Origin of the sequence: Vibrio sp. 99-8-1 (assembly GCF_013114595.1) — a bacterium.
GTDB lineage: Bacteria > Pseudomonadota > Gammaproteobacteria > Enterobacterales > Vibrionaceae > Vibrio.
On record NZ_VTXE01000024.1, the window covers coordinates 1 to 57,671 of the forward strand.

Consider the following 57,671-nt stretch of genomic DNA (forward strand, 5'->3'; position numbering starts at 1 on the left):
CAGTAGCCTTCAATATATGCCGGAGCCGACATACGCCCACCGGTAGACATTTTACCGGGATAACCGCTGACCGAACCCATAGCAAAATTAGCCTTACCACCCGCTTTAGTAGTAATCAACATGGTATCGACGATATGTCTGCCACTGGTCGAGCCATTAGTAAAACCCACATCGACAATATAGGGGCCGGTGGGGTAGCGAAAAAACAGTGTCAGACCAAGCAGTACAATGGCTCCGATAATATAAGCTTTAATCATTGCTATACATCTCACGTATTAAGTTGTTGTCTTTATCTCGGTGAACGCCGTTAATCAGCCGTTCCATTACTGAAGAGTAACCGGGATTAATTAACGCATCATGAGGGCGGTGTATGTATTCATGGCGTAATTTACTTTCATGTTTCTGCCAGCACTCTTGAGATATTTCACCGGGTTGAACGGCTCTGAGACTTTCCCAAAGCATTTCATTAATAAATAGATCATGGTCATAATTCGATACTTCATTTAAGCGGTCTTCATCCCACTTAACCCCGCATAAAGCACTTTGTTGTTTCATTCGCTCCAGTGTTAACCCTGCCAGCGCATTACTGACAGGCAGAAAGTGGTAGTAAAGTAACTGGCCATCAACCAGTTTTACCTCACCGTGAACACCGGCAGTTTGTTGCGACTGAGTAAGCCACGTTTGGTTTTCCTCTGTCAGTTTGCTTTTTGCCAGTGCCGTGGCGGCATTGGCTTCGGTAAGGGACTCCATCTCTGCCTGGTACTTGGTCAGGAAGTTGTCGGTTTTAATACAGTGGCGGTTGTAGGTGTAGTCAACGGGAATGTTCAGCCTTTCAGGCAGGTCGGTTCTGCTGTACTGGTTTTTAGACGGGTAACCGCCGCCAATATCGCAATGGCAGCCCGGAAATACTTCCTGATAAAAAATACCATCAATAAAAGCAGTGCTCTTTTGTTCTTCACTGCCAAGGCTGGTGAGCGGGAAGTTAATACGGTACTCATGGGCAGCACAAATCTGAAACACCCGCTCGGCGGCATCCGGTTTTAATTTCAGACAGAACTCACCATCCTTTTCGTTACCGGCGCGGTAAAAAGAGCCGACGGTATCAAACAGGCCGACAAAGCGTACGGTAGCACGGCGGTGCTTATCCGGCGGATAAAACTCATCAGAGCGTGCATCAAACCTTGGGTAGCGCTCATTGCCCATTAAGTTAGGAAACAGGGTACTGCTACTAGAGCTTTTATCTGGGCTAAGGTAATCGGGCAGCCCTTGCTGCACGGCATTAACAAAGTGACGGGCCAGCGCCGCACCACGGCTAAAGCCAAACACATCAAACTCAATATGCCGGATTTGCTCGTAATCTCCTGAGCTGACTAAGTCTAATATGATTTCTCTGAGCCTAAATAGTAGCTGCTGCCACTTCCAGAGCGCTCCGGTATCATCAAACATACCAAACGCCTGTCCGGTGCCCTTTTCATCGTCACCGGCATCAATCACCGGATTACGCTCTCCGGGCACTATCTCTATATCATCAACAGTACCGACTCCGGAGATATAAATTCCAGCCGATTCTCCGGCAACTTCCGGATAGCCCTCATACAGCCGGGCAATATTGCTGCGGGCTTTATTACCGAACTGCTCTTTATATTGGTCGTTGGGGCTGTTTTGCCCGGTACCATCAAAAAACACCCCGATACGCAGGGTACGCTCCGGTCTCAGGTTCACAATGGTAATGTCCTGCATCACAAATGGCTTGCTGGTCAGCGACTTAACGGGCAGGTTGTGATTATGCAGGTGTCTTGCCGGATAGTCATAGAGGCAGTTGAGTGCCTGATGGTAGGTTTGCGGCGCCACAGCTGGTAAGCCATAGATTGTTTCTTTACGGGGCGGTGTGGGCTTTTTCACCCAAAGGGAATGCCCGACCGCAAGGGACATAGGGTCGGCATCGTAAGAAGGGTTCAGCTTTAACAATTCCAACGGGGTGAGATTGTATTGCGCCGCGATGTGCCTCCAGCTTTCACGCTCGCCCGTTTGCGGGTCTATGGCAACAAGATGGTTAACGGGCTCAGCTGGCGTGTTGTCGGTGTTCCTCTCCTCGGCCTGCTGCTCAATTTCCGGCTGACGGACGGCCTCCAGCATGGCGGCCACATCCAGCTTAACCCCGTGCTTTTTCATCCACTGCGGGGTGAGGTTATCCAGCTCATCACGGGTTATCTGCCGGTCAAGGTAAAACAGGTATTGGTTTTGCACCACTTTACCGTTAAGCCGCCAGTAGACCAGAATGGCGGTCTGGTCTTTATTGTAACCGCGCTCAGCATCCAGCCTGTGGTGCATAGAGCGGGTGGCGTAGTAGCTCCAGTCCTTGTCTCCGATGATGCGATACTCCTGCACCAATTGCCCCTTATGGATATGGTAGTAAAACCCCTGACAGGGAAAGCCCTGCCGGCCGCCGACTTGCACCGTGGGCGTGACGGGAATAAAAGCCTCATCAGCAATATGAGCGCCTTTCGGCCTGACTTTCACCTTGTACTTAGGCGATATTCCAAAGCTGATAGAAGCCACCTTGGCACAGAGTCGTTTGGGCTCATTAACGGCAAGGTACTCGGTGTAGCGGATACCATGCTCTGTTTTGTACTCATTCCAGCGACCGTAGCAGATATCTTCTTCTGTCCTTTCAATAATGAAGTGGCCACCGACACCATGACGCACACTGCGCTGGGAGCAGGCGATTTCAAAACTGTATTCGTAGTTAAGAGGAGGCCGTTGCTCTGAGCGGTCAGGAATGGGAGGCTCAGGAATATAAGGGGGCATCGGCAGAGGGGGATGGAGAGATTGTGTTGATGGCTGACGCTTTGGCATGGTGTATCGGTAACACATATTGAGGCGGTTTTGGTAGGCGTTTTTTGCGGCGGCGGCTACCTGTTCAATGGCATTAGGGTTAAGAATCCAGTTATTTGCCGTGCCGATGGTTTCGGGCTCAGGAATAATCATCGGCAGTGTGGGGGAGTCGGTCAGTAAAACCAGATGGCCCTGATGTAACTGGCTAATTAAGCTTGAGTAATCACCCCCGGATTTTTTGATTAGCGGAGCTAAATCCTTTTCACTCAACTCCGCAAAACCGGCTTCGGCCTGACGAAACTGGTAGGTGGACAAATGATGAATAGAAACAATACTGTAAGCCATGAAAAGTCTCTGCATAGGGTGAATAATGCGCACATAATACCCAATGCAAAAAGCCGTAAACGGGAGCTAAAAACACCGATTGATGAGTTTGAGCAGAGCCTCGCACTATAGGGCGAAAACAGGCGGAAAACCGTTGAGATATTTTGTTTCAAAATGTGTTAGGAAGGTTTATAGACAGGCAAATCTATCTGGTTAATGTCTACATTGCGAAGCGAGTATCGCAATGAGGTGTTGATAATTCAGGCGTGGATCAGCCCATCTAAGGAGAACAAAGAGGTACATTTTTAAAAACTTCAGAGAAAAACTAAGCGTTGGTATTCAGAAGTCTAGATGCTGCTTCTTATTGAATTGTTGACAAATAGTATCGCCAAACTTTTTATTAACACATTGACACTTCAAGTAAATAAAACATATGCTTACCCCGCACTGGCAAAATCCAGTGTCAGTGGGCTTCTCACTCCCCAGATATTATCAACGGCATATTGATGCCAGCATTTTGCTGGTTTTTATGTGCGGCTTCGGCACACCTGTACATTAGTCTATTTAGCAGACTACGTGACAATAATGGTGGGCTGGGCGAGGCAACCTTTGGTTGGCCGTTTCGTTGATGCGGTAGTGAGATCCTTGTTCAGTTCACCACCCGAAATCTCACTCGATGGTGAACTCCTGAAAAAATCAACGACGGAGGTCTCCATGACCCAATCAACGAAACTCCTTTCAGAACCTGATTTTTACCTGCAAGTCGAAGACTTTATCTTAAACGCCAGCACCAACAGTAACCTAGATAACGCTATAGAGAACGAGATCCGCTTGTTTTTGTTGACGTTATTGAATCACTATAAGCAGCAAGATCTAGAGTAGGTTTGAATAGGTAAAGCACCGAAGAGGTAATTTTCGGTGCTTTTTAGAATGGCAACTGGATCAACGATGTGAAAGGTGGATTTGCCGTTATTCCCAAATTATCCCAAGCTGAGGTTATATAACATCAGCCGCACTTTGTTAGAAGATAGCTCTATGTTTTACGCTAACAATTTTCTGCCTTCTGCCCTGTTTTATTAATACTTTACACATGGACAATATAATGAATAAACTGCTAATTATGGTTTTGTGTACTGGACGAGGCAACGATGAGGTTTCAAGTAAAAGAAGCGCTAGATAAAGTTTCAGAGCTAGTATCTTGTAATCCTAATGAAATCAATATTGAGAGAGTTGAGCCTAACTACATTCAGCTTAGTTACGTCAATGAAAACAACGCTCAAGTAGGATTTGTTTACACAGACGGAGAGATTTTACCGTTGCTGGACGAAGCTTCTGATGCTGCTACCAATAAGTAGAAAACTGTTCAAGGTTATGCATCCTATCGTTTCGCTCTTGTTTAAGTGAGTTTTCCTTACTAAGAGTTACTCATTTTTGTTTTCAGCTTGCTCATCGGTGTTACCATAGTGGTTGGTTATGACCGAACCCTACAAGATAGAAAAACGACTATGAAACCTATTATTATTTCCGGTGGCGCTGGTGCGGGAAAAACCTCGTTGGTTGATGCGCTAGCCCAGCGTGGGTATATGACCTTTCCCGAGGTGTCTCGAACGTTAATCCGTGAGCAAGCGGCGATGCCTGATGGTATCCTGCCTTGGACTGATTTACCTAGGTTTGCTGCTATGTGCCTTGATTCAATGAGTAGCCAGCGTGAGCAGGCTCTACGGGGAACCATACCTGCATTTGTCGACAGGGCTATTGGTGATATCTGCGCCTATCTAACGATTGGAGGAGTGGCGGTTGATGCTCATTACCAGACAATGGCCAAGGGATATTTTCCTACGGTGTTTGTTTGTGCACCACATGCTGATATTTATGTCCAAGATGAAGAGCGGCCACACACTTTTGCTGAATCCATGGAGATCCATCGCCAACTGGTAAAGACCTATCGTGAGTTGAGTTACGAAGTGGTCGATGTGCCTTGGGGCAGCATCGAGCAACGGGCCGATTGGGTGCTATCTCAGCTCAAAAGCATGCCCTTTAATTCACAGCTTTTAAGTGGAGAGTAAGCTCAATAACCTACCAAGATTATGGAGAAACGATTGGTTTCTCATTGCTAATAACGTACATACAAATAGTTATTAGCAAACCGACTCTAAAGGTGACTCAGATTATTAAAAAAAGTCCTATCATTTGTATAATTCCTTCTTAAAGTTTTTATACGGTGACATGCTAATGTCAAATAATCCGTTTTGAAAATACACCCTCTAATCTATCAATTAATAATCGTACTTCAGGAAGAAATCTATCTTCTTGATGAGTAACTAGCCATTGGTCATGACTCAATTCTTCGATTATATTTCCTTGACGGACGAGGCTTTCTTGCGTGTCTCCAATGAAAGTAGGCAGTACAGCTATTCCTTTGCCAGATAGCACTAGGTCTAAACTATTTCTAGGTTCATTTACCTCGTAAAAACTTTCTGAATTAATATGTTTATTCACCCATAAAGCAGAAGGAGTATCTGCGATGACCTTTATCCATATTTGTGGGGCATCTATCGTTGAATATGCTGCAAATTCAACTTTTGTCATTCGGCGACAAACAAGCGATTCTTTTGTTGGACGTTTATTTCTAAACCCAATAACAACCTCTCTATGAGTAATATCAAGTATTCGTTCAGTTGAAATAAAACGTAAACGAATATCCAAAGAATCACCCAGCAATTTCTCCATATTAAAAATTAAGAATAAAGTTGTCCACGTTCCTGCAGATATTTTAACTAAACGCTTTTCTTCTTCATCACGTAATGATGCCATCTGTAATATTTGATCTTCAATTAATGCAAGCTCGTCAAAGAGTTTCATTCCTTCGGACGTTAATTGATAACCACGATCATGCCGAATAAACAGTTCTTTGCCTAAATCTCTTTCTAGCTTATGCATCCTACGGCCAAGTGTAGCAGGGCTTTGCTTAGTCATTTTCGAGGCAGAACTTAATCCTCCTTCTCTAGCTACGACTAAAAAAAGCTGCAAGTCATTCCAGTTAACTTCCTTTTTATTCATGAAATGGCCTTTTAATTTCGTTTTATTGATGAAATAAAATTATCTTGTAAGATAATTATTGTCAATACATAAAATTCACCCTAAATACTTGGTTTTTTATTTGGCTAGATTATGATTTAAGGATTAATTTAATGACTAAAAAACACAGGAATATAAGAAGACAAAAATATAAATCAATTACTATACCTTTTCCTAGTGCTAAAAAATCAACAAAAGCCACTCAAGAAGATTTGTTGATGGTTGAACTAAGTGGTCATGGTATTCGATGTTTTTATAGGCTTATTGATAATACATTCATAATATTCGACCAACTAATTAAAATAACAAAATCCATCAGATATAAGAATTTGTTCAGTATGAAACAGGAATTTTTAAACAGGCATAGAAACAATGAAAAATAAGCTGAGATTGGATAACTTACCTAAAGTGCCAATTGGGAGTTCAGAGCCTATAGTTTCCTTTTCATGCAGTGTTTATAAATCGTTTTGTCCCAAACCGACGTGAGCATAGCTAAACAACAAAAGAGTATTAACTACAATCGAAACATTTCTACGCGTAGGTGGCCGTCGTCCTGATACGCTACTACCGACTGAAAATAACCGCTACTGTCTAATAAGTTAGAAAACGCCATTTGCTGTTCATTATCCCCAACGATTAAAATCTGGGTTGAGTTTAACATCAAGCCTTCTTCGTCAAACCTTGATGCCAAGTCTTTATCGATGATGCAAATTAAAACATCCCCATACCTAGAGTTGAGATCCAACTCTTTTGCTAGTGAATACTGAACTTTAGTCCTGAGTTTACTTTCTATTTTGCTCACTAACTCAACAAAATGATGAAGATCAGTAGAGCATTGTCGAAATAGCTGGCTCTGCTCTTGTGTGAGCATAGATTCAACGTTCACCCCTTGCTGACGCGCCGAGAGGAGCCACTGCTTCGTCTGTTTTTTTATACTGCGATATCGACTGGATCTTATTATTCGTTTTAAGAATTGAACCAGTAGCTGATTCCGTTCTGATACGTTTAGCCGTTTTTCTAGCGCTTTGAATTGCAGGTGCAATAAGGCGTGGGTACTTACATCAAGTAGTAATTTTGATTGATTCATTCAATGACTACGGCCATAGGGTTATAAAGTAAATAATATACAGGTAAATCAGATATTTGTCGGTGGAATTCTACTACATATCGGCGATTTTCAGTACCGAACCATTTCGATAGTCAGCAAATTCTAGTTGTTCGTCTTACAAATTCAAGAATTTAAACGAAATTTTAAGTACCAACATCTTATATTGGCCATCTTATATTAAGCTGGTGTGTTTTAAACTCATTTAATTTTGTTTGCTTCTAAGTATTACACCTCACTTGGCAGAGGCATACCACTGTAAGATTTCTTCAAAGTAACTCTTATCTAACAGTTTGAACGGGTTGCCTGTTAATGAGGTGCTTAGAATTCGATCACAGCGGAAGGTACGAGGCGCTTCTCGTAAGCGGTCATAAGCTAATACGTACCAAACGGGGTAATTTAGTAATAAGAAGTGAGGCTCGATTTCTCGCTGAGTAATGTCGCCATTTTCAGCGCGGTACTCAATGCACAATGTGGTTCTTTCTAGAAAGCTCTGCTGTAATTGTTGCTGCACATCTAAATCAGTGGTTGAAACGGCTCCTTGAACGTCGGTTGAGGCCGTCTCTCCGATAAGGATTCTGGATTTTAACCCGCTGACTTTTCGTCGTTTTTCCGGTGACATGGAAGCTTCTAGCTGCCGCTTAATTGCCGCTAAATTAGTTAAAAATAACGGCGAACCCATCTGTTCAGCTACTGCCATACTTATCATCAACTCTACCGCTTCGATGTAGCTGAGATTTAAGCGACCAACTCCCCAATTACGGTTGATTTGTGTCCCTCCACCTCGGCCGCGATCAGCGTCTATAGGGACTCCTTGCTCTCGCAATAGTTGGATGTCTCTCGCTATGGTTCGTTCGCTCACACCATGAAGGGAAGCCAGTTCCTTTAAGGTACACAGCCGATCCTGCTTGAGGTCAGCAGACAGTTTTTCTAGTCGTTTAATTCGATTATTTGCATTGGTCATTGATTTAATATGACATAAATTGTCATGTTTATGAATAGACTAGTTGCTACATTCACTGATTATTAGGTTATTACTATGTCTACAAGTACTATGTCCACAAATGCTATGTCTACAGATACCTTGCCTACAGATAGTATGTCTGCAATAACGATTCTTGCTCCCATCACACTAGCCAAAGGATATACTGAACAGGATTTGCTTACCGCCTCTCAGAACTTTCAACGTGATTTTGTCGCCAATCAACCCGGCATAGTGCGTCGTGAACTGGTGCGTAAGCCTGATGGAACGTATTTGGATATTGTGCAATTTCGCAGTCAACAGGAGATGCTAGATGTCCTTGAAAAAGAGCAGTGCTCCGAAGCGGCTTCTGCTTTCTTTTCGGTAATGGATTTGTCTAATTTTGATCCAGAAGAAGAGATGGAAACGTATGTCTCTTTAGAGACTTATCAGCGATGAGCCAATCTAAGAGGGTTAGAGCGCCTATGGTTCCTGATGCTCCACGATCGATTCAAAAAGGCGTACCGCTAAAACTGCTGATAGATGAGAGTGCCATTGAGTGTTTGGCACTAAATATTTTCTATGACTATCGTCAGTTCAAAGTTGATGACTTTTGTAAAACAGCTCAGCAAGGCTTGCAATCACTCTCTTTAATGGAGAGAGGGAGGCATGTTGCAATGGCTTTGAGAACTTATTTGCCAACAAACTATTCCAAGGCCGTTACCATATTGATGAACTCGCTTACCCCAGAAGGAGCTTACAGCGAAGAGTTTGGTCTTGCTGGCTTTTTCTATTTGCCCCATGGATTTTTTATCTCAGAGTTTGGGTTGGATAAGTCGCACAACGATGGAGAAGATCCATTTGAGGTTTCTATGGATGCCATGTTCAAACTGACGAAGCGATTTACCGCAGAGTTTGCTATCCGAGACTTTATCATCCAACAACCAGAGCGTACGCTTAGCTATCTTGAGAAGTGGCTTGATGATGAGTGCCCTCACGTAAGAAGACTCTGCTCTGAAGGTACGCGGCCTAAGCTTCCTTGGGGTAAGAGACTTCAGTGTTTCGTTCAAGATCCTGAACCAACAATTCCTTTCCTTAATGCACTTAAAAACGATGAATCCCTTTACGTTAGAAGAAGTGTTGCCAATCACCTTGGAGATATCGCAAAAGACCATCCTGAACTGGTGTTCTCGTTGTGTGAAGGTTGGCTTAAGCAAGGCGTATCGTCTGAGGTCAAATGGGTCATTAGACACGCTTTACGTCACCCAGCAAAAAAGAAAAACCAGCGCGCACTCGATTTAAGAATTGCAGCTAAAGGTTAGTAACAATATTTGGGCAATTTGATTTACCCATGTCGCTATTGGTTGTTTGAATAAAAGCTGTGCTATTCAACTTTTTCTCCTGTTAGAACGGAAGCTATCCTTCGCTATAGCTCAACGAGAAAGATATTACTTATCGGGGGGCATAGTCAGTTCGAAAGTATGGAGCCAGAGGCTCACCAACGTTTTTTAGAATCACTTGGCATTGATAAAAGTGAAGTAACAGAGCTTCGCCAGCAATTTAGAACGGCAAAATAGCGATGGAGGGTTGTGCGGTTGATGATTGCGCAGATTACCTTTATGGAGACATTAAATGCATAACTAGTCATTAAGCTGAGAGGTTTTGTATTGCCGCTTTTTTACTGTGCTATATGAATGAAAGAGGTGAGGTAATTAAATATATTGAAGATGGTGATGATAGATAGGTAATATTTAAGATTGTCTAATGATATGTATTTTTTAATTTTCAGTGGAATATAATTAGCAGTAATATGTTAGGCAACTTGCTCGATGTTATTGAATGAGTGAATGAATGACTGTGCAATAAATGTATTCATCGACAATGTAATAAAAGACTTAATTAATTTCAATTAAGTCTTTTATTTGTTCTTATTGGCTGTAACTATGTGTGAAACAATTAAAATGGACCGTAGTTAATGATTCCACCAATTATTGCACCGGAACAGGCAACAACAACCGTGAAAAGAAAGAATGGAACATAGAATTTAATCCAGCGGATATAATCTACCCGGCAAGCTACTAAAGCTGCGATAAAGTAGCCACTAGTCGGAAACATTATGTTTGTTAATCCATCCGCTACGTTTGAAGACCATACCAAGACTTGCTGATTCATTCCTACCAGATCTGCAACTGGGCTTAAAATCGGTAGAGTGACTAACATTTGTCCTGAGCCTGATGGCACTAAGAAGTTAAACAACGCTTGGCTTGCAATTACACCTACGGAGGCGGCCCAACCCGGCAAATAACTAATAAAACTGGCAAGATGGAAGACAAATGTATCCATAATATGACCTGTTTCCAGCATGACAGACACACCGCGTGCAACACCACATATCAGGGCGCCTACTAACATGATTTTCATTGCGTCATTAAAATGGCTGCATATTGTATTTGCCGGAACACCTGCAACGATCGATGCTGTAATTGCCATGACTACAAATAATCCAGAAATGGCATTAAATCCAAGGCTAAAAATCATGATACAGCTGATCACTGCAATGAACATGACCAACGTGGTAACGCCAGCAATCTTCAGTCGCTTAGAATACTCAACAACTGTTTCTGATTGCTCTTTACCATCACCTTCTAACAGCTCTTTTCGAAGTTTAATATCATCTTCGTACATTAAGCTGGACTTCGGATCTGCTTTTACCTTACGTGCGTAACGTAAAATGAAAACGATTAATGATGCCATCACAATGCACCAAAAAATAGCGCGGTACCAAGCACCAGAAAACATGGGTAAGCCGGTAATCATGTGTCCTATCCCGACATTGGTTGGAGCTGTCAGTCCGAAAGCAAAGCCTAAAGTGCAAGGAATAATGGCCACCGCAGCGGCTGTCATTGAGTCATAACCGAGCCGTAGCATCAAAGGTAATATGATCGGGATGTAAGCTATGGCTAATTCTGGAGTACCAATAAAAGCGCATATGGCACCAAAAATAACCACAAATATGGGGATCATGAGTTCGGTGCGGTTGCCGAGTCGGGCGATCAGCATGTTAATGCCCATTCCCACCACTCCAATCTTTTGTAAAACAATAACTGAGCCACCGACTAACAGTGTTAAAAACACCACAGATGCTGCCCCTTCGAGTCCCTGAGGGATAGCAGTGACGACATCCATGGCTCCGACAGGAGTCTGCTCAATTTTTTGGTAGGTGTCGGGAACAACCGCTAGGCGTCCATTGGCGAGAGTTTCTCGTTCATATTCTCCGGCGGGTACTATCCAACTTAAAACCGCAACAGCAAGAATAAAGCAAACTAAGATAATATAGATATCTGGAAATGAAAATTTGTTTACAGACTTATTTTCATCACTAATGATCAACTGTTTTTGTTCCATGATTACACCTCGGTCCATTCGATTGTCGATGAATAGCCATTGTATAAATTACAATTTTTCTAGTATTTAATTAACTATATGTGTTGGTCTAAATTATTATTTCTAGTTATTGTAATGAGTGTTAATGGCTAATATAAAATGGGTGTTAACAAATGTTAATCATAAAGGTCATTAGTATATAAGCATGTAGTAATTATAAAGATCAACGAGCACTGCTAAAATTAGTGGTGTTTTATTATAATCATTCTGTAATTGTGATTTTATTCACGTAAGCTCTGATTTGTATGTAATTTGTTTAATAAAACTCGACCCAATGTGTGTTTTGTTCAAAAGTAATGCAGTTTTATTAATTTGGGCTTATTCATTTGTTATAAAAATCATAGTGAAAAATTTTATAGAAAAGGGGGGCGAGCATTGTAAGAAAATACACGGCTTTATGGTGCTTTGTGAATAATTATTCATTTTGTTAGGGGTGTACTGTAAACACATCTATCAAAATGTGTTTACAGTATAGATATCTTATAGGAACGGCTTTATAAAGATTAACATAACAATCTCAGCTGTTTTGTCATGAAAGCATGGCTTGATGTTGCTCTATCAATATATCCATTTTGTTGTTTGCAAGGGTCTGAACCTGTTCAAAGTGCTTTGATGAAGGGAAATCACATATCACTTCGTAGTAGCATTTTAGTTTAGGTTCTGTACCAGACGGTCGAACTATGATTCGAGATTGATCTTCTAAATGATAAATTAGGACATCGCTGCTCGGTAAATCAATAGTTTCATGTTCACCATTTGCCCATTTACGACAGGACGTTTTTAGATCTTCCACAAGCACCACAGGGCTACCAGCAATGATTTTAGGTGGATTTTCTCGTAACTTATCACCGATAGGATCGGCGTTGGCATCAAGTGACAGGCTACGCTGTTTATTAGCGAATAAGCCATGTTGGCGATAGATGGTCTCAAGTTGATCAAATACGGTGCGATTTTGTTGCTTAAGTTTTTCTGTTAACAGAGCAAAAATCACTAAGGTTGAGAGGCCATCTTTGTCTCGTACCGTGTCGCCCACGGTATAACCTAGCGCTTCTTCGTATGCAAAAAGAAAATTGAGCTTGTCATTCTCCATCTCCATCGCGATGTTGGCTAACCATTTAAAACCTGTAAGGGTTTGGTAATAGGTGGCGCCGCTAGCTTGGGTGATGTGTGCTAACAAACGAGAGGAAACTATGGAGTTACCAAGTAACTGTTTGTTTGGCTCGCACTGGCTAAGAAGGTAATCGGCGAGTAAGGCGCCAACTTGGTCACCTGTTAGCATTTGAAACTTACCATCGGCATGTTTGGCGGCAACGGCAAATCGGTCTGCGTCTGGGTCGTTCGCACAGGCGAGATCAGAACCTGTTGCAGTCGCGAGTGCAATCACTAAGTCCATTGCGCCTGCTTCTTCAGGGTTGGGAAAATTGACGGTAGGGAAGGTTCCATCAGGATCTCGCTGCTCAGCAACGGAATGGACGCGTGTAAATCCAGCATCTGCCAGAAGTGTTTCTGCTAGATTGGCTCCAACGCCGTGCATGGCGGTATACGCAATAGCAATAGAGTTTGAATGAGTGGCCGAGAAAAGAGGGTTATGACTGATTTCTTGTCGATAACGCTGATAGTAGTCTTCTTCTAGCCAGTGCAGAAGTTGCTGATCTTCAGCCTCGGCCATTGACATTAAGTTAATCGGCTTAGTGGTTGCTTGAGCGATTTTCTCTGCTATTGCTGAGTCATGGGGAGCAATAATTTGTGCACCATTTTGCCAATATACCTTAAAGCCGTTGTACTCAGGAGGGTTGTGGCTGGCAGTAACAACAACCGCAGCGGCAGCATTCAGAGTTTTTATACCGTATGCGACTACTGGTGTGGCAGCGACTTGGTATGTTAAGTAGACTTTAATACCTAACGCGTTAAGCGCGGCTGCAGTATCATAAGCAAATTGCTGAGAATCGAGTCGTCCATCATAACCCACCACCACACCTCGGGTTTTGGCGTGTTCAATCTGCTCTATTAAATAGTTACCTAGCCCGGTTGCGGTTTCTTGTATGACTAATCGATTCATTCTATTTGGGCCACAACCCACAATGCCCCGTAATCCAGCGGTCCCAAATGCCAAGCGGCCATTAAAACAGTCCGCTAACGCCACTTGATTATCATCAGAGATAAGCTGTTGAAGTTGCTGCAGTGTCTTTGGGTCAGGATCTCTTTCTAGCCATTGGGTATATTGATTCATAATTAAGTCTCCTTTGTTAGTGACACTTTAAATGATAATAAATATCATTACCATTAATTTGGGTGCAAATGGAGCCAGTAAAATAAGATTTTTCCAGTGGTATCGATTAACTAAAGGTAAAGCTTTGCAAAAAAGCAAATAATCGTTATGGTCATAGTTTAAGCTAAATCAGAACGTTAAATGTACCCAAGTAAATTCAGTACACCTGCATAGTAAAATGTTTTGCTACTGTTCTGAATAACCTGTTTTAAGGTCATACGGGTATAAAAGATAAAGAGAAGAGAGTATGAACTGGTATTTAATGGCTTTAAAAAAAGGTCTGACTTTTCGCGGTCGTTCCCGTCGTAAAGAGTTTTGGTATTTTGTCCTTATTAGCCTGTTGGTGAGCATAGCCCTAAGTTTTATTGATGGCATGTTGGGCTGGTATGATCTTCAGGCTGGTATAGGTATTCTTAGCGGTATCTACTCGCTATTGATTATTCTGCCTAACATTGCCTTATCGGTGCGTCGTTTACATGACACCAACCGCTCTGGCTGGTGGATATTGCTGGTGTTGATCCCAATTATCGGCTTTCTGGTTCTACTCTATTTCTTCGTTAAGAATGGAACGTCAGGGCAAAATGATTTTGGTTATGATCCTAAAGAGTGGCAATACGGGTCCAAAAGTTTCTAATCGTCTTGTAGCGGCCTCTGTTGTTTTATCAATGCCCATTCGTTGGCAACTAAAGCAATAGAGGTGAGCTATGAAAGTCAGTGTTGCCTACCCAACCTTACCTCACATACATATTCCCCATGTTAAGCCCACCAATAAGATAGCAAAGAGCGCGGTTTGCCACGGAAGTTGTAGATTCTGTATCAACAAGCTAAATTCAATTAGAGTGGAGTTTATTTAGCCTTATCCGCATTAATGACAAGGAACAATCGAATGTCACAGGCTCGAATGCCACCAGCTTGGTTCATCGTTCTGGTGGGGTTAATCCTAAATATTATCGCCATATTGATTTCTAGTGTGGTACTAGACAAGTACGCGCAAAAAAGCACCACGCTGTATGAAGAAAAGGGAAGTAATCAGCAGGCGATTCAATTAGCGTGGAACCAAATCGAAACGTTGGAACGTAAACGTGAGCTACTGATTATTCAGCTTGGGCAGCAGCCTGCTAATGAAGAAGTTGTAGAGAATCTTCATCAACAGCTTATTTTGTGGGTTGGCAAAGATACTCCGGCAATCTCGCTAAATAACCTGCCTATGCTCATGCAAAGCATCAATCGAGCTCAGGAAATACAGCGAAATAACATTGATAATCTGTATGTTGCTAATGTCGCCATCATGGAAAGTATGCAGCAGATGGATGAAGTCAGTGCTAACTATAAAAATATTGCCCTATTTCTACAAATACTGGGGTTGGCGCTGATACTTGCTAGAGATCTCACCCGTTGAGAAGCCGGATTAGTAATGTTTTTGCAACAAACATGTGAATTGAACAGGATATATCAATGCCTGTTGTTACGGTATGGTTAATAAATCCTCATATTTAATATGGGGAATATTATAAAAATAATGGAATCAGACCGGATATCACGTGGAGCATCCATGCAACAAGCCTATCAAGACTTAATCAAAGCGCTTAAACGCACTATTGATGAGCAACGAATTATTACCGACCCTACACTTACTCTTGCCTATGGTACTGACGCGAGTTTTTATCGATTAGTCCCTAAACTTATTTTGCAGCTCGATACGCTTGATGAAGTGGTATTTGCAGTAAAACAGTGTGCAGAGAGAAACATCCCGCTTACTTTTCGCGCGGCAGGAACCAGTTTATCAGGGCAAGCCATTTCTGACTCAGTACTCATTACCTTAACGACCAACTGGCGCAATTATAAAGTGTTGAATGAAGGTGAGCAGATCTGGTTGCAGCCGGGGGTAATAGGCGCTGACGCTAACAAGTATCTTGCTCCTTATGGCCGAATGATAGGGCCAGATCCTGCATCCATTAACACCTGTAAAATTGGCGGTATAGCGGCCAATAATGCATCGGGCATGTGTTGTGGTACAGCCAAGAATAGTTATAAAACCCTCGCTGGAATGACGGTGGTTTTAGCCGACGGAACGGTATTAAATACGCTTGATAAACAGAGTGTCGCAACCTTTAAGAAAACACATGCCACTTTGGTGTCAGACTTAACTCTCCTCGCGACAGAGTGTCAGAGCAATGAAGCGTTAGCGGATAAGATTCGCCATAAATATCGTTTAAAAAATACCACCGGTTACAGTTTAAACTCGCTGGTGGACTATGTTGATCCCATTGAGATTTTGCAGCATTTATTGATTGGGTCTGAAGGAACACTGGGTTTTATTGCTGACATTACCTACAACACCGTTATTGACCATGCGGATAAAGCGTCTGGATTATTTGTTTTTGCTGATATAGAAACCACCTGTCTTGCTGTCAGTGAATTGAGCAAAACAGACGTGGCGGCTGTTGAGCTTATGGACAGTCGTTCGCTAGCCTCCGTGGCGGATAAGCCGGGTATGCCAGCGTTTATTGCCGAACTGAGTGAGCAAGGTGATAAAGAGTCCGCCGCTATATTGGTCGAAATTCATGCTAAAAGTGCAGACGAGTTGCAGCAACAATCTCAACATTTGGTTGATATTATAAATCAGTTTTCGCCAACACAAATGGTCGAGTTTAGCCGCGATGCAGAAGTGTGTGCGCAACTGTGGGGGATTCGCAAAGGGCTGTTTCCTGCGGTGGGTGCAGTGAGAGAAACAGGTACAACCGTTATTATCGAAGACGTTGCTTTTCCGTTAGAGCAGCTAGCCCCGGCGGTACGTGAGTTACAAGAGCTGTTTATTCAATATGATTATCATGAAGCGATCATTTTTGGTCATGCTCTTGCGGGTAATTTGCATTTTGTCTTCACTCAAGCATTTGACAGCGATAAAGAAGTGTCGCGTTACAGTGAGTTTATGGATGCGGTAGCTAAGCTGGTTGCTGTTGATTACCAAGGCTCTCTAAAAGCCGAACATGGTACAGGCCGTAACATGGCTCCTTATGTTGAGTTAGAGTGGGGCAAAGATGGCTACCAGTTAATGCAGAAGATCAAAAGAATTTTTGATAGTCAGGGCATTTTAAATCCCGGTGTTATTTTAAATGATGACCATCAATCTCATATTAACAACTTAAAAGAGATGCCTGCGGCAGACACATTAATTGATAAATGTATTGAGTGTGGTTTTTGTGAACCCGTCTGTCCTTCACGAAACTTGTCACTTACTCCGCGACAAAGAAATACGGTCTTTCGAGAGATAAGCCGGTTACGTCGCACAGATGAAGACCCAGCTAAACTGGCTGAAATGGAAAAGACATTTAGGTATCAAGGTGTGGATACCTGTGCGGCAACAGGTTTATGTGCCGATCGTTGTCCTGTTGGTATTAATACTGGCGACTTGATGCGTAAGTTGAGAGAAGATCATAGCGATAAGGCGAAAAGTATTGCTCGTTGGACATCGGAACATTTTGCCGGAATTACCAAAGTCACCAAACTTGGTTTGTCTGCAGCCAATGGTATGCATTCAGTCGTCGGTACTAAAAACATGCGAGCCATTACCAAGGCTGCTCATAACTTATCAGGGAAGAAGTTGCCGTTATGGACGCCTCATTTACCAAGAGCGGCAAGAGATGTAGAACAGTTAGTTATTCGATCTGTTGGCAAAGAAAAAGTGGTTTACTTCCCTAGTTGTGCGTCACGTAACATGGGGACTGAAAAGAATGCTCTTGATGATCGCCCATTGGCGGAAGTGACCATCTCTTTGCTTGAGAAAGCGGGGTATGACGTTGTGCTTCCTGACGATGTGAATAGCCAGTGTTGTGGTATGCCATATAAGAGCAAAGGGTTTGTTGATACGGCAAACAGTAAAATGGACAGCTTGCAGAGTGCGCTTTGGAAAGCATCGAACAATGGTCAATATCCTATTTTAATGGATACCAGCCCCTGCGCTAGCTTGAGTAAAGAGATGCTACAAAACGATCTCGCTATTTATGAACCGTTTAAGTTTGTTGCGGAGTTTGTGCTGCCAAAACTGACCATAGTGCCACAAGAGCAGCCTGTTATGCTGCATATCACCTGTATATCACGAAGAAGTGGCTTGGCTGATATTATGCAAAAGGTTACCCAAGCGTGTGCTAAGCAGGTGATAATCCCAGAAGATATTCTGTGTTGTGGTTTTGCTGGTGACAAAGGATTTACTACCCCAGAGTTAAATGCATCAGCATTGTCGTCATTAAACAGTCAGGTTCCTGATAACTGTTCCGAAGGGTACTCGAATAGCAGAACTTGTGAAATTGGCTTATCTGAACATAGTGGTATTGAATATCGTTCTATACTTTATTTAGTGGATAAAGTCAGTTAACTATAAAGAGTTAATTTTATTAAAATGCGACCTAAACGGTCGCTTTTTTTATGTGTATAAAATAGTGAATAATATTAATTATAGAATGTTAAATCTATTTACATTAATAACAATTAATTAAAGTTGTTAATGTAAACATACCTAATAAGTATTAGTTTATAAATGTAATTACATAAAGTGCATTGTGTTTTAATTTTACATAAAATTGGGCTTTATATCGGTAAAACTACGTATTCTTGATAATTATGTTTGTAATTAAACAACATGACGTGTTTCCAAGTTAGAGCGTAATAGCAATAAATAGTGGTCAATTAGGGTGATTGGCGAAAATATGGCAGTTTTATTATGGCGGTTTTGGAAACTCACTGTGTCATATTGCCCTTGTCTTTTTTATGGATAAATAAAGGTTCTGTTGTAACTCTTTGTTTTTATGGGTTTAAAATTTTTAGTTATAATTGTTGAAAAATTTACCTCATTGTAAATCTCTGGTTAACATGATGGTTCGTTAATATATGGGATGGAATTAATTATTGAGATAATTAAAATATATGTGAGCAACAAATATAGTTGTATTTAAATGACGAATAATAAAATTAATAGTTAAATTAATTTCATATCCCTAAGAAATATAGAACGAATTATGGAGTAGTTCTGAATGTTAACCTTATTTATATCTGTAACACCTATTGTCATTCTTATATGGATGATGACCAAGAAAAATGGCGTTCCATCTCATATTGCCTTACCAATCACTGCTTTAATGGTAGGCGTTCTTCAATACTTTTATTTTAAAACTGACCTTACCTTGATCAGTGCCAATGTGGTAGCAGGCATGCTATCGGCGATCACTCCTATATCGATCGTAGCGGGTGCAATTTTAATAAACCGATTAACTTTTTTATCTGGCGCAGAAGCTGTTATTCGTCGTTGGTTAGAAGGTATTAGCCGTAACCAAGTCGCGCAATTGATGATCATTGGCTGGGCATTCGCCTTTATGATTGAAGGTGCCTCTGGATTCGGTACTCCTGCTGCAATTGCTGCTCCCATTCTTGTCGGACTTGGTTTCCCTCCTTTAAAAGTGGCAATGCTCGCATTAGTGATGAACTCGGTACCTGTTTCATTTGGCGCCGTTGGTACACCAACATGGTTTGGTTTCTCTAACTTAGGTTTGGATAATGCTACGTTATTAGAAGCGGGTCAGGTGAGTGCACTGATCCATATGGTCGCTGCTTTTGTTGTTCCTCCGATGGCTCTTCGCTTTGTGGTTGGCTGGGGCGAAATCAAACGTAACTATCTATTCGTATTATTGAGCACGTTATCTTGTACGATACCTTATTTCTTAATTGCTCAGTGGAATTTTGAGTTCCCAGCGTTGGTTGGTGGGGCTATAGGCTTGATACTGTCGGTTATCATTGCTAAAGCGGGCTTTGGTCTTGCTAAAGTTCACGAAAGTGCAGAAGACCAAAAAAGAGTACCCGTTACCTTTGGTGAAGTGATGAAAGCGATGACACCAACGTTGTTGCTGATCTTTATCTTAATCGTTACACGTATTAAGCAGTTCGGCATTAAAGCAATGCTGGTTGATAACACGGAAGTTCTGAGTATTTCATTAGGTCCTTTGGGGGAGTTTAGTGTTAGCCAGGCATTAATATTGAAACTGAGCCAAATCTTAGGCACAGACGTTTCATGGGCGTACAAAACTCTTTATGTTCCAGCCTTGATTCCATTCCTATTGGTTGCACTTATCTCCATTCCTATCTTTAAACTAGAAGGTAAAGTTGTAAAGCAGATGTTTGCTGAGACAGGCAGTCGAATCAAAATGCCATTTGTTGCGCTTGTTGGTGCACTGATCATGGTTAAACTGATGATGACCGGAGATAGCAATTCACCCATTATGGTAACGGGTACGGCCTTTTCTGACTTAATGGGAACCAGTTGGCAATATGTCGCGGCTTATCTTGGAGCGCTAGGTGCATTTTTCTCAGGTTCGGCAACGGTATCTAACTTAACCTTCGGCGCGATTCAGCAAACTATTGCGATTAACACCGGGTTGTCACAAACAACGATCTTAGGCTTACAGTCGGTAGGCGGAGCAATGGGTAATATGGTGTGTATCAACAACATTATCGCTGTATCAACCATTCTAGGTATCGCTAACCAAGAAGGGTATATTATCAAGAAAACAGTTGTACCAATGGTGGTGTACGGTATTGTCGCCGCGGTAGTGAGTACCTTCTTGTAATGTAGAGCGCTATAAAAAATTAATAAAGCAGTATTACTATCTCCAGAACACTGCTACTTTAAAGCCCGATTCACTTTGTGTTCGGGCTTTGTTTATGGTTAACCTCAACTCACTCCATAAATGTTTAATCGTTTTATACGCCTGTGCCCTCAAGGTGTGGCATCCCTCTCAAGCTTATCTATAGAATCAATAGCATTGTTTTGTTCGTGACTTAGGTTAGAACATATTCGTTTGACGGTTATAGCAGTGATAAACATGCTCAATGAAAAGCTTGGTTTTAACCGGTAAGTGCTTGGTATAGGGGTATACGGCATAAATACCTAGCTGTTTACCAACTTGTTCTGGCAAAACTTCAATTAGCTGTTTTGACTGTAACTCATTGTAAACTAGAACTTTCGGTACGTAGACCAACCCTTGTCCCAATAAAGCCGCACTTTTTAGCGCTGAGGCATTATTGGTGCAAAAATTGCCTGACACATTGATAGTAAATGGTGCATCTTCCCCTTTAATTAACCAATCAAATGCCCCGGTCTCTTGGAAAGAGTAGCCAAGACAGTTGTGGTCGATCAGTTGCTGATAATGGGTTGGAATGGTGTTTTTTTCAAAATAGCTTGGAGCACCACAGATAATCCAATTTACATCCACAAGTCGCCGGGCAATGAAGCTAGAGTCTGGCAGGACACCGGTTCTGATGGCGAGATCGTACCCTTCGGCAAGGATATCGACAAATCGATTATCCAAGTCCATTTGGATATTGATATCCGGATACATCTCGCTAAATTCCGCAATAGCTTGAGGCAAAATAAGTTCACCAGAGATGGTTGGAACCGTGATTTTTATATTGCCAGATAAACGCTCACCAAGACCGTTAAGTTCATCTTCGGCATTGATGACCGATAAGTATATTTCACGAGCGTGACGATGGAAGATTTCACCTGCTTCAGTAAGTGTAAGCTTGCGGGTAGTTCGGTAGAGAAGCTGAACGCCTAGATCTTGTTCAAGCCTTGTAATTCGCTTGCTCACCACGGACTTAGTTAGCCCGACTTGTTCGGCGGCTTTGCTAAATGAGCCTTGCTCAATTAACTGGTAAAAAATAATAAAGTCGTCAGTATTTCGCATAATTGGTTTATTTTAAGAAACAATATTTTAATTGGTTGCAATAAGTTTAGCTTAAATGAGAAGGAAATGAAGGCGGAGTGCAGGATAACCTCGGAGAGTTCAAGTTGTGTTGGCAAGTACAGCTTACAAATAGACGTTTGGAAGAATAAGGTTATTGACGCCGCGTTGTTCAAGCTGCGCAGCGAACTGTTTAACGCTTTCTTCACTGCATGACGGCCACTGCTCAGCTTCTCCTGTTACGCCGTGTTGTTGAAAAGCGTTAATTTTTATTCTTACATCAGCTCCTCGTTTTGTAAGAAACTGAGCTAGGGCATCGACTTCGGTCTGCAGATCGGTTTGGTTTGGGATAAGCAGTAATCTTACTTCGTACAGTTTGTGGTTCTGTTCTAATAACTGAATGGTTTGAATCACTTTGCTATTTTCGCGATTGGTCAGTCGTAAATGTGTCTCTTTTTGCCACGCTTTAAGATCAATCATTGCGCCGTCGATTACTGGAAGCAGTTTTTGCCAGCCATGACGGCTAAGAGAACCATTGCTGTCCACCATGCAAGTTAAATGTTGGGTTGAGACGTCTTGCTTGAGTGCAGTAAACAGCGCCACAATGAAGGGAAGCTGAAGGGTGGCTTCGCCGCCAGTGACGGTGATACCAGATAAAAATGGGCTGTGTGTACGGATAAGCGCCATCATCTCATCAACAGAGTACTGCTTGGTTTTTGGTGTTGAGTTGCGAGGACATACTTCGATACACGCGTCGCATTCGGTACACAGTGAGGCCTGCCAGTGTACTTGCTGTCCATGCATCGACAGCGCCTTTTCTGGGCAAACTGCCACACACTCGGCGCAATGATCGCAGAGATTAATCGTGTGTGGATTGTGACAGTTTAAGCAATTGAAATTGCAGCCTTGCAGAAAGATAACGAGCCTGTTTCCAGGCCCATCAACGCAAGAGAAAGTCAGAATTTTACTGACTGTAGCTTGGATCTTGCTCATGACTTACGACACGCGGTTTGCGATTAAGGATATTGGTGTTTTCAGCCGCTTCGGCTCCGAGTCCAGTGGTATTGGTTCTTGAACCTTGCTGTGAGAATTTGGCGATATCTGACAGTTTGATCATATACCCAGTCACGCGAACTAGGTCGTTGGATGCCACGTTAGCGGTGAACTCTCTGAAGCCGATTGAAAGAGCGCCTTTGGCAAGTTGGAACATCGCCTGTGGGTTGTCTTTTACCGTTTCATCTATAGTAAGAATGTCACTAATACCGGATGAGTAATACTGGTGATGAGCCGCTAGCGCCTGAATATGGCTAACTGGATCGGGTTCATCTCCGTATGGAATACGGACACCGGGAGTCACCTCTTTATCTAAGCTAATTCCGCCTTGGGCGTGCAATAGAGCTCGGCCATGCCAGCCGTAACTTACCGGGGTATTTTTAACTATTGAATCCAGTTTGGCTGAGATTGAGTGACCTAACTGGTTCGCTTCAGAATCTACGCCGTATCGACCTTCTTTATTTGATTTCTGCTGCAAAATATTGACAGTTTCCGCCATGCCGTAAATACCAAACATCGGCGCGAAGCGATCTTCATAGATCAGTTCTTCTTCTACTAAGAAGCTGTTAAAGAAGTGAGACTCACCGTGTAAAAATGATGTTCTAGCCTCAATAAGTTCGAACATTAATTGGCAGTAATGAGGCAAGGTTTCACTCATGAAGTGCTGCGTATTGTCGGTGCGGTTTGCCACTTCCTTCAAGTTGAGTCGTACTAAGGTGTTGGCGCCGCCAGCGAGTGGTAAAGAGTTGTAGCAACTAACAATAGCAAAACCTGTATCGTCATAGGTTTGAGCATGAATTGGATAGTTGGCAATATGTGGCTTGCTGCACTCACAAATGCAGTTCGCGGCTAGTTGCAATAAGTCATCTGGCGTTTGTTGCGGGTCGTGCATAAAAGTCAGATTTGGAGCGATCTGTTTTAACTCTGCGTCCACCTTTAAAATTGTGCGGCATACGATATTGTCTGTCGGACCAATATTGGCATGCATAAAGGCATCTGGAAGCGTTCTATCAAGCATGATCCAAAACAGTTTAAGCTTCTGATATAGAGTTTCTTCATCAACATCTTTTACATAAGGAAGCAGTACTTCATCTAACTGGCCAATATAGACAGGGATGTTGGTTACTGATGGTACATGATGATACAAAATGGTTAGCGCATTGATGGCTTCATCTAGGTTAGTCGCAGGTTCTAGTTCAAGGTATTTAGACCCTTGTTTAAGAAACTTAGCGTAATCCGGCAGAACATATCTTGGTTTGAATGGTGCGTGCCCTTCAAAAATGTCACAGATTACCCCTTGCTCCATTGCTTGTTTTAGCTCATCTGAAATTGATGGATAAGGGATAGCCGCATCTGCCTCCAACGATAAGTAGTTACTCTTCTGTTTTGGAGATAGGTGAGGGTCGGTGGCAATGTTACGAAATGTTTGTTCTAAGCTCATAGTTGAAGACTCGCTGATGATTCTAGCCACTACTTTAGTACGGTATTGGATAAGGAAAAAGAAAAATAGGCCACTTAATCGGTTTCGGTGGCAGAAATTTGAGGTTTGGCACTGACATTGGTGAATGTTGCACCAATCTCGCCATCTCATTCGCTCTCTACGAGGGGTTGTGAAAGGGGTTATCGTCTTGCAAAAGACCCAGTTAATTTCTAGAGTAACTGGGTCTTCATTTTTTGCTCTGTAAATGAGTCTACTGTTTAAATGAAAGTCCAAGTGATGCTAATTGCTGTGCCTTGTTTTCAATGTTGTGCGCTAATGACGCCACTTCGTCGACATCCTTAAGGTTACTTTGAGACGCGTTGCGTATCTCTACTATGTTTTGGTTTACATCTTGAGCAACGGCGGTCTGCTCTTCTGCTGCGGTGGAGATCTGCGCCGCGGCATCCTCTATTGATTGCATGACACCGTTTAGCTCATTGATGGTTTGTTGTGTGCTGGTGGTGTTGTCTAAGCACACTTTCGCGACATCTTGTCCATTTTTCATGGTCGAAGTAAGGGTTGAGATAGATGACATGACACTATCCATTGAGGCTTGAATATTTTGAGTGGTACGGTGAGTTCGTTGGCTCAGTGCCCGTACTTCATCGGCCACAACCGCAAACCCTCGTCCTTGTTCTCCTGCTCTGGCGGACTCAATTGCGGCATTCAACGCCAATAGATTAGTCTGCTCGGCAATACTCTGAATCTCTGCCATCAAACTTGAAATGCTGGTTATTTTTGCTGAAAGATCTTCGGTAGAAACGAAAGAAGATTCCACTTCTTTTGCCAAATTAGTGACTTCTTGCTGGGTTTTGTCCATATAAGACGTAGCGTGGCTACAGGTTTCGTTGGCCTGATGGACTTGTTCAAGAGTCGCCGAGCTGTTGCGAGCGACTTCGTTAATGGTTGTCACCATCTCTTCCATTGCTGAGACGACTTTCTCCAGTTCAAGGGACTCTTTCTCGACATTTTCATGGGCGTGAGCCGAAGCATCTTCAAGAGAGTGAACGGAATTGAGTAAAACGTTACTGCTATCCATTGTTCGTCCAAGAATAGTTTGCACTCGTCCCTGCTGCATTTTTATATGGTACTCAGCGTAGTTACTCTTATCGTTACAAAAAACCAGTCTTGAAATACTGTCATAGGTATATTTAAGGTCGTCATAAAATTTTTGACGAACAAAGAGCTCGTGATACATAACAGCAAAAGTGGCAAACGGAATAAGCAGAGTATAAAAAGGTGAAAGGTATATTCCTGCACTGACTGAGCCAATAGTTAATAGCAGTAACAGAAGGATTCGTTGTTTTGTGGTAAAGCGGATTTTGGCGGTGAGGCGTTTTCCTTTATCGGCCACAGCGTATAGCTTCTCAGCACGGCGTCTGATCTCAGGAGCAAGAACACGACGCACGGATTGAAAACCGATCAGTTGAGCGTTCTCATAGATGGGGGTGACAAAAGCATCTACCCAATAATACCGACCATCTTTGCATCGGTTTTTTACTGCGCCCCGCCACGCTTGACCTTCGCCTATGTGTTCCCATAAATCTTTAAAGGCTGCTTTAGGCATATCAGGGTGACGAATTAGGTTGTGGTTTTTTCCTACTAGTTCTTGCAAGCTGTAGCCTGAAATTCGGCAGAACTCTTCATTGGCATAGGTTATAACGCCTCTTTTATCTGTGGTGGAGACGAGTTCTTCATTTTCGGCGAATGTTACTTCCTGATCGATAATAGCTCGATTTCTTTTAGACATGTTTCCGTCCTGACGTTTATATAAATTTTAATAAGTTATCTGATGTATAGTCATCAGTTGCATAGGTAACTGTAGGTGCAGAAAGGGGTGCGTGTAAAGTATTTGTTAAAATTAATTGATATTTTTATCTATTAATAATCATTATACTTGCTATTGGTTATAACGATCGGCTTTGATATACCTTGCGGGAATGCTTGAAGCTATTTTAGCCTATGTTAAATAACCCCAATTTAGGCAAAATTTGGCTCAAAACAATCCCATTGTTGTTGTAAGATTAATGGTTATTTAGCAGAGGTAAGTGGTTGATTAGCGATAAGCTTAAAAATAATTAATGGTAACTTTGTTAAAATTGTCTTAGCGTATGCCACAGCAGAAATACATTGGGGATAGTAATGAAGATTTTACTTGCAGAAGATGACGAAACAACCGCAAGTTATATTCTTAAAGGGCTAACTGAACATGGTCATGTTGTTGATTGGGTGACCGATGGCAGAGAGGCGCTCAGTCACTGCTTGTACAATCAGTATGACTTGTTGATTGCCGATCGCATGATGCCAGGCATGGATGGACTTTCTTTAGTTAAGGCGTTGAGATCATCGAACAGTCAGCTTCCGGTGCTGTTTCTTACCGCATTGTCGGATGTGGATGATAAAGTTGAAGGGTTACTTTCCGGCGGCGATGACTACATGGTGAAGCCTTTTCACTTTTCTGAACTGCTAGCCCGTATCACAGTACTTTCCCGAAGGCCAAAAGACAGAATAGCCAGCACAGAACTGCATGTTCACGACTTGAAACTGGATCTACTTACCAGACGAGCAAGCCGTAAAGGGATGGTGATTGAACTTCTCAATAAGGAGTTCACGTTACTCGAGTATCTTATGGAAAATAAAGAACGAGTAGTGAGTCGAACGATGATTCTTGAACGTGTATGGGAGCTTAATTTTGATCCCGGAACATCGGTGGTAGAAACTCATATGAGTAAGCTAAGACAGAAGATTGATAAACCATTTGATGATCAGTTAATTCATACAGTTAGAAATATGGGATATGTGATTCGTGCGCCTCGTTGATATTATTCCCGGCTCAGCATTTCGGTTGTCTCTCAAGATCAGTAGCTTGACGTTACTGGTTATGTCTCTGATTTGTGTGTTTATTTACAATGCCGTTACTCAAGCCATGATTTATGAGTTGCGCACACAGGCGGAAGAGGAAATATCATTACTCGGCGACATATTAAAAGAGGATGGTTCTAAAGGTATGACAGAAGCCTTGGCCGGTTTATCAAATACCTTTATACCGAAAGAGCATATTGTTGGTGTGTTTAATGCCGAAGGTAAAGCGATTGCGGGGAATGTCTCCATCGCCCCTGATTTTGTTGGTTGGAAAAAAACAGTGCTTACTTTGATTAGCCCTAGTTTGGATGAGGAACAGAACCAATATCACAGCAAAGTCATCCATCTGAAAGGGTATACACTGATTGTTGGCCGCTCTGACACGTTAATCGTCGCGGTTCAACGTAGTTTGATTGTGTGGTTACTTATAGCGGCACTGGTTATTTCGCTAAGCACGCTGATTCTAGGCGCGATTTCTAGTGCATCTTCAGCAAGAAAAATTCGTCATATGGATAACGTGCTCAAAAAGGTTGCCGATGGAGAATCTAATGTACGTGTTCAGCGTTCACCGACAGCTCGGCCAGATCAGCTTGACCAACTTGGAGAGAAGATTAATCTCAATTTGGATACCTTGTCAGAGCTAATAACCGGGATTAAGAGCACGGCATCAGCGGTGGCGCATGATCTAAAAACGCCTCTTGCTCATACTTTGTTCAGCTTGTATGAAGCTCAGGAGCAAAGTGAAAAAGGAGAGTGTCCGACACCGGTTATCAAGAAAGCGATCAACGATGTTGAAGCCATCAATACCACCTTTGATACTATATTACGTATCTCCCGAATCAATGCCCATCTTGACCGTTCTCATTTTCAATGGGTCGATATCTGGTCAGTCATCGATAAAATCACCGAACTCTATGAACCTGTATATGGTGAAATAGATAATCAGATCATTGTGACAAAGCCTGACGATGGTGTAAAACCGCAAAAGGTGTATGGCGATGCTGGTATGTTAGAGCAGCTATTGGTTAATCTGTTGAAAAATATACAAGCACATTGTCCTGATGGAACAAAGGTGATGATAACGACAGTGTTAGATGACACTGGGCTGGACATGATTGTTCAGGATGATGGCCCAGGGGTGTCGGAACAGAGTATTGACAACATACTCAAGCCATTTTATCGAGTCGATAAAGCCAGAACAGAATCTGGTAACGGGTTGGGGCTGACGTTAATCGCCGCCATTGCTCGTTACCATAAAGCATCTCTTTCATTAGAGAATTGTCACCCCGGTTTGCGGGTTATTATTCATTTTCCCCTCCAACCCGATCAATAAAACTGAATGCCCGCCATTGTGCGGGCATTTATCTTTTTGAATCGCGTCTCAGCTCTAGCTGAAAATCATGAGACTTAATACCTAGTCAGACGAGATGAAACTTGATAAAGCAATGAACTTTATCGGTATTAAATATATTTAAAGTTAGCTTGAAGCTGACTTAATGTTCATCCGTTATCTTCTGTTTTAACCAAAGTATGCAATAACCTCTCAGGAGATAACTATGTTAAAACCATCTAAGATCGCCATGTTAACACTTGCCACGCTAATGGCTGGTGCTCCCCTAGTCACCACTGCTTATGCTGCTACTGATTCTGGAAAAGAAATCGTTGTCGCGAAAACAATCAATATTTCTGGTCATGCTAAAGCGGTCATTTCTGATGTTCGTAATGCACGTTTTGCACTGTTTGATGGCCAAACAGATGCGGCACTTGAGCTGGTGAAAAAATCAAGAGAAGTACTGGATCAAGCTATTCTTGGTTACGCGCTTAAAGTGGATGCCGCCGGTGATTATGTGATTCCTTTGGATCGCTCAATTACCTTAGCTGAAGGTTTTAAACCCACTCAAGAGTTAGAGCTTGTTATCAACAAAGCCGGTGCAATGGCGCAGCAAGGACAAGTAGATGAAGCGGTTGTCTTGATGAAGGAATCGGGAGTCGATCTTGATATTCACTATGTTCTCCTTCCAGTTCTAAAAACGATTTCAAATCTGGAAAACGCAACAAAGAATATTAAAGCCGGCCAATTCTACGAAGCAAATATGAATCTAAAGGCAATTGAAGTTTCAATAGCGATTGAAGATCTGAATGTTGAAGACGTTCCAAAACAGGGTTACGCACTGAAAGATATTAAGTAACGCCTATTTATAGGGAGCAGAGGCAGGCTGCTCCCTAAGTTAAACTTCTTCAACGGGAATCTATGTTATGAATCATCAGAACCTCAACCTAGCAATGAACGAATCTGTGCAAGAGCGGCAACTAACAGAAGATAACTTGGTCGACTATTTGCGTCATTATATGAACAACCAGATTATTGGTCAGGAGACGTTTGTAGACCGTATATTGTTGGCACTATTTGCTGATGGCCATATTTTGTTAGAAGGTGCCCCAGGGCTTGCTAAAACGAAGGCTGTTAACGCGTTAGCTCAGGTGATTGATTGTGACGCTAGAAGGGTTCAGTTTACGCCGGATTTACTTCCAAGTGATTTGACCGGGACGGAGATTTATTGTTCAGAACTGGCAAGTTTTACCTTCCAGCGTGGACCGCTGTTTCATAACTTAATCTTGGCAGATGAAATCAATCGTGCGCCCGCCAAAGTACAAGCGGCATTGTTAGAAGCTATGGCTGAAAGGCAGATAACGGTCGCTGGAAAAACTCATGCACTGCCCGAGCTGTTTATGGTGTTAGCGACTCAAAACCCGATTGAACAAGAAGGGACTTACCCATTGCCCGAAGCTCAACTCGACCGATTTCTATTACACGTCAATATTGATTACCCGAATGCAGAAGCTGAGAGAGAGATACTGCGAATTGTTCATGGAGAAGCGCAGGGTATCAAGAGACTTCCGCAACAAATGATTACAGCGAAATCCATTCTCTCGGCAAGACAGACGGCGTTACAGACACACTGCTCTGAAGCGCTGATCAGCTATATCATCCAATTAATACAAGCAACACGAAATCCATCTTTGTACGGCGATGATCTCAACGGGTTGGTGAGCTACGGTGCGAGCCCCCGAAGTACTATTGCTCTTGATCGCTGTGCACGGGTTCATGCTTGGATGCGGGGTTCAGAGTTTGTCACACCATTTGATGTTCAGTCTATCGCCCATGATGTTCTTCGTCATCGCATTATCCTAAGCTACGAAGCCGAAGCTGACGGTTATAGTGCTGATGAATTTATTAGCGCACTGTTAAACCGAGTACCTGCAAGCTAAAGGAGAAATCGTTATGACGAAATCCTTAGCTACGGTGAATGGAATTGAAATCAGTCAAACAGAACTATTTCGAGTTCGTCCTGAAAAGCATGCATCAGGTTTTGCCCCTTCAGGAAAAGTGAATACGCATCAGTGGGGTAGTAACCGTTCGCATTTTATTGGATTAGGAATGGAGTTTGCTGAGTCTCGTGTTTATCAAGCTGGAGATGATGTTAAGAATATTGATTGGCGAGTAACAGCGCGGACAGGTCAGACGCACACCAAGTTATATCAAGAAGAACGAGAAAGGCCAGTTCACATATTGTTAGATTTAAGAAGCATGATGCATTTTGGAAGCCGAAATCGCTTCAAGTCGCATTTGGCTGCAGAGATTGCGGCAAAGGTGGCATGGATTGCTCACGACGGTGGTGATCGGGTCGGTGGACTAATCTGCCATAAACAAGGCTGTAGTGACTTTAGAGCCTCTCGTACTCGTCGCTCACTGTTGCGTCTGTTAGACAATATTTCTCAGAACACGCGATTGGCACAAGAGGTTAATCAAGAGAGCTCTCTCGCGATGTCGATACGACGACTACGTCATCATGCTCGATCAGGTGGACTCGTCTTTATCATCAGTGATTTCAGTGATCTAGATGACAAATGCGAGGGAGAGCTAAAAAAAATCAGCGCTCGTAATCAAGTGACTCTGATCCACATTGAAGACCCGTTTGATGCGAGATTACCCTTAAGTGGTGGACGCCTATCCGATGGTCAATCTGTTTTATCACTCTCTGCACTTAGCCGACACTCGGAGCAAGAGTACCGTCTATTGTTTAGCCAGCGATTATCTAAGCTAGAAGGCTTATGTCACCAGTATAGGATGGTGCTGCAACGCATGTCGACCATTGATGACCCTAACGTTCTTTTTGCCACCAAGTACCGAAAAAATAGTAGGAGAGCGATATGAGTCAACAACTCTCTCCCGAGCTCTATGCTCAACTGGATAAGCTGCGCGACATACATCTTCCCGATCCAATTTCTTGGTGGCCTTTGGCGCTTGGTTGGTGGGCTCTTCTTGGCGTTGTGCTCTGCTTTGCCATGCTAGGTATTATCTACCTGTTCTATAAGCGGCGTTCACTTAAGTTTGTCGCATTGGTTAGGCTGAATGAGCTGGCAATTCGCTATGGTGAAACCGAATTGTTAAAACTAACGCTGGCAACAGAGATATCGGTGCTACTGCATCGCGTGGTGATTCGATTAAGAGGCTATGAAAATGCTGCCGAAACTGATGAGGCGTGGTGTCGCATCTTAAGTGAAGGTGACAACGGAATGGATGAAGATATTGCGCGATACATCAGCCAAGCACCCTATCGTATGGGCTTAAGTGATAAATCGTTATCTCATCGCGACGGTTGTTCACCTGACACAAAGACGCTCGTTGATGCCGCTGAAAAGTGGATAAGGGGCCATGCATGATGACCTTTCTATGGCCACTGGCATTTTTTCTGTTACCCCTGCCGTTACTGTTACGTCGATGGTTAAAGCCTGCTCCATCTAGTCCTGCCGGAGCGTTGAAGGTACCATTTTTCAATAGCCTAATTCGAGGCGAAGGAGTGGGGCGCCCCGCTCGGCTCACATCGCCATTTGTGGTTTTGATTGTCACTATTATTTGGTTATTGCTTGTTACCGCTCTAGCTCGACCCGCTGTGGTCGGCCCTGAAATACCATTGCCTGCTAAAGGGCGAGATATCATGGTGGCAATAGACTTATCTGGCTCAATGGATGAGAAAGATTTCTCGATTGCGGGTCAGGTTGTTACACGCTTAGATGTCATAAAGCAAGCCGCCAATGATTTTATATTACGTCGAGAGGGGGACCGATTAGGTCTAGTTTTGTTCTCTGATCGCGCTTATTTGCAGGCGCCATTAACGTTTGACCGCAGTGTCGTCGCTCATCTCTTACATCAAGCTCAAGTAGGGCTTACAGGCCAGCGCACAGCGATTGGTGATGCTATCGCTGTATCCATTAAGCGTTTAAAGGACAGACCTAAAGAGGGACGTGTTTTGGTATTGATGACGGATGGAGCCAATAACGAAGGAACTCTGGAGCCGTTAAAAGCCGCAGAGATTGCACATTCATTGGGAATTCGGATCTACACCATCGGCATTGGTGGAGAAGCCACACAGATAAACACGCCTTTTGGGATGCAAACTTTAAATCCTGCACAGGATCTAGATGAAGAGACGCTTCAGGAGGTCGCCGCTATTACCGGAGGCCACTATTTCCGCGCTAAGGACATACAAGGCTTAGCCACTATCTATAACCAGATCGACAGGCTTGAACCTGTGAGTGGCGATTTAATACCTGTCCGACCGCAAGTGGCACTGTTTTATTGGCCTGCTTCTATGGCGCTTATTTTAATGTTTTTCCTGATCGTCTATCGAAGCGTCAACATTGCTCGATACCGCAGACAGACAGCGCATAACTTATAGAGGAGTGATAATGGAAAGCCTATTAGACAAGGTTCATTTGTTGCGTCCTGAATGGTTATGGGCGTTGATTCCAGCCGTTCTTTGCTTCCTTATATTGGCTAAGGGGGAGGTCGCTGCAAAACAGGACAATTGGACAAAATATGTGGATGCGCACTTACTGAAATATCTTTCTGTTCAAGGGAAAGAGAGCAAAGTAAGTCGTTGGACACCAGTGATTGTTCTTCTCACTTTGATCCTTTTGATACTAGCAATAGCAGGGCCAAGTTGGGAGTCAACTCAGAAACCAGCATGGCAAGGTGGAGAACCGATAGTTGCTGTTTTGAGCTTAGCTCAATCAATGAATAGTGATGACATTGCTCCAAGCCGTCTTCGTCGTGCCAGTCATAAATTAAAAGATATGCTGCAACAAACGACAGGAGATGAACATGGTTTGGTGATTTATTCAGACACGCCTTTTATTGCTGCACCGTTAACTTCGGACCCAAAAGTGATTGAGCAAATGATCCCTGAGTTATCGACTTCGCTTATGCCTGTGCTGGGAAACCGTTTGGATCTCGCTATCAATGAAGCGACTGGGTTATTAAGTCGTGCTAATGCGACAAGAGGAACCGTTCTGATATTAACAGACAGTATTGGTCAGTTACCATCGGCGACCATTGAAGCCGCAAACGCGGCTAAAGATGCTGGCTATACAATTTCTGTACTGGCTGTGGGAACGAAGCAGGGAGCAAAGGTACAAACGGCATCCGGGCAAACCATCGTCGATAGAGAAGGCAATGCCAGTATAAGTCAGGTTAATCCAGATCGTCTTGGCTCATTAGCCAAAGCAGGGGGAGGACGTTTTGCCATGCTTACCGCTGACAACTCGGATCTTAAACAGCTTCTCCCTAGTAGTCGCAATAACCCGTTTAGCGCTTCATCTAAAGCTGAACAATTTCAAAGTGATAGCTGGGTAGATATGGGCTATTGGTTATTGGTTTTACCGACCATTTTCTGCGCATTTGCTTTCCGTAGGGGGTGGTTATTCCTAGTGCTTATAACCAGCCAGAGTATGTTATTTCTACCAAATCGCGCTATGGCTGCCGACGACTTGTCACAATTACAAACGAGCACCGCAGTTTCATCGGGTTTGTGGAAGAGCAAAAATCAGGCCGCTCAAGAGAACTTTAATTTAAAACTGTATCAACAGGCTGCGGATCAATTTGAAGACCCTGCGTGGAAAGCAGCCTCGTTGTACAAGTCTGCTGAGTACGCTAAAGCGGTAAGTGAATATAACAATTTAGGCCAAGAGTACAACTTGGCAAATTCGTTGGCTCGAGCTGGGGATCTGCAGGCTGCTTTGGAGGCATATAACCACTTGCTGCAGCAAGAGCCACAAAATGAAGACGCCCGTTTTAATCGAGACTTGGTTCAAGACTTGATTCAACAGCAGGAAAAGCAGCAACAACAAAAGCAACAACAAAAAGATAGTCAACAAAAAGAACGTCAGCAGAAAGACAAACAGGATCAATCATCTAGCAATCAAGCAGAAAAAGATAAGCAACAGGCAGATAACGCTGAACAACAGCCATCACAGCAACAGAACTCACAAAAGAAACCAGAATCAGGTCAGAATGAGAAGCAACAGAAGCGTGGTTCATCGGAGTCAGGAGAGCCTAAAGATGAAGCCTCTTCGGATGCACAACCGCAAAGTAAAAAGCCGTCTTCGGCAAATCTAGCGGATGAGTCGCAATCTCACCAGCAACCGCCTCAGCACAGTGTCTCTAAAAATCAAAAAGATGAGCGCAACAATGAACCGTCACCGCCAGATAACAATCTACTGTCAGACCTAGTGTCTGAGGCACTAAAAGGTAACGGAACGAAACCGCCTTCAAATCCAATGAGTGCGCCTAGCCCTGCTCAACCTGAGAAAATCGATCAAGCCATTGAGCAAGAGCTACGTAAAGTCCCTGATGATCCATCTGGCTTACTTCGAGCGCGTATTCGTCAACATTACGCACGCTTACGTGCGGTAAAGAGTGAATAGGGGAACTATGAGACATTATCGAACCTTTGCCAAAGCACTTATTTTGCTGTTAACCGTGCTGGTTTCATACGGCTCATATGCCAAAAGCTTGCAGGCGAGAATTGATCGCTCGCAAGTCGCTGAAAATGACAGTTTTCAACTGACGTTGGTAGCAGAAGGAAACGCTATTTCTGCTCCAGACTTAACACCATTACGAAGTGACTTTGACATTGAGGGAACCTCTCGTTCAACGAGAACCAGCATAATTAATGGTGTCAGGAATGACAGCACAAGTTGGGCCATTACACTTCGGCCTAACAAAAAAGGGGTATTGGCCATCCCTGAGTTACGCGCAGGCGGATTAAAAAGTAATGAGTTGCAGATAACGGTTACAGATATTAACCAAACCCCGAAAGCGATTGGAACGACGGGTGTGAATGTGAGCGTTCAATTAGAGAAGGGACCGTATTATCTGTTTCAGGAAGTTCCTTTGCTGGTAACGATTGAAACCAAGCATCCTTTGCAACAAGCAGGGCTAAAAGTGCCTCAAGGTGATGGGTTTAAGTTACGACAAGTAGGGGAAGACCGTGTTTCGCAAACCTCGCGTAATGGGCAGAATCTTACATTGATCGAACGGAACTTTATGTTGCAGTTCGATAAAAGTGGAGCCGTACAATTGCCCCCTTTTGTACTGGAAGGAAAAGTATCTGACGCGGAACAAAAAACTCGATCCCTCTCTCAATTTGCTTTTAATGATTCTCTATTTGAGCAGTTAGGAATGAATCCGTTTATAAGCTCAGGTACACCATTTAGAGTGCGCTCCGACGCTTTAAAACTAACCATACAAGGGAAGGTTTCATCATCCGGAAATAAGGGTGACTGGTTTCTTCCAGCAAAAAAGGTAGAACTGACGTCCGAATGGGTAGATAAAAAATTAACATTCGAAAAAGAAAAGGCAGTGGTACGCCGAATTCGCGTTCAAGCACTTGGCGCCCGACCAGAGCAAATCCCCATGCTCAAGTTGGATGGAAATGCTGACGTGAAAATCTATCTGGACGACAGTTCTACCTCCCTTATACAGACGACCCAAGGGAGTGTGGCGCAGAAAACTCTACTGATGTCAGTGGTTCCTTTAACCGCTGGGGATATCGCTCTGCCAGAGATTCAACTGGAGTGGTTCAATACCAGCACGGGCAAAAATGAAACAGCACTATTAGCCTCAGAAGTCATCCACGTAGCAGGCAGCAATATCTCAAAACAGCCTCAGCAAGCCAGTGGCTCAAAAGAGAAGAGTGCGCACATAACATCAACAAATCGTGCAGGGCAAGATAACCGCGCGACTTGGTATATGAAGTTTGTGCCGGTTTTACTTTTTCTGCTGACCATTAGTGGCTGGTTGCTATGGCGTTTATGGCGGACCCGCAGTAATGAGCGTTCAGCAAAAGACGCGTTCACCAACCGAGTCAAAGATAATAGGCCGAAGAGAACAATCACGGGCAATCCTGACCGGTCAGAACATCAGCAGCTACAACATCTCATCAGAGTCGTAGACAGCGAAAATCCACAAGCGGTTTATAGCGCTTTTAGTCAGTGGCTTATTACTTGTCGCTCCGTTGCAGATCGTTCTGGTTTTGAGCAGCAACTGCGTGAACTTGAGTCTGTTTTATTTTCCTCAAAACCAGATGCCAATAAGTGGGACAAAACCACGCTAATGCGAATGCTGGTTCAATTGGCAGATGACCATCTGCAATCAAAGGGTGACACAGTGCTTCCACCGCTATATCCAACGAATTTATAACATAGGAGTAAAATATGAAATCTCGAAAATTGATACTGTTAGCAGGGGTAATATCCCTATTGGGTGGTTTACTGGCTTTATATAATCCGGCGCAAACGTCGTTAACACTGGAACAGCTATTGGGCTGGACCTTTATTGTGTCTGGAGTGTTCAACTTAGTCGGAGGGTTTAAGTACAGAAATGAGCATGGGATATGGACCATATTACTGGCGATTTTCACCTTAATACTTGGCTACTTCTTTATTCGTATGCCATTGGAAAGTGTTCTCTCTTTAGCCAGTTTCGTCATTCTGTTGCTATTTGGATCGGGGGTTACTCAAATAGCCATGGCATTTAAACGTCGCGGTAGCTCTTCTTTTATACCTGTATTTGTTTCAGGTTTAATTTCTTTGTCGTTGTCACTTATTTTCTTATTAGATTTTCCGAGATCGGCAGAGCTGTTGTTGGGCGTGCTATTTGCCATTGAACTTATTTCAAATGGTATTTCACTTATTGTATTTGCATGGGCAGCAAAAAAAGTGTCAGGCGAGTGTGCTCATGGTTAATGTTTTAGCGCACTTAACCAAAATGGTTGACTGCAATGACACTCATCTCAATTTAAAGAAGTAATCTATGCACGATATAACAACTCTTATTGTAACGGTATTTATGGGCTTTTTTGCCATTATGAATCCTATTGCAAATACCGCGGTTTTCGTTGGGTTAACAGCAAAGCAAACGGATATTCAACGACGAAATACCGCATTTAAGGCTCTAGCGACGGCATTTTTGATGATAGTAGGTTTTAGTTTGCTTGGCAGAGGGATTTTTGAGCTGTTCGGTATTACTCTTCCTGCTTTGCGTTTATCTGGCGGAATTCTCGTTTTTCTTGTTGGCTACCATATGTTGCAGGGGAAGCCTTCAAAAATGCACTCTCATCAGCCAGACAAAAGTGACGTTGAGAAAGAGGTGGAACAGTCTGATGTCGCAATATCGCCATTAGCACTGCCTATTCTTGCAGGCCCCGGCACCATAGCCACTGCGATGAACTATTCCGCTTCGGGAAATACACTGCACATTGTCGCGACAATTGGGTCATTTGCGGTATTGTGTTTGATCACTTATCTCTGTTTTCTATTTGGTCCAAAAATTGTAGAGCGAATTGGTAAAGGAGGAATCGGCATTGTTACTCGTTTAATGGGACTGATATTAACCGTGATAGGAATGCAGATGTTTATTCAAGGTGTTTATGATGCTCAGAAAGCCTTGGGTGGATGAAGAGTTGAACAGATGTTCGATTAACCTTGGTTAAGACGGATTACTTTGGCTGGTAGGTCGATTAACCTGAGATTATTTTCTCTACTACTGGCCAAAGTTTTTCAAACTCTGTCTGTCGATCTAAGCTTTCATCGATAATGAACATGTTATAGAGACCTTCAAACAGAGATAAAACGGCCAGTGCAGCTTGCTCGGTGGTTAAGTTTGCCCTTTCTTCACTATAGCCAGTGTTAGTTAGTAACGTTTTGGTTTGTTGAATAGAGGTATACATGCTTTTTTTGATTAAATTCGCAATATACGGGTTATCTTTTAACTCATAAAATGCATAGCTCAATCGCTTATATTCCATGAAGAACTCTAAATTCGATAAACAGAACGCCTTTAAGCCGTTAATAGAATCATGCTGTTGAGCGATGGTTTCTAACTCCTGACCTATCTCAATATCCCAATGTTCTATCAGTCCAACAAGGATGGACTCTTTGCTGTCAAAGTAGTGATATATGGCACCTTTAGAAAGCTGAGATTTTTCAACCAGCTCTTTCATGGTGGTACTGTGGTACCCTTTTGTTGCAAAACAGGTCATTGCAGCTTGTAATATCTGAACTCGTCTCTCTTTTTCAGATTTATGTTTTGTTCCTTGTCTGTCCGACTTGGCTGCTTTTATTGTCCGATTCATTATTAGATGGCCTTTAAGTGATCGCTAAGGATGGTAAACGTTTTTAACTCTCTATTCAAATCAGTAGATTATGCCGTGTATAGGTAAAAATTAATTGAGAAGGAATAAGGGTTATCGCCCTTAACCCAGCTTTAACCCTGCTCATTGTTAACATTGATGTTATCAATTTGGAGGCAAGCACGATGACATTACATCGACCTTTTCGATATTCACTTCTTTCTATTTTAACCATGGCTACGCTGGGTTGTAGCTCAACCAGTGACGTAGATTACTCAGCCAAAGCGACCAGCTCGTTAACGGCTGGAAATGCGGTGCTACTGAGTCAGTTGGCTACAACAGCAGAACAGAATGATATCGCAACGGAAGCAACATACATTACGGATCTGGTTAATATCCCTCAACTAGATCAACTTCTCGATCGCGCATTTATTAATAACCCATCGCTACAGCAAAATATTTTGGCACTGAAGATTGCCTATGAGCAAAAGAATATTACTGCATCGGATGGCTTACCTACGGTAAACGCTGACTTTAGTGGAACCGCAACGGAAGGTAGCGATGAGAGCTATAGTGCCAATTTGACGGTGGCATGGGAGCTCGATTTGTGGCAACGAGTCGCCGACAGCAGCAGTGCAGCAGTAAAAGATGTGGCATCGAGCGCTGCTAGTTTGCAAGGGGCCCGTGATTTGCTCGCCGCCAATATTATGCGCAGTTGGTTAGATATCAGCCTCAAACAACAGTTGTTAGATATTGAGAATCAGCGATTAAGTGTTCTTACTAATAATGAGAATCTAATTTTGGAGAGGTACCGCTCAGGGTTGGATAACCTTAGTGACCTTGATAGTGCGAAATCCAGTAGCGCCTCTACCAGCGCGACAGTTGCAGACTATACAGAAAAATTGGCTAATAGCCGCCGATCTTTAGAACTGCAACTAGGGCAATTATCGCAGTCCGAACAGTACTTGATCGATATTGAAGCGCATTTCCCGCAAGTGATCTACCCACTCGATTTATTACCAGAGCAGAATCTTGAACGTCGTCCTGACCTTAGGGCTGCGTTTTATAATATTGAAGCAGAATCTCTCCGTACTGATGCCGCTTATAAAGCCATGCTACCAAGCATTAGTTTGTCAGCAACCTTAGCAGATGTTGCAGAGTCACCTTCTGAGGCTCTGTTCTCTAGCTCCGTATGGAGCTTACTCGGTAAATTATCCGCGCCGCTGTTTCAAGGTGGAAAATTACGTTCACAAGCCGAAGTGGCTCAATTAAAAACCGAACAAAGCTTTTGGTCCTATCAAGAGACATTGCTGACCGCAGTGAATGAAGTGGAAAATGCAGCAGGACAAGAGTACGCCCTTGCTCGCCAACAGCAACATGTCACTGAAGCACTGGAAAGTGCAAAACGAAGCTTTGTTACTTACGAAGAGAAGTATCGACAAGGACTGGTGGATATTTTTGATTTATTAACCGCACAACAGAAAACGTTTGATCTGGAATCCCAGCTTTCGCAGATCACCTATAACCGACTCTCAAATCGAATTGACTTAGGGCTAGCACTTGGCCTAGGAGTATCGCAATGAAACGAAATGTACTAACAATCGCAATTACGGCGCTATCTGCCGCTTCTATCTTTGGCGCTGTTGCTTATAACGGCAATCAAATGATGGAGCCAGGAGAAGACAAGCAGCAAACAAAAACAGAGCAGATTGATAGTAATAAAGAACCTTCAAAAGCTTCTTCTCTGCTTGCTACCGTGAGCCTGCCACAAGTTGATGTTGTTGAGGCTCAAGTCAATGCGTATCAAGCAGAAGTGATAGGGTATGGGGAAGCAAAGGCGAAATTTGAACTGAGTTTTGCGGCTGAGGTTTCTGGTCGTGTTGATTCGATAAACCGTAATTTTGAGTCTGGGCAAGTGGTTAAAAAAGGTGAGATCTTAGCGACCATTGATAGCACTCAGTATGAGCAAGCACTAGCAGAAGCGAAAAGCAATTATGCGCAAGCAAAACTCAACTTGCTAGAAGAAGAACGAAAAGGTGTTCAGGCCAAATCAGAGTGGCAAAAATCGGGAGTAAAAGGGGAACCAGCGTCTCCATTGGTGCTGCGTGAACCACAATTAGAGAATGCGAAGATGGCGCTAGAGACAGCTCAGAAAGCGCAAAAGAAAGCTCAAGAAGACCTAAACAACACTAAAATTCGTGCTCCGTTTGACGCATTAGTGGTGAGCCGAAATATATCTCCCGGAAGTTATATTCAAACCGCGGGTGAGTTGGCAACTTTATACAGTATAGATGAAATGGAAATAGAGATTCCTTTATCTGAGAATCAATGGAAAAACATTGATTTGTTGGATAACTCATTGTTGAAACAGAATCAAGAGAAGCGATTAGTGGCGTTAACCGGTTCAGATGGTCTATCTCATTGGCAAGGCTATGTTAGCCGCGTAGAGCAGCATTTGGATGCCAATACACGCCAACGCTCACTTATTGTCACGGTTGATCATCCCCTGGAACAAAGTGATGATTTATATCCAGGAACATTTGTTCAAGCGACGATAAAAGGGGCAGATATTTCGGGTTTATGGAAGCTACCAGCCTCAGCAATATCTCAACAGGGTGATATCTGGGTAGTAGAAGATGAACAACTTCAGCGATACGTGGCTGAAAAACGTTTCGAGAGTGGCGGTTTTGTCTATATCTCGGCGCTAGACACCGTTTCAGACTCTTCTTTGGTGGTGAAAAGACCCCTCAGCAGTTATAAGAGTAACATGCCTGTTGCCGCTAAAATGCCTTCCCCTAATATAGAAACAGCTCTGGTTGATACCGCTATGCTAGATATGGCTAAAACTTCCACTGCGATAGCTGGAGATTAATGATGAGCGAGGTTAATGATCAACAAACAAAAGAGAAAAAGTACAGCGGCATTATTGCGTGGTTTGCATACAATTCGGTTGCAGCAAACTTACTTTTGCTCAGTGTCATTATTATTGGCATATTTTCTGCGACTCAGTTACGAAGAGAAGCGTTTCCAAGTATAGAGCCCGATAAAGTAACCGTGTCGGTTGTTTTTGACAGTGGTGATGCTGAACAGGCAGAAGAAGGGCTCGCCGTTAAAATAGAAGAAGCATTAGAGACGGTTTCGGGTGTTAAGCGTATTACGTCAACCTCCAACGCTAATGGCAGCAATCTGATTATCGAGAAAAACACAGAATATGATTTGGATACATTGCTTAATGACGTTAAAACCAAAGTTGATGCCATTAATAACTTACCAGCGGATGCAGAAAAGCCGGTTATCGATAAAGCTCGTCGTCAGGACCATGCCATTTGGATACAGATATATGGTGATGCAGACAGAGCGACACTGCAGGATCTCGCAGAACAACTCAAAGCGGATTTGTTAAGCCAGTCCGAGATTCGTGACTTATCGGTAAAAGCCAAAGCGGATCCCATTATCTCCATTGAGGTTGATGAGTTAAAACTGCAAGCGTTTGGTTTAACTTTGAGTGATGTAGCAAATGTCATCAATGCTGAATCATCTACTGCTACTTCGACCAGTTTACGCAATGGTGACAAAGTTGTTCGTTTAAAAGCCGCTACACAAGCGTATGAAATTGAAGAGTTTCGTGCCATTCCTCTTATTACCAGAAATGATGGCTCACAAGTTCAACTTGGAGATGTTGCCACCATTCAAGATAGTTTTAATGACGATACCTTCACTCTCTCTCGTTACAACCAACAGAGCAGTATGGGTATCCAAGTGGTTATGGATGAGTTCGGCGATGTGGTTAAAGTTGTTGAGCAGGTTGAGCAAGTTGTGGAACGCTGGAATAGCAGCACGAAGCTACCGAGTAATATTGAAATAGACACTTGGTACGACCAAAGCACCTTGATCAAAGACCGTCTTACTTTATTGTCAACCAATGCAATGACTGGGGTGGCATTAGTCTTTATCGTTTTAGCCCTGTTTCTAAATGTACGTGTGGCTCTTTGGGTCGCAGCAGGTATCCCATTTGTGTTTTTTGGCACCATGTTTTTCATGACAGATACCTTTCTTGGCCTGACGATAAATGAGTTAACCACCTTTGGTTTTGTGATGGCTCTCGGTATTGTTGTTGATGATGCGGTGGTGGTCGGGGAAAGTATCTACTCCACACGTAAACAAGAGGGAGACAGCATCTCCAGTACGATTAAAGGGACGCTGAAAGTGGCGACACCAACAGTATTTGGTGTGTTGACCACTGTGGCGGCTTTCTTGGCTCTTTCTAATGTGACAGGAAACTTAGGTCAGATATACGCGCAGTTCGGCACCGTTGTTGCGGTTGCGTTATTACTGTCATTGGTCGAGTCAAAACTAATATTACCATCACACTTAGCGCATATTGATACTCATCGTGAGAATGCCAAAGGCATTTGGAGTAAGATTCAGCATGGTGCGGACAACGGTTTACAGTGGTTTAATCGCAATGTTTATCGACAAGTCATTGAGTTTGCCCTTAACTTTCGTTATGCCGTTATTATGTTATTCATATCAGTACTTATTCTCGTCGCAGGTATGCCATTAACAGGTGCGGTGCGTGTGGCATTTTTCCCCGACTTGGCTGGTGATACGGTGTCAGCCAGTATTAGTATGCAAAATGATGCAAGCTTTGGCCAAACCCATAGCAACCTACTGGTGATGGAGTCTACCGCAACGGAAGCCGATCAATTGCTACGAGAGAAATATGGTACTCAGCAAACCAGTAATATTCTTAGCCTTCAGGTTATCGCAGAAAGTGATGATTCAGGCACGGTTCAAATAGAGTTAAACAGTGATAGTGAATACACATCTACCGAGTTTTCCAATACATGGAAGCAGTTGATTGGGGAAATGGAAGGGGTGAAAAAACTGAAAGTTCTCTCCAAAAGAGAAATGGTAGACAACTTTAAAGTTGAGCTAAAAGCCAGTGATGAAGAGACTGTATTAGCCGCTGGCGAATTGTTTAAGCAGCATCTGGAACAGATTGCTGGTGTAAGTGGTATTGATGATAACTTGGATCTAGGAGAGCCTCAGTATCGATTTGAGTTAACTGAGCAAGGTCGAGCATTAGGGATAGATACCGCCAACTTATCCAAGCAGATCCTCCAGTCGTTCGGCGGTGAAGTGGTACAAAAATTTCAGCGCGATAAAGATGAAGTTGATGTCAGGATTCGTTACCCAGAAGATCAGCGTCAAACAATGGCGGATATTCGACAAGCTAACATCCGCACAACCAACGGAACGGTGGTTCCTTTGAGTAGTGTCGTCAATATCTATACCGAATATCAAAATTCAGAAATTACTCGTATTGACAGCCAGCGCGCTATTTACATCTCTGCTGTAGTGGATAAAACGATCATCTCACCAAGTGAGCTGGTCAACCAACTCAAATCACCATTGGTGACGGATTTATTGGTACAGTATCCTAGCTTAACGGTAGACTTTGCTGGTGAAGCGGAACAGCAGAAGGAGACGGGTGACTCCATGCTACAAATGGCCGGATTGGCGATGATAGCCATATATATGCTGCTGGCTATTCCACTAAAATCGTATGTGCAACCACTGCTGATTATGACCGCGATACCGTTTGGTATAGTTGGAGCCATCTTAGGACACTGGGGTAATGACCTAACCATCAGCCTATTGTCCCTCAATGGCGTACTCGCTTTGTCGGGTGTGGTTGTAAACGACAGTTTATTATTGGTTTCTCGTTTTAATGAGTTAATTAAAAAACAAGGTGTATCGGTACATGATGCGATAGTTGAAGCGTGCACCGGGCGATTTCGTGCAGTACTGCTCACCTCAGTAACGACATTTGCAGGCTTAGCTCCGTTATTGGCTGAAACCTCGTTACAGGCGCAGTTTCTAATTCCGGCTGCGGCAGCATTAGGCTATGGCATCTTGTTTGCCAGTATTATCACACTAGTATTAACGCCATCGCTGCTTTTCATTCAGTGCGAAGTTAAAGCGCTATTGACGAGAATACAAAGAAAAATCACTGGTACTACGGCGCCAGTATTACAATAATGAAGAGTGTGTTCAGATGAATCTAAGGATAGTGATGTGATGAAGTTAAGCCTACTGCTGGTAGAAGATGATATTGATCTGGCGAGAGCTATTATCGACTATTTTGAATTAGAAGGTATTCAATGTGATCACGCTGCAAATGGAGTTGCAGGTCTGAATTTGATAGAAACGCACCCTTATGATGCGGTTATTCTGGACCTAAACTTACCCAAAATGAACGGATTAAAAGTGTGTGAGTCGTTAAGAACAAAAGGTATCGATGTATCGGTTCTGATGCTCACCGCCCGAGATACTCTTGATGATAAGTTGGTTGGTTTCTCTAACGGTGCCGATGATTATTTAGTGAAGCCATTTGCAATGGAGGAGTTAATCGCAAGAGTTCGCGTATTGGCAACGCGGCGTAGTGGGCAAGTGGCGCGAATATCCGTCGCTGACCTTGATCTGGACTTATATAAAAAACAGGCGATTAGAAACGGAAACGTATTAGCATTGTCACCAACGGCAATAAAGATATTGGAAGTGCTTATGCGTGAAAGCCCTAATACCGTGTCTCGCGAAAAAATAATGCAAGGCGTTTGGGGAGATGATCAGCCCGATAGCAATAGCTTAAAAGTGCACATGTTTAACTTAAGGAAACAGATAGACGCCGCATTCGATCGTAAGCTCATTCATACTATCTCTGGGCAGGGATTTGCACTCAAGGTGGATGAATAGATTATGAAAATCAGACCGACGCTACGACTTTACTTTTTTGTCTCTTTGCTTGCCATTGGTACCATTACAATTTTGGTTTACTCTGCGCTATCTGCGAATGCGTTTATTGATGGGTTAAACGCTTCTATGCGTAAGACCATGTTGGATGTTGCGCGTTCATCTAATGTTGAAGATGGTGAGCCTAAATATCAGCTCACTTACTATATCGCCAGTCGTTGGCAAGATCTTCCAGAGGAAATTCAAAATAGTTTTGAAACAGAGCCGGTAACTATGTATGAGCTGTTTACCTATTTCGAATTTGAGTCAATGTTTGAACCACCAGAAACGGGCTATTTTTTGATAAAAGCGCAAAGTGAGCAAAATGAACTTCGCTATGTAGCGAAGATGCTAAATAGAATCGATTTTGCTCGCACCAAATCTTTAGGTAATTCACCAAAGCATGAAGTGTCATTACTGCTCTATGCGATAGGTGGTGTCGTGCTGTTTGCTGTCATTATAATACTGTTAATTAGAAAAATAGCTCGGCCTATTGAGAGGCTTAAAGATTGGGCAAAATCGTTAGACCAAAATAAATTGCAACAACCTGCCCCTGACTTTGATTACGCAGAACTTAATATGCTGGCAAATATAATAAAAAATAGCCTTAATTCTGTGCAACAAAGCCTAGATAGAGAGCAAGAGTTCTTAAGTTACGCCAGTCACGAGTTAAGGACGCCAATTGCCGTCACTAGAACAAATTCAGAGCTGTTAAGTAAAATGATGACGGTGAACAACAACCCCGAAAAACAGATCGAGGTCATAGAGCGCATAAAGCGGGCAAGCATCACTATGACGGATTTAACCGAAACGCTACTTTGGCTCAATCGCTCGGAGGGTAAATCACTCGTCACAGAACATGTTCAGCTAGGGGAACTAACAGAACAATTGGTTCATGACCTTGATTATCTATTGGAGGGAAAAAGTGTTGAGGTGACCTTAAGCGTTGATACTCAATCATTTGAATTGCCGGTTACTTTGTGCCGAATTGTACTGGCAAATCTATTACGTAATGCCTTTCAACACACTAGTGATGGTCGAGTATCTGTTATTCAAACTGGACGGTCGTTAACAATTACTAACCAAAATAGTCATGCATTAGAACAGAACGAAGCGCTGGGATTTGGTTTAGGGCTCAAATTAACCAAAAAATTGATTGATCAACATCAGTGGCAGTTTACGAGTGAAGATATTGAAGGAGGCAGAACGGTTCACTTAACCTTTTAGCCTATTTATTTGATATCCAGATGGACGATCAATTATGATAGCGCCTTATTTTCAGTGATGATTAAGGACGATTTTGAGCTGGATACTATTTACATTACTCGCCGCGTTTAGCCAGTCGTGGCGTAATGCTTTTCAAAGTAAATTGAGCGCCGATACCAGTATAGCGGGTGTGACTCTGGCACGCTTTCTCTGGGCGAGCCCATTAGCACTCGTCTATCTTGTCTCTTTATACCAAGCTGTTCCAGCCCGTCTGCCGACATTCACTGCAATGTCATGGTTTTATGTGATAGGCGCTTCTGTTATGCAGATTATTGCTACCGCTTTAATGGTGGTGCTGTTTAAGCAGAAAAACTTCGCTATTGGTGCAGGGCTGGCAAAAAGTGAAGCTCCAGTAGCGGCTTTTTTAGGGGTGCTTTTTTTTGGCACCTCACTGAGTGTCTTAGGTTGGTTAGGGGTATTGATAGGTGGTATTGCGGTAATCATCCTTAGTTGTCCGCAAGGCTTTAGAAGTATGTCGTTGAAAACAGCGTTTATTGGTCTTGCGTGTAGCACTGCATTTGCTTTGACATCTCTTTGGATAAGAGAAGCCAGTCTAAGCTTGTCTCTGCCATTTCCTCATCGTGCTGCATGGGTGCTATTTTCAGTTATAGCACTACAAACGATTATTTTAGTTAGCTATATCTATGTTAAAGAGAGAGCCACTATTCAGCAGTTAAAGCTCAATAAAAACTTGGTTCTGTTCACGAGTTTATCAAGCTTTATTGGATCGTTTGGTTGGTTTAGCGCTATGTCCCTACAAACGGTACCCTATGTGAAAACATTGGGGCAAGTCGAAGTATTTTTTACCATGTTGATTTCTTTTTTCTGGCTAAAACAATCGGTGAAACGAAAAGATATATTGGCGCTAACAATGATTGCAGTGGCTGCAATTTTGGTGATGTGGCAGTAGAGCAATCGCCTCTGCTACTCATTTAAACATGTTTGTAAAGGCTGTTTAAATTGTGCTGGTGTGGTTTTATGGACCTCAATTGTCTGGCATAGATTAAATTGAGTAAAGTGCTGCAACTCTTTTACCAGAGCGGGCAGAAATGATTCAATTGGGCATCGTTTCTCTTCGACGGCAAGATGATTAATATGCAGTGTGGCGAGCTTTCTATCGGCTTTGCAATCCATGCGAGCAACCACTTGTCCATTCCACATTATGGGTAAACAGAAGTAGCCGTACTCTCTTTGGGCTTCAGGAACGTAGCATTCAAGCAGGTAATCAAACTGAAATATGGCTTGTAGTCTTTTTCGTTGAATGACTAGGTTATCAAAAGGGGATAGTATTTTTAACTTGCTCCTTGCTAACGGCTTGTTGAGCAGTTGCAATAAAGAGGGTCGCGTGTAGTAAAGGATATTATTTACTTTAATGGTGCATAACTCTTGCTCATAAACCATCTGCTTAAGCGTCGATAAGATCAGAGATTTTGTGTTCTTAAGTAGATAGCAAATCTCATTGGCTTGACCCAAGCCATTTGCCGTTAAGTATCGGTTAATCAAATACCGGGCAAGTTCTGTGTCGCTAGGCATTCGTGTATCAACATCAGTTGGAAGTACTCGTTCCGTTAGGTCATATACTTTGTGAAAATTTTTGCGACGAGGCACCATGAGATCACCTTGCATAAATAGGTTTTCTAATGCCTGTTTTGTTGGTTTGCTTCCCCATCCGGCGACTTTTTTCTGTTGGCTTTCAAAATCTTTTGCCATCAGAGGGCCTTCCGCTGCAATACGATCTTTTACATAAGTCATTAAGCCTTCATCGCGTCGAAACCAATGCTTTTGTTGACCGCTTGCAAATGTCTGTTTGCGAGGAAGCGTATAGCGGTAGTCCGACATAGGTAAATAGGATGCAGCATGAGACCAGTACTCAAAAATATCACCGCTATCAAGGAGTTGGTCAATATGAGTTGGATTATATCGGGGATTGCGATTCCAGAGCGTATGGTGATGAGCACGTTGAATAACAGAGATAGTATCTATTTGGATATAACTAAGATGCTCAAACGCCGACAAGGTTGCAGATAGAGCAGTACCACTTTGTTTAGCTGAAGGAAGCTTTTGACAATGAAGAATGAGCTTTCTGGCTTGTGGTAGTGAAAGAGAATCTATCATAGTAACGTCCATTTGATTGAGCCGTGCGTGTCAGTTTGCCAGCATAGCAGAGAGTGTGGGTTGTTCTTACAGTTAAAGCAACTTTAGGACTTATCCGTGTCAAAGTGTCTATCTGGAACAAAACCCAGATAGACTTTTACTTATTTGAACTTGTCGATACTTTTTGATCTTTATTCAAAATTAATAGAATGAAGTCCTTTTTGTAAATGAGTGTCTGTTGCCGTTCCATCAGCATTAATGAACTGGTATTTTCCAGACTCTGTATTTATGGCTATCTGATAACATGCCACGCCATCTTTAGCCCAATCTTCACAGTAATAACCAGAGTCTTTTACAAACCAAGGAATAAAACGGACATCCGAACCTTCAATATGAACGAGAGCGATACCATTGCTGTGGTTACGTTGAGCATACTTTGTTTGTTCTTCACCAAACACACCAGACAATGTACTGTCAGCTATTGTTGATGTTATCTCGTTCGCGGTAAGCAGTTTTATTTTATCCGTATTTTCTGTACTTGCACTAGCTGTGCCCGTTGAGGCCGTTACCAAAGTCGCACTAAGTAACCCAGTACACATAAGTTTGTTTTTTATCATGACGATCTCTTTTTTATGTTTTGTATGGACCTCGTAATAGAGGCCTACTGTAATTTGAATACGAGTTGATGATTAGCTAACCATGCAGAAACCATTGCCAAAAGGATCTGCACAATGGGCAAATGCGGAATTTTCAGATGAGATATGCTCTTCAACTTTACCGCCATACTGTTTTACCAATGCCATTGAATTGTCTAAATTTTCGACATTGAGGTCTAGATGAACGGGAGTCCAATGTCTTTCATAACTGCGTTTATGTGCCGCAGCTGCGATCGTTCCTTCCTTTTTTTCTAATAAATTAATATCGATACCTGCTAGTGAAAGTACTGCCCAATCTTGAGAATTTTTGCTCTTTAACTCGCAAGATAGCGCTTGAACATAGAACTCTATTGCTTTGGTTAGATCTTCTACATCAATGGTTATTGAAATTTGTTGTGACATGTTTATCTCTCCATTTGTTACCGTCTAAGTATGATAGATGGTAATAAAAATTAAATCCAGTAAATTATTACCATCTATAGCAAATAGAAGGTAATTTTCTGAAGGCGGTTAAAGAGCACGAGATGGTGGTATACTCGAAGAATGTATTGCGGGATATAGAAAAATATGAACTACGATAAGTTGACTGAAAAATTACGGATAGGGACACCTCCAGCACCAGGGCCTCTCGTTTTAGTGGAAGGGTTTCTTAATACATGGTCAGGAGAAATGGCTATTGATGATTTCAAAACCCCTGAATCAACGGAACAATGGTTGAGAAGTGTTGATCTTTGGAAAGGTGAACAACAAATAACCCAGCAACAAACGCAAAAGCTTATTCAGTTCCGCAGTGACTTACGTGCATGGATTTTGGATAGTGAGAGTGGCCAAGCCCTAGATACGTTGACTTCGGATATCTCTTTTCAAGTTACATTTAATATGAATGGCGAAATAAGATTTACGTCTACAGGAGATTCATACCATAAAGTCATTGGTTCTCTTGTCGAGATCATAAGTGAGAGCCAAAAAAATGGAACGTGGGATCGATTTAAATGTTGTGCTCTTCCTACCTGTGGTTGGGCGTTTTATGATTCAACGCGAAGTCGTACAAAACGATGGTGTTCAATGCAAACATGCGGCTCTCGCCATAAGTCGAGAGAGCATTATAAGCGTAAACAGCAGTCTGACGTAGAATAATCGTGACTATGAACGCTGTTGATGATTGAGTTGATGGGTTATTTTTGGTTAGAATCGATCAGTATGACAAGCAGAGAGAAAGCCGGATAAACTGAAAGAGCTAATGGCTATATCAGTGTCCGGCTATTTACTATCTTGAGACCTATTTAACGATATGCTCCTGCTGAGAACTGTAAGTCAAAGCTATGGCTTTTGATATCGAAAACATTACCAAACGGATCTTCCATCATAATAATTCGATAAGGCTTTTCTCCAGGAAATAGATAACGAGGAGATTTCATTCGTTTTTTACCTCCGGCAGCAACAACCTTTTCAACCAATTCCTCTAAGTTCGGATCTTGTATAGAGAAATGGAACATACCCGATTTCCAGTATTCGAAACTATCTATTGTGCTTTGTTGGTTTTTAAACTCATATAGCTCTATACCAATTCGGTCTCCTGTAGATAAGAGCGCCATTTGGAATGGACTCCAGTTTTCACCGAAAATTTCACTCGCTATTTCAGAAAAAGCGGGATTACGATTGTTTATCTCATTGGGTTCTGCAATTAAGTACCAACCCAATACCTCAGTATAAAATTTAACGGCCGCTTTGATATCGGGTACTGATATAGCAAGGTGAGAAAACGCTCTTGGATAAGGATGTGACATATTAATTCTCTCTGTCATTACAATTGTGATTAACGTGTACGTTTGCCGGTAATTTTCTCAGCTAAAAACCAAGTATCTCCGCCATCAACGCTTAGCTTCATTGACCACTCTAGGCTGTCTTTTTTGATGTTATAAAAGCGCACTTTCGCTAAAGCTGATAGTTCAGGCGTTAAGCTAACGACCACATCAAAAAGTCCTTCTCCATCAACAAACTGTCCGCGAAAAGATTGTGAATGGGTATAACTGAGAGAGGACATATAGCTCATTTCCCACTGATTGGTCGTTGGACTAAACGTGCGTAGAGTTGGAAAGTAAGACTCTTTTGAACCATCCTGATTGAACCAAGTCACCTGATCTAAAATCATTCTACCTTCATCCAAATATTGCGCTTCCCATTTGCCATCATACTTTCCTAGGAGTGCTCCATCGGGAGAGAAACGCTGGCTGGATAAATGCCAATTACCAATTAGAAACTCAAACTGTTTCATTTGAACTGGCGCAGGTTGTAAAGACTTTTGGGCAGTACTTACTTCTTCTGCAGTTACAGAAAAAGCAGCCATGATATTGAAAACCAACGTCAAAATTAATAAGCGAATAGCTTTGTTATTTTTCATTTATATACCTTTAATATTATTTGTTTGTGTCCGTCAGGCTAGTGTTACGAATTTCATGGTATTTATAATTCGCCATACCTAACCTTCTATATATGTTAGGTGGTTATAAAATGTTTTGCAACCACCAAAGCGCAATAGATGGTTGCATCCTGAGTGGGAATAAGGGAACTGATAGTTGCTTAGTAATCAAACCAAACATGTTGCGTACGATTTCTGGAGGCTGAGCGATTTATCTTTGTTTAACTGAACGTTAGAAAGTAACAAGACTTATCGAGTAACAATTGGCTGTAAATAGTGAGTAGGTGTGTAGCGAGACAAGAAATAGGGGCAGTGCATAGAGGGAGAAAATAGTGTCTCCCAAAAACATAGTAATCATTAAAAGAAATGGTTAACCCATTGGTTAACCATAGCTAAATATTGAAGATAAAACTTGAAGGTTATTTATCCATAAAGCGGATGTTAATGGCCGATTCTTTTTTAAAGTCGACATGATCAAATGCGTCTAGCTGATGGTACTTAATGAGGGCTTGAAGGTTTTCCACATAGGACTCACCTCTAGTAGAGTAGTGTGATAGAGCGCTGACAAGTTCATAACCAGTCAAGTTGTTTTGTGCACGTAAACGAGAACGTAATTGCCACAGGTCTTTGTATGCACGCGTTGAATTTAGGTTGTGCATGTAGCTGGCTGTTGCTTGGTATAGCCCGTCAAAAGCGGCGACTTTTACTTTTCCATTTGAGGTTGTCAGGTATTTTCCTCCTCTTGCTGGAAGATGCTCTCCATAAAGGTTGTTACCTGCAACCGCAAAGTAACTAGTGCCCCAGCCACTTTCATCAATACCTTGTGCCAAGGCCATTCCAAGTGGAATGATATCAATGTGTAATAACAGTTGGTTGATGTCTTTATTTTTTACACCATAGGAATCATAAAGCGTATTTACCCAGTTAGATTCTTTATCGCTCCAGTCTGAAATTGACTTGGTTGACAGTGTTACTAGCTGGCTTCTTACATCGAGAATTTGCTCGTTCACAAGTTTAAGAGTGGGTAGCAATAGACGAATAAATGCTGACGTCTTTTCATGGGTTGATAAAGTATTTAGGTTGTGCGGCAAATTTTCTGTAAAGATTTGAGGCAGCTTTTGTGTCGATTGAAGTGTATCGAGACTATAAGCACGATTTTTATAGAAACTGATGAGTTCTTGCGCTGAGCTAAGTTTTTTTGTTGACTCTGCCTGATATGGACTCAGTACTTTTTCTGGAGGAGAAGGTAATTGTGTGCTGGCTATAGAAACTGACGAGAACATTAAGCAGACGTAAATTAGCGACTTTATTTTTTGCATATTAATACCTTAGAGCTTACACGTCCGTCATTTAGTGCGACTTCTTGACGTGTAGAATACTATTCAATTGTTAATTATCAATTGAATATGACTTATTGTTCTTCAGAATAGCAGATTTATGTTTAGAAAACTTAGCTCGTTTTCAACGAGTTAGTTGCATAATGAGTTTGCTTCAATAGATTTTGATGTACTGGCTTGTTTGTAGGAAGTTGGAGTCACATTGAGGTGGGTCCTCGTTACCATAAGCAAATGGTAACGAGGAGAACACAGCTTTTAACAAGTTAAGCGCTGGTATGCTGAGCTTTATACTGTAGCCAGGTATACAAGCCTGCAAGTATGGTAGAGCCTAACATTAATGCGACGGAAACGGCATTGACCACGGGAGTTGTTCCTTCTCGTACTCGCTGGAACATTTCCACCGTTAGCGGAGAATCGGACCCCACCAACATCAGGGTGGTGTTAAAGTTTTCGAAAGACATTAAAAAGCCGACGATTGCAGCGCTGATCAATGTTGGGCGCAAGAAAGGCAGGGTAACCGCTCTAAATGCTTTTAGGGGTGTTGCACCCAAGTTGAGTGCCGCTTCTTCTAAACTAGGATCAAATCGTCTATAACGGGCTAATATGACCAGCGTAGTAATAGAAGTGATGAACGCTGCCTGACCTAACACGACTAATATCAATCCGGGTCGCGCCCATTGCCATTCCCATGCCCAAACATCGTCAACCCAGTTTGCCATTGTGCTGGATGTAACCAGGATTGAAACACCGAGAATGACTCCTGGAATGACTAAAGGGATCAACATTAAGACAGATAGAAGTTCTTTGTAACGGAATTGAAAGCGAATCAACAAGTGTGCATTACTGAGTCCCAAAAATGTGGATACTAAGGTTACCCCTAGGGCAACTTGAACACTTGTGAGTACACTAGATAACAAGTTTTTATCGTTAAAAAGCCCAATATAGGGTGAACTATCACCCGTATACCAAATGGTGCTCGCACCTTTCCAAGGTAGCGAAGGATAAGTGGCATCATGAAACGAAAATACCACGACGACAACCAGAGGCAGCAGTAAAAAAACAAAAAAGATCGCGATAAAGCTTTGATAAACTTTTGTTTTTGATGTGCTAAATGGTACCGAAGGAATCATATACTCTCCTAACGTCCTACAGTGGACTGTAATGACTGGCCACTGACCTTCAATCCAAGCCACACCATCGCCGAAGACAATAGCAATAGCAACAGCCCTAAAGCGGAACCTTGTTCCCAATTAAAGCGGGTAATGAATTGAGTGAAAATCTGCTCGGTAAACCACAGACTGTCCTTACCGCCCATAAGGTTAGGGATAAGGTAGTTTCCTAAGCTGAGCATAAAGACAATAATGCAACCAGATACAATGCCAGGAAGGGCGTGAGGAATAACAATCTCTTTCAGAGCAACCCAACGATTGGCTCCAAGGTCGAAAGCGGCTTCAATGTGACTATCATCAAGGCTGTCTAGAGCGCTGACTAAAGGAACGACCATAAACAGAAGCCCATTGTATACCAGCCCCATAATGATGGTGTAATCATTATAAAGAAACTCAATGCGTTGCTCTGCCAACCCTAAATACATTAAAGCATTGCTCAACAAGCCTGACTCGCGAAGTATGATCATCCAACCATAGGCGCGGATGAGTTCGCTGAGCCAAAAGGGCAGAATACATATCATCAATAAAAGCAACTTATTAGCGCCAGTTGCGACTTTTGCTATGTAATACGAGACAGGGAAGGCAAGCAGTAAGGTAAATACTGTTGCTAAAATTGACATCCACGCAGTCCGAACAAAAGTGTTCCAGTAGATGCTGTGCTCAAAAAAGACGTTAAAGTGTTTAATCGTCCATCCATCTCTTCTATCAGAGAAGGCTAGTTCAACTAATTGTAGATGTGGAATCACTATTAGCACTAATAGCCACACGATAGCGGGAGTAAGAAATAAAGCTAGTGCCCATTTTTTGCTCATTCTGATATTCCTAATACAATCGCTTGGTTAGGGGCCCATCTTAGGTTCACAGGGACGTCATCAGAATGTTCTGCTTGCTGTTTTGACTGTAGGTCGTTGAGTTGATTCGGAGTAATAGACAACCTGAGATCACCTAGATTAGTGGAAACAATGGCTCCACTCGCTGCACCATCAAACAGTAGCTCTTTAAGTTGGCCCGTTAATGCTTCACCATCTGTGGGATTATCGCTCATCGCCAATGCTTCTGGACGAAGGTAGATTTTAATCGCTTGATCGGTTTTTAGCTCGGTATGACAGCACGAACGTGGTAACGAAAGTGAGACACCTTGTTCTGTAACAACAGATAGATTTGATGATGTCAGTTCCACCACTTTTGCGGTAATGCTGTTGTTTTCACCAACAAACTCTGCCACGAAAGGGGTGGATGGACGCATATACAGTTCACTCGGGGTGCCAATTTGTTCGAAACGTCCAGCGTTCATAACGGCAATTCTGTCTGACATCATCAAGGCTTCACTCTGATCGTGAGTGATGTAAATAAAGGTCGTGCCAAACGCTTTTTGTAAGTGTTTAAGCTCAATCTTCATTTGTTCTCGAAGTTTTAAGTCTAACGCGCCTAATGGTTCGTCCAACAATAAGACTTTTGGCTCTAACACTAATGAGCGTGCTAACGCGACACGTTGTTTTTGTCCGCCAGAGAGTTGATGTGTTCGCTTCGACCCGCTGCCTGCTAGATCAACTCGTTTAAGAATATCTTCTACTTTGAGTTTAATCTGGTCGCTTGGTTCGCCACGCTGTTTTAATCCGAACGCAACGTTATCGGCAACGCTCATATTGGGAAACAGTGCGAGATGCTGAAACACCATGTTAAGCGGCCGTTTGTTTGGCGGTGTATCGGTCACTTCATTTGAATTGAGTACTATTTGGCCATGAGTTGGAGATTCAAATCCCGCTAACATGCGTAATAGCGTTGTTTTGCCACATCCAGACGGACCAAGTATGGAGAAAAACTCGCCGGCGTGAATATTAAGATCAAGGTTGTGCACTGCGGTGAATTTCGCAAACTGCTTGCCTAATTTATGGCACTGTAGAATGTAATCGGGCTGGGACATAAATGATTCGTCGACGCTCCTTTAAAAAATACGATCCCTGCTGAGACAGTTCTCAGCAGGGGGGAGGTAACTACCTTAACGAATTTTGGCAGTGTTAATGTTTGTTTATCTTGATGCTTTAACGCGGTCTAGCGTCATGCCTTCCATCTCTTCAAGTCCGGCAGGTACTGCTGGATACCACTTAATGTTATCGATGGCGGCTTTAGGGAAGCTTTTTTGGAATCGTGCTTTGGCTTCTGCGTTAACATACTCGTCACTACCCTGAGATGCCGTGAAGTTACCCGCAGATTCGGTAATTTTCGCTGCAACTTCTGGACGCATAACAAAGTTAATCCATTTATAGGCAGCAGCTTCGTTTTTGGTTTTACGTGGAAGTGCAAAAGTATCAATCCAACCTAGCGCGCCTGAAGCCGGTGCGATGTACTCGATGTCTGGGTTTTCTTGGCTAAGTTTCCAACCGCCCGCATCCCACGCCATACTTGCGACAACTTCTTCAGTACGAAGTAGGTTCATCAGTGCATCAGAGCCACTCCAGTAAGTTTTGACATTAGCTTTACACTCAACAAGCTTAGCTTCAACTTTGGCCAGAATCTCTTTATATTTCGCTTGATCACCATAGGCGGCGAATGGGTCTTCACCAAGAGCAAAAGCGAACCCAATCAAAGTTGGACGCTTAAGACGGTAGCTCACTTTTCCTTGATAATCGGCATTACATAAATCGGTATAATCTTTAACGTTTGGAGCTTGTTTAGTGTTGACCACAAGCCCACTCGTACCCCAGATGTGAGGAATACCATATACGCTGTTGTCTACACTCGTGATATTTTGTGTGGATTTCAGCATTGACGGAATGAACTGATTGGCATCGATTTTAGATAAATCGAGTGGTTTGTATATATTGAACTCGGCTTGCGCTCCAGCAATACGGTCTTGAGATGGCTGAGCCAAATCGAAGCCAGAACCACCAGTAGCACGCAGTTTGGAGATCATATCTTCATTGTTGGAGGTGGTCACCTTGACGTCGATACCGGTCTCTTTTTCAAACATATCGATCACTTCATCGGGAGCATAGCCGCCCCAAGTAAGTAGTCGTAATGTATCTGCTTGTGCTAAAGCAGGAAAAATGGCGCTGGTTATTGCAACGGTAGCGAGTGTGCGTAGCTTTAATGTCATAATGTTTTCCCTAACTGAACTGTTTTGTTTTGATTGTGCGTTCTTGTTACTTTAAAACTGTGTCACTAATATGTGACGAAAATATGAACAAAGTATTACACAGTTAATACATACGAACAAGGCGATAGCAGAGTCATATAATCGTGAGATTATCAAAGTGTGATGATGAATAAAGTTTGGTTATATTGTGTTACCTCCCTCAAATACAGCTAGTAGCATA

At 42.6% G+C, this 57,671-nt stretch carries 49 protein-coding genes and 1 pseudogene; 28 read left to right on the top strand and 22 right to left on the bottom strand.

Features of this window, described 5'->3' with window-relative positions; translation table 11 throughout:
• Both F0227_RS14010 and F0227_RS14015 read right to left on the bottom strand, forming a co-directional pair.
• A pseudogene (locus F0227_RS14010) lies at positions 1-257 on the bottom strand (hypothetical protein); the annotation flags it as partial.
• Positions 250-3,180 (bottom strand): DUF2235 domain-containing protein, encoded by a 2,931-nt coding sequence (locus F0227_RS14015; RefSeq protein ID WP_171753846.1) that lies wholly within the window; start codon positions 3,178-3,180, stop codon positions 250-252. The pseudogene F0227_RS14010 and the gene F0227_RS14015, both read right to left, overlap by 8 nt.
• 693 nt (positions 3,181-3,873) lie before the next feature.
• Here F0227_RS14015 and F0227_RS14020 point away from each other — a divergent pair.
• From F0227_RS14020 to F0227_RS14030, 3 genes are all read left to right on the top strand, one after another.
• Positions 3,874-4,041 (top strand): hypothetical protein, encoded by a 168-nt coding sequence (locus F0227_RS14020; RefSeq protein WP_171753847.1) that lies wholly within the window; start codon positions 3,874-3,876, stop codon positions 4,039-4,041.
• A 266-nt stretch (positions 4,042-4,307) separates the two neighbouring features.
• On the top strand, positions 4,308-4,514 hold the full coding sequence (locus F0227_RS14025) for a hypothetical protein (protein ID WP_171753848.1): 207 nt from the start codon (positions 4,308-4,310) through the stop codon (positions 4,512-4,514).
• 150 nt (positions 4,515-4,664) lie between these two features.
• Positions 4,665-5,225: an AAA family ATPase gene (locus F0227_RS14030; RefSeq protein ID WP_171753912.1), complete on the top strand. Its 561-nt coding sequence runs from the start codon at positions 4,665-4,667 to the stop codon at positions 5,223-5,225.
• Positions 5,226-5,394: 169 nt separating this feature from the next.
• Here F0227_RS14030 and F0227_RS14035 read toward each other — a convergent pair whose 3' ends face one another.
• Positions 5,395-6,219 (bottom strand): LysR family transcriptional regulator, encoded by an 825-nt coding sequence (locus F0227_RS14035; RefSeq protein ID WP_171753849.1) that lies wholly within the window; start codon positions 6,217-6,219, stop codon positions 5,395-5,397.
• Positions 6,220-6,350: 131 nt separating this feature from the next.
• Between F0227_RS14035 and F0227_RS14040 the strand changes: the two genes are divergently transcribed.
• Positions 6,351-6,620, top strand: a complete 270-nt coding sequence (locus F0227_RS14040) for a hypothetical protein (protein WP_171753850.1) — start codon at positions 6,351-6,353, stop codon at positions 6,618-6,620.
• A 131-nt stretch (positions 6,621-6,751) separates the two neighbouring features.
• Here the strand turns inward: F0227_RS14040 and F0227_RS14045 are convergent, their stop codons facing one another.
• Together F0227_RS14045 and F0227_RS14050 are read right to left on the bottom strand one after the other, a co-directional pair.
• The gene (locus tag F0227_RS14045; protein WP_171753851.1) at positions 6,752-7,324 is read right to left on the bottom strand and encodes a DUF2913 family protein; all 573 of its coding nucleotides are present in this window, start codon (positions 7,322-7,324) and stop codon (positions 6,752-6,754) included.
• A gap of 253 nt (positions 7,325-7,577) precedes the next feature.
• A complete protein-coding gene (locus F0227_RS14050; protein WP_171753852.1) occupies positions 7,578-8,306 on the bottom strand; it encodes a WYL domain-containing protein in 729 nt (242 codons plus the stop codon).
• A gap of 75 nt (positions 8,307-8,381) precedes the next feature.
• Between F0227_RS14050 and F0227_RS14055 the strand changes: the two genes are divergently transcribed.
• Together F0227_RS14055 and F0227_RS14060 are read left to right on the top strand one after the other, a co-directional pair.
• Positions 8,382-8,762, top strand: a complete 381-nt coding sequence (locus F0227_RS14055) for a hypothetical protein (RefSeq protein ID WP_171753853.1) — start codon at positions 8,382-8,384, stop codon at positions 8,760-8,762.
• Positions 8,759-9,625 (top strand): DNA alkylation repair protein, encoded by an 867-nt coding sequence (locus tag F0227_RS14060; RefSeq protein ID WP_171753854.1) that lies wholly within the window; start codon positions 8,759-8,761, stop codon positions 9,623-9,625. The genes F0227_RS14055 and F0227_RS14060 overlap by 4 nt, the downstream gene beginning before the upstream one ends.
• A gap of 634 nt (positions 9,626-10,259) precedes the next feature.
• Here the strand turns inward: F0227_RS14060 and F0227_RS14065 are convergent.
• Both F0227_RS14065 and F0227_RS14070 read right to left on the bottom strand, forming a co-directional pair.
• Positions 10,260-11,708 carry a YfcC family protein gene (locus tag F0227_RS14065; protein ID WP_171753855.1) on the bottom strand — a complete coding sequence of 483 codons (1,449 nt, stop codon included), beginning with the start codon at positions 11,706-11,708 and terminating at the stop codon, positions 10,260-10,262.
• Positions 11,709-12,276: 568 nt separating this feature from the next.
• Positions 12,277-13,980, bottom strand: coding sequence for a phospho-sugar mutase (locus F0227_RS14070; protein WP_171753913.1), 1,704 nt, complete (start codon positions 13,978-13,980; stop codon positions 12,277-12,279).
• A gap of 283 nt (positions 13,981-14,263) precedes the next feature.
• On the opposite strand from F0227_RS14070, the gene F0227_RS14075 reads away from it, so the two are divergent.
• The 4 genes from F0227_RS14075 to F0227_RS14090 all read left to right on the top strand — a co-directional run bounded on the left by F0227_RS14075 (position 14,264) and on the right by F0227_RS14090 (position 20,633).
• The gene (locus F0227_RS14075; protein WP_171753856.1) at positions 14,264-14,650 is read left to right on the top strand and encodes a DUF805 domain-containing protein; all 387 of its coding nucleotides are present in this window, start codon (positions 14,264-14,266) and stop codon (positions 14,648-14,650) included.
• Positions 14,651-14,902: 252 nt separating this feature from the next.
• Positions 14,903-15,415 carry a DNA mismatch repair protein gene (locus tag F0227_RS14080; RefSeq protein WP_171753857.1) on the top strand — a complete coding sequence of 171 codons (513 nt, stop codon included), beginning with the start codon at positions 14,903-14,905 and terminating at the stop codon, positions 15,413-15,415.
• 153 nt (positions 15,416-15,568) lie between these two features.
• Positions 15,569-18,391: an FAD-binding and (Fe-S)-binding domain-containing protein gene (locus F0227_RS14085; protein ID WP_171753858.1), complete on the top strand. Its 2,823-nt coding sequence runs from the start codon at positions 15,569-15,571 to the stop codon at positions 18,389-18,391.
• 655 nt (positions 18,392-19,046) lie between these two features.
• Positions 19,047-20,633 (top strand): L-lactate permease, encoded by a 1,587-nt coding sequence (locus F0227_RS14090; protein ID WP_171753859.1) that lies wholly within the window; start codon positions 19,047-19,049, stop codon positions 20,631-20,633.
• A gap of 216 nt (positions 20,634-20,849) precedes the next feature.
• Here the strand turns inward: F0227_RS14090 and F0227_RS14095 are convergent, their stop codons facing one another.
• The 4 genes from F0227_RS14095 to F0227_RS14110 all read right to left on the bottom strand — a co-directional run bounded on the left by F0227_RS14095 (position 20,850) and on the right by F0227_RS14110 (position 26,032).
• Positions 20,850-21,752: a LysR family transcriptional regulator gene (locus F0227_RS14095; protein WP_171753860.1), complete on the bottom strand. Its 903-nt coding sequence runs from the start codon at positions 21,750-21,752 to the stop codon at positions 20,850-20,852.
• A 123-nt stretch (positions 21,753-21,875) separates the two neighbouring features.
• The gene (locus tag F0227_RS14100) at positions 21,876-22,742 is read right to left on the bottom strand and encodes a YjjW family glycine radical enzyme activase (protein ID WP_171753861.1); all 867 of its coding nucleotides are present in this window, start codon (positions 22,740-22,742) and stop codon (positions 21,876-21,878) included.
• Entirely contained in the window at positions 22,714-24,243 is a 1,530-nt protein-coding gene (locus F0227_RS14105) for a YjjI family glycine radical enzyme (RefSeq protein ID WP_171753862.1), read from the bottom strand. Before F0227_RS14105 ends, F0227_RS14100 begins: the two co-directional genes overlap by 29 nt.
• 250 nt (positions 24,244-24,493) lie before the next feature.
• Positions 24,494-26,032 (bottom strand): PAS domain-containing methyl-accepting chemotaxis protein, encoded by a 1,539-nt coding sequence (locus tag F0227_RS14110; protein WP_171753863.1) that lies wholly within the window; start codon positions 26,030-26,032, stop codon positions 24,494-24,496.
• A 392-nt stretch (positions 26,033-26,424) separates the two neighbouring features.
• Between F0227_RS14110 and F0227_RS14115 the strand changes: the two genes are divergently transcribed.
• The 11 genes from F0227_RS14115 (at position 26,425) to F0227_RS14165 (ending at position 37,945) form a co-directional block, all read left to right on the top strand.
• Complete coding sequence (locus F0227_RS14115) at positions 26,425-27,102, top strand: response regulator transcription factor (protein WP_171753864.1); 678 nt, start codon at positions 26,425-26,427, stop codon at positions 27,100-27,102.
• Positions 27,089-28,477: a HAMP domain-containing sensor histidine kinase gene (locus tag F0227_RS22100; protein ID WP_171753865.1), complete on the top strand. Its 1,389-nt coding sequence runs from the start codon at positions 27,089-27,091 to the stop codon at positions 28,475-28,477. Before F0227_RS14115 ends, F0227_RS22100 begins: the two co-directional genes overlap by 14 nt.
• Before the next feature lie 223 nt (positions 28,478-28,700).
• Complete coding sequence (locus F0227_RS14125; protein ID WP_171753866.1) at positions 28,701-29,333, top strand: YfdX family protein; 633 nt, start codon at positions 28,701-28,703, stop codon at positions 29,331-29,333.
• A gap of 94 nt (positions 29,334-29,427) precedes the next feature.
• On the top strand, positions 29,428-30,414 hold the full coding sequence (locus F0227_RS14130; RefSeq protein WP_171753914.1) for a MoxR family ATPase: 987 nt from the start codon (positions 29,428-29,430) through the stop codon (positions 30,412-30,414).
• Between the two features lie 13 nt (positions 30,415-30,427).
• Positions 30,428-31,360 carry a DUF58 domain-containing protein gene (locus F0227_RS14135; RefSeq protein ID WP_171753867.1) on the top strand — a complete coding sequence of 311 codons (933 nt, stop codon included), beginning with the start codon at positions 30,428-30,430 and terminating at the stop codon, positions 31,358-31,360.
• Positions 31,357-31,869 carry a DUF4381 domain-containing protein gene (locus tag F0227_RS14140; protein WP_171753868.1) on the top strand — a complete coding sequence of 171 codons (513 nt, stop codon included), beginning with the start codon at positions 31,357-31,359 and terminating at the stop codon, positions 31,867-31,869. The genes F0227_RS14135 and F0227_RS14140 overlap by 4 nt, the downstream gene beginning before the upstream one ends.
• Complete coding sequence (locus F0227_RS14145) at positions 31,866-32,885, top strand: VWA domain-containing protein (RefSeq protein WP_171753869.1); 1,020 nt, start codon at positions 31,866-31,868, stop codon at positions 32,883-32,885. The genes F0227_RS14140 and F0227_RS14145 overlap by 4 nt, the downstream gene beginning before the upstream one ends.
• Positions 32,886-32,895: 10 nt before the next feature.
• A complete protein-coding gene (locus F0227_RS14150; RefSeq protein ID WP_171753870.1) occupies positions 32,896-34,911 on the top strand; it encodes a VWA domain-containing protein in 2,016 nt (671 codons plus the stop codon).
• A gap of 7 nt (positions 34,912-34,918) precedes the next feature.
• Entirely contained in the window at positions 34,919-36,688 is a 1,770-nt protein-coding gene (locus tag F0227_RS14155) for a BatD family protein (RefSeq protein WP_171753871.1), read from the top strand.
• Positions 36,689-36,702: 14 nt separating this feature from the next.
• The gene (locus F0227_RS14160) at positions 36,703-37,233 is read left to right on the top strand and encodes a DUF308 domain-containing protein (protein WP_171753872.1); all 531 of its coding nucleotides are present in this window, start codon (positions 36,703-36,705) and stop codon (positions 37,231-37,233) included.
• A 67-nt stretch (positions 37,234-37,300) separates the two neighbouring features.
• Complete coding sequence (locus F0227_RS14165; RefSeq protein ID WP_171753873.1) at positions 37,301-37,945, top strand: MarC family protein; 645 nt, start codon at positions 37,301-37,303, stop codon at positions 37,943-37,945.
• Between the two features lie 61 nt (positions 37,946-38,006).
• Here the strand turns inward: F0227_RS14165 and F0227_RS14170 are convergent, their stop codons facing one another.
• Positions 38,007-38,621, bottom strand: coding sequence for a TetR/AcrR family transcriptional regulator (locus tag F0227_RS14170; protein ID WP_171753874.1), 615 nt, complete (start codon positions 38,619-38,621; stop codon positions 38,007-38,009).
• Positions 38,622-38,803: 182 nt separating this feature from the next.
• Here F0227_RS14170 and F0227_RS14175 point away from each other — a divergent pair, with 182 nt between their 5' ends.
• The 6 genes from F0227_RS14175 (at position 38,804) to F0227_RS14200 (ending at position 47,589) form a co-directional block, all read left to right on the top strand.
• A complete protein-coding gene (locus tag F0227_RS14175) occupies positions 38,804-40,201 on the top strand; it encodes a TolC family protein (protein ID WP_171753875.1) in 1,398 nt (465 codons plus the stop codon).
• Positions 40,198-41,490 carry an efflux RND transporter periplasmic adaptor subunit gene (locus F0227_RS14180; RefSeq protein WP_171753876.1) on the top strand — a complete coding sequence of 431 codons (1,293 nt, stop codon included), beginning with the start codon at positions 40,198-40,200 and terminating at the stop codon, positions 41,488-41,490. The genes F0227_RS14175 and F0227_RS14180 overlap by 4 nt, the downstream gene beginning before the upstream one ends.
• Before the next feature lie 2 nt (positions 41,491-41,492).
• Complete coding sequence (locus tag F0227_RS14185; RefSeq protein ID WP_253822106.1) at positions 41,493-44,663, top strand: efflux RND transporter permease subunit; 3,171 nt, start codon at positions 41,493-41,495, stop codon at positions 44,661-44,663.
• Positions 44,664-44,702: 39 nt separating this feature from the next.
• The gene (locus F0227_RS14190; protein WP_171753915.1) at positions 44,703-45,377 is read left to right on the top strand and encodes a response regulator transcription factor; all 675 of its coding nucleotides are present in this window, start codon (positions 44,703-44,705) and stop codon (positions 45,375-45,377) included.
• A 3-nt stretch (positions 45,378-45,380) separates the two neighbouring features.
• Complete coding sequence (locus F0227_RS14195) at positions 45,381-46,640, top strand: HAMP domain-containing sensor histidine kinase (protein ID WP_171753878.1); 1,260 nt, start codon at positions 45,381-45,383, stop codon at positions 46,638-46,640.
• Between the two features lie 73 nt (positions 46,641-46,713).
• Entirely contained in the window at positions 46,714-47,589 is an 876-nt protein-coding gene (locus tag F0227_RS14200; protein WP_171753879.1) for a DMT family transporter, read from the top strand.
• A 14-nt stretch (positions 47,590-47,603) separates the two neighbouring features.
• On the opposite strand, the gene F0227_RS14205 is transcribed toward F0227_RS14200, so the two are convergent.
• From F0227_RS14205 to F0227_RS14215, 3 genes are all read right to left on the bottom strand, one after another.
• Entirely contained in the window at positions 47,604-48,791 is a 1,188-nt protein-coding gene (locus tag F0227_RS14205; protein ID WP_171753916.1) for a crosslink repair DNA glycosylase YcaQ family protein, read from the bottom strand.
• 173 nt (positions 48,792-48,964) lie between these two features.
• The gene (locus F0227_RS14210; RefSeq protein WP_171753880.1) at positions 48,965-49,390 is read right to left on the bottom strand and encodes a hypothetical protein; all 426 of its coding nucleotides are present in this window, start codon (positions 49,388-49,390) and stop codon (positions 48,965-48,967) included.
• 72 nt (positions 49,391-49,462) lie between these two features.
• Positions 49,463-49,831 carry a VOC family protein gene (locus F0227_RS14215; RefSeq protein ID WP_171753881.1) on the bottom strand — a complete coding sequence of 123 codons (369 nt, stop codon included), beginning with the start codon at positions 49,829-49,831 and terminating at the stop codon, positions 49,463-49,465.
• A gap of 165 nt (positions 49,832-49,996) precedes the next feature.
• On the opposite strand from F0227_RS14215, the gene F0227_RS14220 reads away from it, so the two are divergent.
• The gene (locus F0227_RS14220; RefSeq protein ID WP_171753882.1) at positions 49,997-50,566 is read left to right on the top strand and encodes a CGNR zinc finger domain-containing protein; all 570 of its coding nucleotides are present in this window, start codon (positions 49,997-49,999) and stop codon (positions 50,564-50,566) included.
• A 146-nt stretch (positions 50,567-50,712) separates the two neighbouring features.
• Here the strand turns inward: F0227_RS14220 and F0227_RS14225 are convergent, their stop codons facing one another.
• From F0227_RS14225 to F0227_RS14255, 7 genes are all read right to left on the bottom strand, one after another.
• Entirely contained in the window at positions 50,713-51,216 is a 504-nt protein-coding gene (locus tag F0227_RS14225) for a VOC family protein (protein ID WP_171753883.1), read from the bottom strand.
• A gap of 29 nt (positions 51,217-51,245) precedes the next feature.
• On the bottom strand, positions 51,246-51,830 hold the full coding sequence (locus tag F0227_RS14230) for a hypothetical protein (protein WP_171753884.1): 585 nt from the start codon (positions 51,828-51,830) through the stop codon (positions 51,246-51,248).
• 437 nt (positions 51,831-52,267) lie between these two features.
• Entirely contained in the window at positions 52,268-53,167 is a 900-nt protein-coding gene (locus F0227_RS14235) for a glucosaminidase domain-containing protein (protein ID WP_171753885.1), read from the bottom strand.
• Between the two features lie 281 nt (positions 53,168-53,448).
• Positions 53,449-54,315, bottom strand: a complete 867-nt coding sequence (locus tag F0227_RS14240; RefSeq protein ID WP_171753886.1) for an ABC transporter permease subunit — start codon at positions 54,313-54,315, stop codon at positions 53,449-53,451.
• Positions 54,316-54,323: 8 nt separating this feature from the next.
• Positions 54,324-55,166: an ABC transporter permease gene (locus F0227_RS14245; protein ID WP_171753887.1), complete on the bottom strand. Its 843-nt coding sequence runs from the start codon at positions 55,164-55,166 to the stop codon at positions 54,324-54,326.
• A complete protein-coding gene (locus F0227_RS14250; RefSeq protein ID WP_171753888.1) occupies positions 55,163-56,278 on the bottom strand; it encodes an ABC transporter ATP-binding protein in 1,116 nt (371 codons plus the stop codon). The genes F0227_RS14245 and F0227_RS14250 overlap by 4 nt, the downstream gene beginning before the upstream one ends.
• 105 nt (positions 56,279-56,383) lie before the next feature.
• Positions 56,384-57,451 carry an extracellular solute-binding protein gene (locus tag F0227_RS14255; RefSeq protein WP_171753889.1) on the bottom strand — a complete coding sequence of 356 codons (1,068 nt, stop codon included), beginning with the start codon at positions 57,449-57,451 and terminating at the stop codon, positions 56,384-56,386.
• Positions 57,452-57,671 lie beyond the last annotated feature (220 nt).

Coding starts and splice junctions, on each gene's coding strand:
- F0227_RS14015 (WP_171753846.1), bottom strand. CDS start 3,180: ATGGCTTACAGTATTGTTTCTATTCATCATTTGTCCACCTACCAGTTT.
- F0227_RS14020 (WP_171753847.1), top strand. CDS start 3,874: ATGACCCAATCAACGAAACTCCTTTCAGAACCTGATTTTTACCTGCAA.
- F0227_RS14025 (WP_171753848.1), top strand. CDS start 4,308: ATGAGGTTTCAAGTAAAAGAAGCGCTAGATAAAGTTTCAGAGCTAGTA.
- F0227_RS14030 (WP_171753912.1), top strand. CDS start 4,665: ATGAAACCTATTATTATTTCCGGTGGCGCTGGTGCGGGAAAAACCTCG.
- F0227_RS14035 (WP_171753849.1), bottom strand. CDS start 6,219: ATGAATAAAAAGGAAGTTAACTGGAATGACTTGCAGCTTTTTTTAGTC.
- F0227_RS14040 (WP_171753850.1), top strand. CDS start 6,351: ATGACTAAAAAACACAGGAATATAAGAAGACAAAAATATAAATCAATT.
- F0227_RS14045 (WP_171753851.1), bottom strand. CDS start 7,324: ATGAATCAATCAAAATTACTACTTGATGTAAGTACCCACGCCTTATTG.
- F0227_RS14050 (WP_171753852.1), bottom strand. CDS start 8,306: ATGACCAATGCAAATAATCGAATTAAACGACTAGAAAAACTGTCTGCT.
- F0227_RS14055 (WP_171753853.1), top strand. CDS start 8,382: ATGTCTACAAGTACTATGTCCACAAATGCTATGTCTACAGATACCTTG.
- F0227_RS14060 (WP_171753854.1), top strand. CDS start 8,759: ATGAGCCAATCTAAGAGGGTTAGAGCGCCTATGGTTCCTGATGCTCCA.
- F0227_RS14065 (WP_171753855.1), bottom strand. CDS start 11,708: ATGGAACAAAAACAGTTGATCATTAGTGATGAAAATAAGTCTGTAAAC.
- F0227_RS14075 (WP_171753856.1), top strand. CDS start 14,264: ATGAACTGGTATTTAATGGCTTTAAAAAAAGGTCTGACTTTTCGCGGT.
- F0227_RS14080 (WP_171753857.1), top strand. CDS start 14,903: ATGTCACAGGCTCGAATGCCACCAGCTTGGTTCATCGTTCTGGTGGGG.
- F0227_RS14085 (WP_171753858.1), top strand. CDS start 15,569: ATGCAACAAGCCTATCAAGACTTAATCAAAGCGCTTAAACGCACTATT.
- F0227_RS14090 (WP_171753859.1), top strand. CDS start 19,047: ATGTTAACCTTATTTATATCTGTAACACCTATTGTCATTCTTATATGG.
- F0227_RS14095 (WP_171753860.1), bottom strand. CDS start 21,752: ATGCGAAATACTGACGACTTTATTATTTTTTACCAGTTAATTGAGCAA.
- F0227_RS14100 (WP_171753861.1), bottom strand. CDS start 22,742: ATGAGCAAGATCCAAGCTACAGTCAGTAAAATTCTGACTTTCTCTTGC.
- F0227_RS14105 (WP_171753862.1), bottom strand. CDS start 24,243: ATGAGCTTAGAACAAACATTTCGTAACATTGCCACCGACCCTCACCTA.
- F0227_RS14110 (WP_171753863.1), bottom strand. CDS start 26,032: ATGTCTAAAAGAAATCGAGCTATTATCGATCAGGAAGTAACATTCGCC.
- F0227_RS14115 (WP_171753864.1), top strand. CDS start 26,425: ATGAAGATTTTACTTGCAGAAGATGACGAAACAACCGCAAGTTATATT.
- F0227_RS14125 (WP_171753866.1), top strand. CDS start 28,701: ATGTTAAAACCATCTAAGATCGCCATGTTAACACTTGCCACGCTAATG.
- F0227_RS14130 (WP_171753914.1), top strand. CDS start 29,428: ATGAACGAATCTGTGCAAGAGCGGCAACTAACAGAAGATAACTTGGTC.
- F0227_RS14135 (WP_171753867.1), top strand. CDS start 30,428: ATGACGAAATCCTTAGCTACGGTGAATGGAATTGAAATCAGTCAAACA.
- F0227_RS14140 (WP_171753868.1), top strand. CDS start 31,357: ATGAGTCAACAACTCTCTCCCGAGCTCTATGCTCAACTGGATAAGCTG.
- F0227_RS14145 (WP_171753869.1), top strand. CDS start 31,866: ATGATGACCTTTCTATGGCCACTGGCATTTTTTCTGTTACCCCTGCCG.
- F0227_RS14150 (WP_171753870.1), top strand. CDS start 32,896: ATGGAAAGCCTATTAGACAAGGTTCATTTGTTGCGTCCTGAATGGTTA.
- F0227_RS14155 (WP_171753871.1), top strand. CDS start 34,919: ATGAGACATTATCGAACCTTTGCCAAAGCACTTATTTTGCTGTTAACC.
- F0227_RS14160 (WP_171753872.1), top strand. CDS start 36,703: ATGAAATCTCGAAAATTGATACTGTTAGCAGGGGTAATATCCCTATTG.
- F0227_RS14165 (WP_171753873.1), top strand. CDS start 37,301: ATGCACGATATAACAACTCTTATTGTAACGGTATTTATGGGCTTTTTT.
- F0227_RS14170 (WP_171753874.1), bottom strand. CDS start 38,621: ATGAATCGGACAATAAAAGCAGCCAAGTCGGACAGACAAGGAACAAAA.
- F0227_RS14175 (WP_171753875.1), top strand. CDS start 38,804: ATGACATTACATCGACCTTTTCGATATTCACTTCTTTCTATTTTAACC.
- F0227_RS14180 (WP_171753876.1), top strand. CDS start 40,198: ATGAAACGAAATGTACTAACAATCGCAATTACGGCGCTATCTGCCGCT.
- F0227_RS14185 (WP_253822106.1), top strand. CDS start 41,493: ATGAGCGAGGTTAATGATCAACAAACAAAAGAGAAAAAGTACAGCGGC.
- F0227_RS14190 (WP_171753915.1), top strand. CDS start 44,703: ATGAAGTTAAGCCTACTGCTGGTAGAAGATGATATTGATCTGGCGAGA.
- F0227_RS14195 (WP_171753878.1), top strand. CDS start 45,381: ATGAAAATCAGACCGACGCTACGACTTTACTTTTTTGTCTCTTTGCTT.
- F0227_RS14210 (WP_171753880.1), bottom strand. CDS start 49,390: ATGATAAAAAACAAACTTATGTGTACTGGGTTACTTAGTGCGACTTTG.
- F0227_RS14215 (WP_171753881.1), bottom strand. CDS start 49,831: ATGTCACAACAAATTTCAATAACCATTGATGTAGAAGATCTAACCAAA.
- F0227_RS14220 (WP_171753882.1), top strand. CDS start 49,997: ATGAACTACGATAAGTTGACTGAAAAATTACGGATAGGGACACCTCCA.
- F0227_RS14225 (WP_171753883.1), bottom strand. CDS start 51,216: ATGTCACATCCTTATCCAAGAGCGTTTTCTCACCTTGCTATATCAGTA.
- F0227_RS14230 (WP_171753884.1), bottom strand. CDS start 51,830: ATGAAAAATAACAAAGCTATTCGCTTATTAATTTTGACGTTGGTTTTC.
- F0227_RS14235 (WP_171753885.1), bottom strand. CDS start 53,167: ATGCAAAAAATAAAGTCGCTAATTTACGTCTGCTTAATGTTCTCGTCA.
- F0227_RS14240 (WP_171753886.1), bottom strand. CDS start 54,315: ATGATTCCTTCGGTACCATTTAGCACATCAAAAACAAAAGTTTATCAA.
- F0227_RS14245 (WP_171753887.1), bottom strand. CDS start 55,166: ATGAGCAAAAAATGGGCACTAGCTTTATTTCTTACTCCCGCTATCGTG.
- F0227_RS14250 (WP_171753888.1), bottom strand. CDS start 56,278: ATGTCCCAGCCCGATTACATTCTACAGTGCCATAAATTAGGCAAGCAG.
- F0227_RS14255 (WP_171753889.1), bottom strand. CDS start 57,451: ATGACATTAAAGCTACGCACACTCGCTACCGTTGCAATAACCAGCGCC.